Genomic DNA, 57,671 nt, shown 5'->3' with positions numbered 1-57,671 from the left:
TTGGCGCGAGCGGTACGAATATAATCCTCACCCAGCACTTCCAGCATCGCGGAGCGCGTCATACGCACAATCACCGCCAGTGGAATGGTGCCCAGCACGATGGCAGGCAGGATCATGTGTTCAACCGCGTCGATAAAGTCGCCTTCCTCGCCCCAGAACAGGGTATCGATCAGCATAAAGCCGGTTAGCGGCATGCTGTCATCAAGGAAAATCGTGTCGCTGATGCGTCCCGAAACGGGGGTAAGGTCAAGCTGAACGGAGACCAGCATAATCAGCATCATGCCCCACCAGAAGATAGGCATGGAGTAGCCCGTCAGCGCCAGGCCAACAGAGGTATGATCGAAAATGGAACCGCGTTTGACCGCAGCCAGCACACCAACCGGAATCCCCACTGCGATAGCAAACATCATCGCGCAGATACCCAGTTCCAGCGTCGCTTTGAAGCGAGGCACAAATTCTTCCCACACGGGGATACGACTCTTGAGGGAGATCCCCAGATCGCCCTGCATCACGCCGCCAATATAGTGGAGGTATTGCTGCCAAAGCGGCTTATCCAGCCCCATTTCAGCCAGCAACTGCGCATGACGCTCGGCGGAAATACCCCGTTCCCCCGCCATGATCATCACCGGGTCGCCCGGAATCATGTGCACGAACGCGAAGGTTAATAGGGTGATACCAATAAACGTTGGGATAACTAACCCCAAACGTCGGAGTATGAACTGCAACATATCCCGAACTCTCTATTCATGCCCGTTGGCTCATTGGCCATCAGGCTTATCATTGCTCACAGCTAAAAAATCGCCAGGTGCGATTTTAAACGTCGTGTGCGACGGCCCGCAGGATAGCGGGCAGGGAAGACAACCATAAATTTAACGGGCAAGAAACCCCGCCTCCACGGTTCCTCTAACGAGAAACCGCAAGGTCGGGGTTTGTAGTGTCCGTGAAATCTAGTGGCTGACTTAATCCAACGTCACGTTGTTGAAGCTATGCACGCCACGCGACTGAATCACATAACCTTTCACGTTGTTACGCACTGGCTCGTACACGGTGGAGTGCGCGACAATCAGCGCCGGAGCCTGATCGTGCATCACAACCTGAGCCTGCTTGTACAGCTCAATACGTTTTTCGTGATCGGAAATGGCACGCGCCGGTTGGATCAAATCTTCAAACGGCTTGTAACACCACTTAGAGTAGTTGGAGCCATTTTTGGCAGCCTCGCAGCTGAACAGGGTCGCGAAGAAGTTATCTGGATCCCCATTGTCGCCAGTCCAGCCCATCAGTACGGTCTGGTGCTCGCCGTCTTTCGCACGCTTCAGATACTCGCCCCACTCGTAGGTGACAATCTTGGCTTTCACGCCCACTTTCGCCCAGTCGGACTGAATCATCTCCGCCATACGACGGGCGTTCGGGTTGTACGGACGCTGTACTGGCATTGCCCACAGGTCGATAGAGAAACCGTCAGCCATACCCGCTTCTTTCAGCAGGGCTTTCGCTTTTTCAGGATCGTAGCTGTAGTCTTTAACGTCGTTGTTGTAGCCCCACATGGTCGGCGGGATCAGGTTAGTTGCGGCCTGACCGGCTCCCTGATAGACCGCTTCGATAATGGCAGACTTGTTCACCGCATAGTTCAAAGCCTGGCGAATCTTGACGTTATCCAGCGGTTTTTTCTCAACGTTGTAGGACAGATAGCCAACGTTCATGCCTGGCTTTTCCAGCAACGTGATGTTCTTATCTTCTTTCATCTTCGCGAGATCGGCCGGGTTTGGATACGGCATAATCTGGCATTCGTCTTTTTGCAGCTTGGCGTAACGTACAGACGCATCTGGCGTGATGGAGAAGACCAGACGGTCAATGCCCGGCTTGGTGCCCCAGAAGCCTTCAAAGGCTTTGTACAGAATACGGGAATCTTTCTGGTACTGCTGTAGCTGGAACGGGCCTGTACCGATTGGGTTCAGGTCAATCTTCTCTGGCGTACCGGCTTTCAGCATCTTATCCGCATATTCCGCTGACATGATGGAAGCAAAGTCCATCGCCAGGTTTGCCAGGAATGGCGCTTCAGGGCGGTTCAGCACAAAGCGGACGGTATAGTCGTCTACTTTTTCGATTTTGCTGACCAGTTCCGGCATACCCATACCCTGATAGTATTCATAGCTGCCGCCAGATACTTTGTGGTACGGATGGTTGGCATCCTGCTGACGCATGAAGGAGAAAATCACGTCATCGGCATTGAATTCACGAGAAGGTTTGAAATCCTTGCTGTCTTGCCATTTCACGCCTTTGCGCAGATGGAAAGTATAGGTTTTGCCGTCTTCGCTGATATCCCATTTTTCAGCCAGACCCGGACCGGTGTCCGTGGTACCGTCTTTAAATTCCACCAGGCGGTTATAAATAGGAATAGAGCTGGCATCAAACGTTGTACCGGAGGTAAACAGCTGTGGGTTAAAACCTTCCGGGGAGCCTTCTGAGCAGTACACCAGCGTCTTTGCCTGAACGCCTGCAGCGACGGACAGGGCGAGCAAGCCAAGGCCGAACTTCAACACCCTTGATTTAACTAGGGATTTTTCCATTACTTGTGCTCCATTGTGGATGATGTTGTGTGCTATACCCGCCATACTCCAAGCTGCATACGCGTTAATTCTGTCGTTAAACGCACAGTGGTTAACAGCGCTGATATTCCGTCCTGCATCTCGAAATCAATTGGGTATGGTTGGCCAGACCTGTATTTTTACGAACTGTGGTCTGTACCCTGTCGCCCGAAGGCAAAATTAAAATAATGAGGAAGAGGAAAGGGGTTACCAAAACCGATGGCCGCCACGCTGTTGGATATAGTCATAATAACTACAACGTATACCTTGACGCGCCACAACCCGCTCACGGATGCTGGATGAAGACGTAGAATCATTCAGACAAGCCGCTGCTTTCCTCCTTATATCCCTATGACGCCCTCAATTTCTCAACAGATGGCGGTGACGTCAATATAAGCAGTAAGGATTTACAAAATTTCCTTACATTTTCTTAAAAGATAAAATACAAGCTCATCACCTTACCAAAGGTGGATGTTTTGCCTTTTTCTGAAAAAACAGCGATAAAAACCGATAGCTTGCGGACATAAAGAAATTATCACCATTAAAAAAACTATAGTCATCTGGTCTTACATGTCCAAGATTTGAGCACTATTTTTTGTTAAAAACGTTAACAGCAGGTGAAAATCCTGACGGATAATAAGAAATTCTGATATTTACCACGGCACCATAAGTAGGCAAATGACTATCTACGCTACATAAAAAAACTTATCTCTGCCCTTTTAACTGACCACAACCCCCCCCCCCCTTATTCCGCCAGATTTTCCATCCCATTTTTCGCCAATATCGCTTTCACTTTTTGATGCTGCGTATCCAATTAGATCGGGATAGAATTAATCCATGCCGCAACAATTATTGTTGTATCGGTTGTATTGCTGACAAGGAAAATAGCTCGATGAAAGGAATGGTGAGCGTTGTGTTGTTATGTACTTCATTTCCCTGTTTTGCAGGCTGGGGTTATGAGATGACGATGTGCCGTAATGGCGGGTTTCCTGATTATCCAGACCAATACTCTGCCGCCAAAATCACGGCAGCGCATGGCGATAAAGTCCACTTTTACGATGATGATGTAAGGGATGGATGCCCGGATAATAAGGCGGTTTGCCAGAGTAAAATCAGCCTGAAAGCAGGTGACAGCGTGCTGGTGGCGCAGGAAAAAAACGGGTGGTCCTGCGTGTGGCATTTTGGCAAAAAATCCGAATTCGTCGGCTGGATGCAATCGATTTATCTTGAAAAACAGCCCATCAAAACGGCAGGCATCAACGCCTGGCTCGGTTCATGGCATCAGTATAGTGATAGCATAAAAATTACCCGCGGCAAAAACGGCACGCTTCATCTAAAAGGTAAGGCGACCTGGAATGGTGGAGTATCAAGTTATGGTGAACGAATTGTCCATTACGGAAACATTTCTGCCTCGGCGATACCAAACGGCAATAGGCTCCAATGGGGTGATTCGCTTGAGGAGTTTGAATGCAAGGGCGTGATGCAGCTGATTAACGGCAATTTGATCGTGGAAGATAATGGTAATTGTGGCGGAATGAATGTCCGTTTTAACGGCATTTATCGTTTGAAAAGGTAATATGTCAGCCAGAGACCCTGCCCTCTCGGGTTATCCCCGTGGCAGGGTATCTACTGGCAGAAAATGATATTGCTCAATAATTAATTGGCTATTTTAGTTAAATAAATATTTTCACTAAAATGAAAACACGCTATTTACTTATTCTCATAAGGTGGTATTTTTCACTCAGTTAGTTACCTCTCCTTCTGTTTTAACCCTTCACATTCCCTCGATAAATTACTTTAATTACAAAAAAACAATATAAGTTATTTAAAATAGAGTTGCTGATAAGTTCACAAATACGTAATTAACGTATTATTTTTAACATTCCCTCATGCTAGATTACCCTCCAACAGGGTTCATTGTTAAATAACATCAACCATTCCTTATCTTTTTGTTACTAACTGATAAAAAACAAAAAAACGTATTTTTCTGCTTTTTGATAATAAACATCCCGCCGCCATTGGCATTAGCAAGGCTCGATGTCCACACCGATATCGGCAAGCAAAAATCCAATAAGATGCGTCGACAACGATGCGTTACCAATATCCTCAACGATATTAAACGGCAGGTATGTCATTTCTTTCTGTACCAACTGTCCTAGCAGGGTGAATATAATGAAAAAAATTGAAACTGATATTTTATGTGAGAACGATCTCGCTCTGGAAACACAAGAATCGTTTATCGGGGGATTTTTAAAAAAGAAAATCGGCTCCGTTCCCGTTGCGCTTTTTATGGCGATTGCCGCCATTGTCGCTATCGCGGCCTACGAAGGATATTTGCCTAAAAATATGATTGGCGGTTTCGCCGTCATCATGACGATGGGTTTTTTACTGGCACACATTGGCAGCAACATTCCCGTGTTCAAAGATATCGGTGGCCCGGCCATTCTGTGCCTGATGGTGCCATCCGTTATGGTGTATTTTGAGTTGTTCAACGACAACACCATGAAAACCGTCCACCTGCTGATGAAAGAGGCGAACTTCCTGTATTTCGTCATCGCCTGTCTGGTGGTCGGCAGTATTCTGGGTATGAACCGCAAGATCCTGATTCAGGGGATGGTGCGCATGTTCGTTCCTCTGGTCATCGGCACCGCAACCGCACTGGCAACCGGTTTACTGGTTGGTAAACTGTGCGGCTATAGCTTCTATCACACCTTCTTCTTCATTATCGTGCCAATCATCGGTGGCGGTATTGGTGAAGGCATCCTGCCATTATCTCTCGCCTACTCTGCCATTCTGGGACAAACCCCAGATGTGTATGTGGCTCAGTTAGCGCCTGCTGCCGTCGTCGGCAACATCTTCGCAATTCTGTGTGCCGGCGTGCTGTCTCGTCTGGGGATGCGCCGCAAGGATCTGAACGGCGAGGGCCGTCTGGTTCGCAGCGATGAAGACAACGCGATGTTTGCCGTCAATGAAGCACCAAAACCGGTTGATTTTCATCTGATGGGCGGCGGACTGTTGATGATTTGCGCCTTCTTCATCGTCGGTGGCCTGTTTGAGAAACTGGTACACATCCCAGGCCCCGTGCTGATGATTCTGATCGCCGTGTTCTGTAAATACGGACGCGTGATTCCAGCGATTATGGAAACTGGTGCGCACAGCGTTTACAAGTTCGTATCCAGTTCTCTGGTGTGGCCGCTGATGATCGGGCTGGGCATGCTGTATATCCCGCTGGAAAGCGTCGTCGCAGTATTCTCTGTGGGTTATGTCATCGTCTGTGGTTCTGTGGTGCTGTCCATGGCGCTGGTGAGCTTCCTGATTGCACCTTACCTGAACATGTACCCGATTGAGGCTTCTATCGTAACCACGTGCCACAGCGGGCTGGGCGGTACGGGTGACGTAGCGATTCTGTCTGCTTCTAACCGTATGTCTCTGATGCCGTTCGCACAGATCGCTACCCGTATCGGCGGCGCATCTACCGTCATCGCCGCAACGCTGTTGCTGGGCTGGGTTGCTTAATCTTAGTATCACGGTTTCCCTCAATCAGGGGGAAACCTTATTCTGAATGAGAAAAACCATTTAAGCCCGTATACACAGCGCTCCAGCTATGCCGTTATCTGTGTCACAGGTTCAGAACCGCGCTCCGCTACCCCATCAACCGCGTTCTTATCTAACCTTCTTGAAAATGATTAGAATCAGAGTCATGCAGATGGGGAAACCAATTAATACGGCCGAATACATGGAATCCATAGATTCCCGCATATCAGCTAATATCGCAAAATGGTATTCAACTGGCACTGTTTTATCAGATAAAAAAACCATTCTTTCCTTATCTTGAACATGTCCAAAAGAAAAAAGAGCAATGCTTATCAAATAGAAAAAAGAGACAAAGCAAATACTGAACCATCGAATAAAAGTCTTGCACTTACTTGTTAACATCATGCATCCCTTCTAATAATCCACCGACAGAACCACCAGAATAAGGTGAAATTTTACCTATACCAGAAACAACCTCGGACACGACTCTTAAAGTGGTATCTTCACTTATCGGTGTGTAGTTATCAGTATTCGGGTACTGCTTTCTAAACTCCCTCGTCATATCAACAACAAGCATCGATGACTCACCGCTTTTTCTTTCTAAATACCGCTGTAGCGATACCGGTACGGCAAAATCTTCTTCGTAATTAATCCGTATCTGGGCGTGAGTGGTATATCCTCCCTCAAATATCTGTGAGCCCGCTATCTTCACGCCTTTTGTTGCATGGGTTGTACAGTTCACGCCTGTCACATCATATTGATCGACTGTACGACCGTTTCTTTTAGTGCTTTCTCCCATCTTGATTGTTTCTTTCACTTTGCCCCCTGAACGCCATAGCTTTTCAAAGTACAATCGAGCAATCGCAGGATTCGCATCTGTAATGAGAAAAACCTTAGCTTCTGTTTGGTACAGCTCTTCTCGGTAATATGTTCTGGCATCTTCAAACTGCAAAAAATTTAAGATGCCATCACCGACAGCCCCGGCAACACCAGACCGCCTACCAAAGCGACCATAAGTGAAAACAGAAGCACTATTACCCTCATGCACAGAGACAAAGGCGTGACCTGTACCCTTAGTTTCGGTCCAGATAAACACACCGTTTTCTAATGGGTTATTTTCTTTTTTGCATTCTTGGATCTGATTAATCCATTCCCCTTTTGAGGGCATGAGATAAATTGGGTCATCCCTGAAGTAATTTATTGGGTCAGGCTTAATATTTTCCCGTGGGTTACGCCACAGCCCTAATCCGCGGCCATACTGCATAAATTTATCGTGTTCCACTAAACCAACTCCATTTGGTTTCATCGTCACTGAATTGTGATAGCACAAGGCGGGATAGCTCCCGCCTTGTTATCTCATTCCACACATGGCATTCAGTTCCGTTTGCTGACCACAACTATCTAACCTTCTTGAAAATGATGAGAATCAGAGCCACGCACACAGGAAAACCAATTAAAGCAACTTCAAGGACATTATCTGTGGCCTTATAAATATTTTCTATAACGGCCTCATGATATTCGATAGTAACCACCTTACCCAGTAGCATGTCCCCTTTATCATCTAACGGAAAAATAGCAAGAAAGAGCCACAGATAATATACGAAGGTTACTAATGCTATTCCTCCCCAGCGCATAACCGTCTTACATTCACTTGTTAACATCATGCATACCTTCTAATAATCCCCCGACAGTACCACCAGAATAAGGCGACACCTTGCCAACACCAGAAGCTATCTCAGCAGCAGCTCGAAAAGCTTTCATTCTTATTGTTGATTCATCTAGAGGGTTAAACCCATTAATATTCGGGTACTGCTTTCTAAACTCACTCGTCATATCAACAACAAGCATCGATGACTCAGCGCTTTTTCGTTCTAAATACCGCTGTAGCGATACCGGCACGGCAAAATCTTCTTCGTAATCAATTCGCATCTGAGATTGAGTGGTATATCCCCCCTCAAATATCTGTGATCCCGCAATCTTCACGCCTTTTGTTGTATGGGTTGTACAGTTAACCCCTGTCACATCATATTGATCAACTGTGTGGCCATCTCGTTTGGTATCATCCCCCATGTCTGGCGTCTCTTTAGCTTTGCTTCCTGAATGCCACAGCCTTTCAAAGTACATTCTTGCAATCGTAGGATCTGCATCTGTAATGATAAATGCCTTCGCCTCCATCTTGTACAGCTCTTCTCGGTAATATCTTCTGGCATCTTCAAACCGCAAAAAGTTTAAGATGCCATCACCGACAGTCCCGCCAGCACCAGACCGTCTACCGAATCGACCATAAGTGAAAACAGAAGCACTATTACCCTCGTGAATGGAAACAAAGGCGTGACCTGTCCCCTTAATTTCGGTCCAGATAAATACACCGTTCTCTAATGGGTTATTTTCTTTTTTGCATTCTTGGATCTGATTAATCCATTCCCCTTTTGGGGGCGTGAGATAAATCGGGTCATCCCTGAAGTAATTTATTGGGTCAGGCTTAATATTTTCCCGTGGGTTACGCCACAGCCCTAACCCGCGGCCATACTGCATAAATTTATCGTGTTCCACTAAACCAACTCCATTTGGTTTCATCGTCACTGAATTGTGATAGCACGAGGCGGGATCGCTCCCGCCTCGTCTCTGTTTACCTTATTCAGCGCGATTTATTTACCGCTTTTTATTCACAGCCTTTTATTCACAACTTTTTATTCACAGTATTGGCGCAGCGAGTCCTGTTTTTCTGGCAGCAGGCGATACAGATACACCGGTCGGCCAGTTGAGCCGTACAGGATATTGGTGGTCAGGATGCCAGTGTCAGACAGATAGATCAGATATTTACGGCAGGAGACGCGGGAGATACCAATCGCATTCGCCAGCATCTCGGTAGAGAACTCGATGCCCTGATTACCTTCAATCCACTCGCAGACGGTACGCAGCGTCAGGCTGGTCAGCCCTTTCGGCAATTTCTTACGTTCGCTAACTGTGCTACTGCTGGTACGACGAATCAGGTTATCAATATCCGACTGCCCAACAAAATCGCGGTGCTTGAACAAATTCGCCTCTTCGCGATAGGCGGTCAGAGCCTGTTCGAAACGCGAGAACTGGAAAGGCTTAATCAGATAGTCCACCACACCGTAATGCAGCGCTTTCTTGATGGTGTACACATCGCTGGCAGACGAGATGATGATGACGTCCGTCTTTTCGCTGAATTCACGGATAGTCGGCAGCAGATCCAGTCCATTATCCTGCTGCATATAAATATCCAGCAATACCAAATCGATTTCCGAGTCAGGTTGCATCAGCAGGTTGCGCGCCTGCTGCAATGTGGGGACGGTCGCATAGCAGCTAAATCCAGAAACCTGGTTCAGATAAGATTTGTTAAGCTCTGCAACCATGGCATCGTCATCAACAATCAGTACATTAATCATGGTCAAACAGCCTTGCTTGATAAGGAATAGTAACGAAAAACTGGGTGTACACCTCAGGTTCTGATTCAAACTCGATAGTGCCGCCAATCTTCTCCAGACTCTGCTTGGTCAGGTACAGGCCGATACCGCGCCCGCTGCCTTTGGTAGAGAATCCCTGTTCATAAATGCGCGCCTGACTCTCCGGTGAAATACCGGGGCCATCATCCCCCACGGTGCAGTGAAGGCGGTCGTTCTGATGATGGAAGCTCACGCTGATTTCGCAATTTTCCTGCCGATCAATCGCGTCCATCGCATTCTCAATCAGATTACCCAATACGGTAATCAATTCATTGGTGGCATCGACATCATCAGTATCCGGCAGCAGGCTCTCCTCACTGATGGAGAGCGTAATGCCAAGATCGCGCGCGCGGTTGATTTTACCCAACAGGAAGCCGGCAATCACTGGCGATTTCACTTTACGAATAATCGAACCAATTTCCGCCTGATAATTATTGGCGGTCTTCAGGATATAATCTTCCAGCTGCGAGTAATATTTTAAGTGCAGCATCCCCAGGATCACGTGCAGCTTGTTCATAAACTCGTGCGACTGCGCACGCAACGCATCCGCATAGTAGGACATCCCGCTCAACCGTTGCAGCAGTTGGCTGATCTCCGTTTTATCACGGAATGTCGCAATTGCGCCGATAATGTCGCCCTTCACAAAAACCGGAACGGTGTTAGTCAGCAGCAGGTGGCCGTTAAAGTTAATCTCTTCATCACGCCGCGGCGTACCGCTCTCCAGCACCTGTTTCAGGTGCAGATGTTCAAGCCACTGGTCGCTGACGCGTTCAGCAGGCTTCGGAGCCGGCGTTTCACTGCCCTGCGGCTTATTCTGCCGGAAAAGCCGTCGCGCCTCATCATTGATGACCGTAATCCGGCCATGCTGATCGACCGCGATAACGCCTTCTTTGATGTGCTTGAGCATCGCGTTACGCTGTTCAAACAGGTTTGAGATCTCAAACGGCTCGAATCCCAGCATAATGCGCTTGAGCACCTTCACCAAAATCAGCGTGCCCAGCCAGCCGACCAGCGCCCCCGCCAATAGCGTCCAGGGAATCATCCAGCGGTTATCGCTGATCACCTTCTGCACGCTGGTTAAGGCAATCCCCAACGCGACAACGCCAACCTGCTTATGGTTGCTGTCGAAAACCGGCGTAAAGACCCGCAGCGCGGGATCGAGCGTTCCCCGGTTGATGGCGGTATTTTCCATACCCAACAGCGCCGGGTAGATGTCCCGACCGGCAAAATGCTCACCGATTCTTTCCGGTTCAGGGTGGCTATGGCGCACCGTGTCCATATCTGTGACCGTGACAAAGAGCAGTTGATTACGCAGTCGGATCGTCTCCGCCGCCGCCTGCACTTCCTCAGGCCGACCAATCCCTTTAAGTTCATCAATCACCACGGGAGAGGCGGCAAATGTGCGAGCAATGGCAAAGGCTTTTTCTCGCAGATGATCTTCTGAAAGCTGATTAATGCGAAAAAACAGCAAGGAATAGACCACCAGCAACACCGCCCCAAGCACAACCGACACCATCAGAAACACCGATGTTCCCAGCTTTAGCGGTGCCTTTTTCTTGCCCATGTCACTCTCCGAAACCACCATCATCACACCGTTATCTTATACTGTTTCGTCGCGTTTCGCGTGCCGTGATGCATACGCCCCGTCACAAGAACAGGGCGTAGGCTTGAAGAAAGGAAATCAGGCTTAACGTTGCGGTACATTTTTTGTGTCAGGAATGTTTCGCATCTGGAAAGCCAGCAGTACCTGCGTTTACCAGAAACCGAGCAGTTTCCACCACATTCCGCCAACACCCAGCCAGATAGGGATGATGACCAGACTGACCAGGAAACCTATCTTCCACCAGGTTCCCAGCGGCACGTAGCCGGTGCCGAACAAAATCGGTGCTGGGCCACTGGAGTAGTGGGTTGTGGACATAAACAGGTTACTGAAGATACCGAATACCAGTACGGTCAGCATCGGCGGCGCACCGGCTGCCAGCGCGATAGAGACAAAAATCGCATACATGGCGCTGATATGGGCAATCGCGCTCGCCATCAGGTAGTGGCTGTAGTAGTACACCAGCAGCAGCAGACCCAGCATTGGCAGCCAGTGCATCCCACTCACCGCATTACCGGCCAATCCACCCAGCCAGGCAATCAGCCCCATCTTGTTGAGCTGGCCAGCCAACGTCATCAGTACGGCAAACCACACCACGGTGTGCCAGGCTTCTTTCTCGCTGACGACATCATCCCAGGTCAGCGCACGGCTGAGCAACAGCACGCTCAGGCCCGCCAGCGCGGTCAGGGTTGCATCGATATTCAGCGTAGAACCCAGCACCCAGAAGGTCACCAGACCCAGGAACACGCCCAGCACCACCCATTCGTCGCGGGTCATTTTGCCCATTTCACGCAGTCTTTCGACGGCAATCGCACGCATTTCTGAGGTTTTCTTCAGTTCAGGCGGATAGAAACGGTAGATCAGGTAAGGAATCAGCGCCAAAGACAGGAAGCCCGGCAGCAGTGTCGCCAACGCCCAATCCGTCCAACTGATGTGAATACCAAACTGAGAAGCCAGCTTCGCCACCATCGGGTTACCCGCCATGGAGGTCATGAACATCGCGGAAGTCACGGCGTTACACTGGAAAATGGACTGCACCAGAAACGCACCAATGCGACGCTGCGTGCCTTTTTCCGGCGTGGAGTCATAGGCTTCGGCAATTGACCGGAACAGCGGAGTGATGATCCCGCCGCAGCGTGCAGACGTGGAAGGCATGGCCGGAGCGAACATCAGGTCGGTAAACACCAGACCATACGCCAGACCGAGTGAGCTATTCCCCAGCTTGCTGATGAACAGCAGACCAATGCGTCGGCCAAAGCCGGTTTTGATAAAGCCGCGAGAGATAAAGAAGGCGCAGGCGATCATCCAAATGGTGGGATCGCTAAAGCCCGTCAGCACATCTTTAATGGGTAATAACCCTAATATGGCGACCGAGGTCAGGCTGAACATCGCCATCGCACCAAGCGGGTAAGGAGAAAGAATCAGACCGACAACGGTGGCAATGAAAATCGCCATCAGATGCCAGGCATCGGGTTTAACCCCGTCAGGAACCGGCAATAACCATAAGCCACCGGCAATACAAAGGATAACTAGAAGCTTTATCAACCTGCTGTTATTCGCAGACATAAGAACACCACTCTTCATTAAAACGGATTCTGTATTCCCCGTCATACTTCGAGTCACACTCAAATTATTCAGGAGATATTCACGACGGATGTCCCGTGCGGAGGAGTGGGTATTTCGTTATTCTTCCTTCGTCACCCTGCTGAAAACAACGCAACAGGAATCATCTGCGGAAAAAAAAGACGAGAAAACAAGGGTTCAGGGTGCTTCTCTCGTCTTATCAAATCAAGTGATTAATGAAGAGATAGTATTATAATGCACCTATAAAATAGCGTAACTTTAGTTACTAAAGTGGTTCATTAATTTATTTAAGAAACCATCGTGGTTTTAATTTCCTGATAAAAAACCCTTAAAATTCAATAATAATTGACATTTAAAGAACATAAAATTAACGAAGTTAACGACAACGCAATGATAAAAAAACCTTATATCTAACAGTGGTAATATAATTCTTTTCCAGACAGTCAGTTATCCATTCCTTATTTATTCACTCAGGTATTCCTCTATTAAAAAATAAAGAAATAAATCGCCATTATTCGGCGAGAAAATATTATTTTTTATCCAGCTGATAACATTTAGAGGGTAAGAAAAAGTACGGCTAACAGCTGCGGTGACATAATGCGCAGAAACATCGCCAGCGGATAAACCGTCGCATAAGACAGCGCCGCCGCACCGCTGGTCGGGTGTAGCCCATTGGCAAACGCTAGCGCAGGCGGATCGGTCATGGAGCCCGCCAACATGCCGCACAGCGTCAGGTAGTTCATCTTACCCAACGTCCGCGCCAGTACGCCGACAAGCAGCAGCGGCACAATCGTAATCAACGCGCCATAGCCAATCCACCACACCCCATCGCCGTTCAATAACGTATCGACGAAGTCGCCGCCAGATTTCAGCCCTACGACCGATAAGAACAGCACAATGCCGAGTTCGCGCAGCGCCAGATTCGCACTGGGCGGCATAAACCAGTGAAGTTTACCGATCCCGCCGATGCGCCCCAGCACCAACGCCACCACCAGTGGCCCACCCGCCAGACCAAGCCGCAGCGCGACGGGAAAGCCGGGAATCATCAGCGGTACCGAACCCAGCAGTACGCCCAGCCCGATGCCGATAAAGACGGGCAGCATCTGTACCTGCTGGAGTTTTTGCTGCGCGTTTCCCACGATATCCGCGACGGCATCGATCGCCGCTTTTCGCCCGACCAGATTCAGAATGTCGCCAAATTGCAGGCTAGCCTGATTGCTGGCAACCAGCTCGACGCCCGCACGGTTCAGGCGCGAAATCACGACATCGTAGTTTTGCTTCAGATTGAGCTCGCGAATCTTGCGTCCCAATACCTTCTCATTCGTCACCACCACGCGCTCAACGTGCAGATCCGTGCCACGCGTTGAGAGCGATGCCTCCACTTCATTACCGATGACCAGACGCGCCTGCTCCAGATCGTTTTTCGCCCCAACCAGATGCAGATAATCGCCCAGTTGGATAAGCGTCTGCGGCGACGGCACCATCAGTTCATCACCGCGTTTCAGGCGGGAGCAGACGATGGTGTCGCGGTTCAGAATCGGCACAGCCTGAATCGCCAACCCTTGCAGATTGCTATTCGTCACCGACACATTCATGGTGTGCAGTTGCTCATGATGCAGACCGTTGCTGACTTCAAACTGCTTAGCCTCGTTCTCCACCGCGACACGGAACAGAACGCGCATCAGCCACATCACCAGCAAAATGCCGCAGATCCCCAGCGGATAGGCCATGGCGTAGCCCGTCCCCATCTGGTTCACCAATGCGGAACTCGACCCGAGATCGGTCAGAATCTGCTGACCCGCACCCAGCGACGGTGTGTTGGTTACCGCACCGGAAAAAATACCGAGAATAATAGGCAGAGGAATATTGAGCAGTTTATGTAGCAGGACGGTCACCACGCAGCCGAGGAATACCGTCAGCAGCGCAAACGCATTGAGGCGCAGGCCAGATACCCGCAGAGAGGAAAAGAAACCCGGCCCGACCTGAATGCCAATGGTATAGACAAACAGGATCAGCCCGAACTCCTGGATGACGTGCAACATGTCATCATTCAATTGAATCTGGTACTGATGGGCAACATGCCCGACGATGATCCCACCGAACAGGACCCCGCCAATCCCTAAACCGACGCCATAAATCCGCCAGTTGCCGATCCATAACCCCAGAACCGCAACCAGCGCCAGCATACTCACGGTAAGTGCGATATCACTCATACCCGTATCCTTTGCGGACGTTTTTATTGGGAAATGCCACTGACGCTATACTCTATACCCCAAATAATTCGAGTTGCAGGAAGGCGGCAAGAGAAGGAATCCCGATGAGCTTACTCAGGTAAGTGATTCGGGTGAGTGAACGCAGCCAACGCACCTGCAGCTTGAAGTATTACGAGTATATGATGAGTATATTTTGATTCTGGCAGAGTGCTGGAAAAGGAAACGTGGCGGGCAACACAAAACCGCGCCCGTAATGATACGGGCGCGGGAAATCATCAAACAAATAATGCGGATATCGCGTTATGAGGCATCTTCAGCAGGCTGCTGGTTCAATGCCGGACGGTCACTATTGATGGCGATACGCTGAGGCTGCAAGGCTTCTGGCACGTCACGTACCAGATCGATATGCAGCAGGCCATTTTCAAAATGGGCATCGGACACATGCAGATGTTCGGCCAGCGTAAAGCTCAGCGTGAAAGGCTTAAACACCAGCCCCTGATGCAGATATTCCACGGCTTTCTGGGACGGTGCCGGGCTGCCTTTTACTGTCAGGCGCGGGCCTTCTACTTCGATATCCAGATCGCTCTGCCGGAACCCTGCCAGCGCGAGCGTGATGCGATAGTGGTTGTCGTCTTTCTTCTCGATATTATACGGAGGAAAATCAATCGGTTCCTGACCGCCCTGCATTGAGCTGGCTAATTTGTCAAAACCGATCCACTGACGCAGTAAAGGTGATAAATCGTAGTTACGCATAATATGACTCCTTCTAAGAAGCGAGATTAATGGTGCCCATACGGGCATACCCTATACCAGCCACAGTTCTATAGCTGGCGTCGTCCCCATTCGGCAGACGAAGCGTTCATTCACCGCACTGCCGTTTCAGGCAATGCGCGATTCGTGCAAATAACGTGATGTTGGTTTACTTGATTTCAATCCGACGCGGCTTCATCGCTTCCGGCACGATACGTTCGAGATCGACGTACAGCAGCCCGTTTTCCAGATTGGCGCCTTTTACCTGAATATGTTCGGCCAGCTGGAATTTACGCTCGAAGTTGCGCTCGGCAATCCCCTGGTACAGGTAGTTACGAGCAACCTGTTCACCAGCGTGGGCACCTTTTACAATCAATACGTTGTCGTGCGCGGTGATGTCCAGTTCCTGCTCCGCGAAGCCAGCTACGGCAATCGCAATGCGGTATTGGTTCTCGTCAACCAGTTCGACGTTGTAGGGAGGATAGCCGCCGTTACTCTGGGTCTGCCCAGTTTCTAAGAGATTAAACAGGCGATCAAAACCAATAGCGGAACGGTACAGTGGGGAAAAATCGGGGTTACGCATAAAACAGCCTCCTAAACATGCAGCGAGGATTTATTTTTTACCTTCCCTAGGGACAGGCTCACAGCCGGGACAGATACCCTAACGGCGTATCGTTTTCTTTCGGCTTATTATCAATATGGTGACCCCCCTCAGACTTTCAAGAGGCAAAAAGGAAAAATCACTGGGTTTCATGCAATATTCACTCACACTGCGGGCGTTATCACATACACTCAAGATAGGCAGGCTCTGGAACCCACTCTGGCAGCAGGTTCTTAATGGACAGATAATATGACCTTACTGAAAAGTGCGTTGTTCTCTTTCATCATCACCGGCAGCGGCGCGGTGGCAACCAGCGGTTGCTCCAGCGTGATGACGCATACCGGAGGCGATCAGGGATACTATTCCGGCACGCGCGCCGGTGTGGATATGCTGCGCGACGACGACACCAGTTGGGCGATGATGCCGCTGGTCGCTATCGACCTGCCGTTCTCGGCAGTAGCCGACACCCTACTGCTGCCCTACGACTACTATCGTGCAGGCAGCGATAAGAACAAACTGTCGACGCGCGAACGTATTTCACACAGCGAAGAGCAAAACCAGACCGCCAGCTCACAGCTTGCCACTATGCCTCATAATCAGCTTTGATAGCCCTGCACTCACCTTGAATCAGCGCGTGCAGGTTATGCCGTCGCCACAACAAAAAGCTGATTAAAGCCGTCAATCTCTCGCATATACGCAATGTGTTTCCCATCAGGGGAAAAGACCACGGCATCCGCACTCGGTGCGCTGTCCGTCCGCGCCGTTAGCCGAACAAGCTCACCGCTTTTCGCCTCACACAGCATGATGCTGTTGTCAGACACAAACGCCAGAGAACGTCCATCCGGGTGCCAGTTAAAGGCCGACTGTACGCCATGTTCCGTGCGCGTTACCTGCCTTGGTTCACCGCCGTTCGGGGAAAGCGTCCACAGCTGCACCACGCCTGCCTCATCCCGCATCAGGAAAGCAATCTCACTGCCGTCGGGCGAGGCTCGCAGCCAGTGGCGCGGCTGGTTCACCAGACCAGGATAACGACGCGAGTGCGTAAACGTTAAACGCCGCTGCTGCACGCCCGCTGGCGGCGCAGGCATTGAGGTTGACGTCCCCGCCAGTGGCGCATCACCCGCTTTGGCGTACTCTTCCAGCGCATCCGGTAAGTCGACAATAAAAATCTCAGGCACCGTTGCCCCATCCGCCGCACGCGTATCGCCGATAAACGCCAGCGCCCAGCGCTGCCGCGAACCATCCTGTCTGATATAACCCGCCGCTCCTACCCAACCTTCTTCATAGGCGCGATTGATCTCATCGCTGCCGGGCTGCGGCTGCGGCGTCGTTCTGCTAACCAACACACAATAGTGGCTACCGTCATATTCACGCGGATGATGTTTTTCAACGGTGACGGCCTGTAGCGGCACGGCTACGCCCACGTTGCGCAAGTTCAATGCCGGATCGCGCTCATGCAGCACATGGTCGTTATAGGTAAAACTCAGGCGGCTGGCATCCGGGCTGAAGACATGGACATGCGTACCGCCGCGCAGCGCACCGGCCTGATAAGGCGGCGTAATGGAGAAAGCATCGAGCGTGATGGCCTCATCGCGCTGGCGATCCGCCACTATCGTTCCACGGCGATGGTGAAAATCATACTGCCACTCGCCATCTGGGTTTTCTGGCCCGTGGATAAAGACATAGCGCAGCGGTTCCTGCGGGCTACAGGTCACCACGCCCACGTGCGCCCCCGCCGTCGCCCGATAAATCACCTCGGTTTCCCGGCTTTTCAGGTGTATGCGCTCAATAGTCAGCCCTGTGAATGAAGATCCATAGGGTCTTATGTCATAAACCAGCCAATTCCCATCACATGACCAGCAATTAATATTGGTAAGTTGATGACCAGCAGCATTAAACGTTAGTTGAACCTCAACAGACAAGACATCACCCCACTTATTCAATATCAGTCAATTTTTTGTAAATAAATTTCAGTTTTATGTATAACTTATTGTTTTTAATTTAAAAAAAACAAACAACATCGATATATGTTGTTCAAAAAAATAGAAAAACTACCTCAATAACATCCGTTTTTTAATTTATTAGCATCGGCGTAACATTCTTCATATCGAAAGGGCAGCCCCCTTTCACCTATCAAATCAGAAAAGGATAAGACACCATGAAAAACGTAAAAACCATCGCCGCTGCTGTTGTTCTCGCTACCATGACTTTCGGTGCTTCTGCTGCTGAATACGTATCTCCTGCACAGGCTCAAAATCTGGAAAAAGCGGGCGTCGTTACCGCTACCGCTCAAGACCTCAGCTCACTACAGGCTCAGCTCGCGGCGAAAGCAGAAAAAGCAGGCGCTAAAGCTTATACCATCACGTCTGCGACCGGTAACGATCAGCTGCGTGGCTCTGCGGTAATCTTCAACTAATTGTTGTTTACCCTGAGTTTTTATCCCAGTTAGCCATCCTGTAAGCATCACGTATTACCCTCTTTCCGGCTTGCCTCCTCATCAGGGCAAGCCGGTTTTTTTATTTATGCGAAAGGGGTTCGTGGGAAAGCAGGAAAGGCAATGAATTCGGTGTGGCAGAGTGCCACACCGACGTGGATAGACTTACGACGTTGAACCTTGAAAGCCATTCTCGGCCGCTGTCGCCGCGAACCATTCCCCGCTTTTCTTCACCGTGCGTTTTTGCGTCTCCAAGTCCAGCTGCACAAAACCATAGCGATTTTTGTAGGCATTCGACCACGACCAGTTATCGATAAACGTCCACATATGGTAGCCGAGGCAGTTGCTACCTTCCGCGATCCCTTTGTGTACATACTTCAGGTGTTCACGGACAAAATCGATGCGGTAATCATCCTGAATCTGGCCGTTAGCGTCGAAACGCTGTTCGTTCTCGACACCCATGCCGTTTTCCGAAATAAAGCAGCGCGGATTGCCATAATTCACCCGCAGGTTGGTCAGAATGTCATAGATGCCCGGTTCGTAAATTTCCCAGCCGCGATAGGGATTCATTTTTCTCCCTGGCATCTCATAGCTGGAGAAGAACCACTCGGGCATAAACGGGCTATCAGGGTTAACCAGACTGTCGCGACACTGAATACGGCGCGGCTGGTAGTAGTTAATCCCCAGCAGATCGACAATCCCATCAGCCAGCAGCGCACGATCGTCAGGCTGGCAATGCGGCAGTTGACCGTATCGATGCAGCAGATCGACCAGTTCCTGCGGATATTCGCCCCTCAATGCGGGATCGAGGAAGCTGCGGTTAAACATCAAATCGGCGATGTTGGCGGCTTTAACATCGGCCGGATGCTGAGAGCGCGGGTAGGAAGGCGTCAGATTGAGGATAATGCCAATTTCCCCGTCCTGAAACTGCGCGCGATACGCCCTTACCGCCAGCGAATGCGCCAGCATCGTATGGTACGCCACCGTCGCAGCACGCTTGAAATCCACCACGTTCGGGTAGTGGAAATCATACAGATACCCACCTTCCACCGGCACCACCGGCTCATTGAACGTAAACCAGTGTTTTACCCTGTCGCCAAACAGGCGGAAGCAGGTCGCCGCATAGCCCGCATAGGCCACCACCACCGCCCGATTTTCCCAGCCGCCCAGCCGCTGCATCACCATCGGCATATCAAAATGGAACAGGTTGATAAACGGCGTGATGCCCTGCGCCAGCATTTCATCAATAATCTGATTATAAAACGCGACTGCCTGCGGATTCGGTTCACCGACGCCATCGGGAATCAGCCGCGCCCACGAGATCGACGTGCGGAACGTGTTGTGATTCAGCGTCTTCAGCAGCGCGATATCTTCACGCCAGTGCTGATAAAACGTGGAGGTATCCGCTGGCCCAACCTGCTGGTGAAAACGGCCGGGCTGCGTGGCAAACCATTCGTCCCACACGGTGGCGCTTTTACCATAGTTGAGGCTTTCGCCTTCCGTTTGCGGTGCCGAACTGGCGCTACCCCACCAAAAATTCGCGGGAAAGCGAAAATCGTTCTGAAGATGATCGTGCATACGTTCCTCTCTGCTTCACTCGTGTTTATGCGCTGGCGCTGGCTTCGCCCGCGGCCTGCTGTTGTTTCTCCTGCTCCTGTTTAAGCAGCGTGCGCTCATAGACTTTCAGGAACGGGTAATACATCGCGGCCGACATCACCATGCAGAGCAGACACATGATCACCGGGCTGAACGCCCAGTTCGCCGCCCATGATGCCCCAATCGGCGCAGGCGTCGTCCATGGCGTCAGGGAAACCACCTGCGCGATCCAACCGAGCTTCGTCGCCGTATAGGCAATGACGGCATTAACCATCGGTACGAATATAAACGGCAGGAACAGCAGCGGATTCATGATGATAGGCGCGCCAAACAGAATCGGTTCATTGATGTTGAAGAAGCTCGGCACGACGCCCATGCGGCCAATGGTGCGCAGGTGAATCGCGCGGCTACGCAGTAACAAAAAGGCCAGCGGCAACGTGGAACCGACCCCACCGATCAGCAGATAGTGATCCCAGAATCCCTGCAAATAAATATGCGGCAGCGGCGCACCGGCCGACAGTGCAGCCTGGTTCAGCGCCAGATTGGTCATCCAGAACGGGTTCATAATCCCGGTGACGATCAGCGCGCCGTGAATCCCGGCAAACCACAGAATCTGGCAAATAAATACCGAAATCAGAATCGCAGGCAGCGAATCCGACGCCGAAATCAGCGGCGCCAACAGGTGCATGATGGCTTCCGGGATAATCATGCCGGTCGCAGATTGGATGAACAGGTTAAACGGATGCAACGTCGCGACGATGACCAGCACGGGGATGAGAATTTCAAACGAACGCGCCACACCGGTCGGTACCTCTTTCGGCAGGCGAATCGTGATGTTGCGTTTCTTCAGCCAGGCATACACTTCACCCGCATAAATCGCGGTCAGAATCGCGGTGAAAATTCCCTCCCCAGAGAAGTACTGGGTGGAAATTTGCTTATCCTGATAAGGCGCAGCCACCAGCAAGAATGCCATCAGCGCCAGCAGACCGGTCATGATCGGATCCAGTTTGTAGTGCTTGCCAAGGCTGGCCCCAATCCCCACCGAGATAAAGAAGGTCATGACCCCCATACTGAGGTAGTACGGCAGCATCAACTGTTCACGGTAGGCAACGGAGAAATCGAGCCACGCGCGGGCAAATCCCAGCGTAGTATCCGGTGCAAACGGCGGGAAGATGAACACCAGCATAAATGAACCGATGATCATAAAAGGCAGCGCGGCGATAAACCCATCACGAATCGCGATGATGTGGCGCTGTTGTCCCACCACACCAGCCAGCGGGGTAATTTTTTGCTCGATGATATTAACCATCGACTGATAGAGGCCACTCATAGCGGTTGTCCTGATTTTTCGATCAGTGAAAAGGCAAAATCCAGCACGTTGTCACCGCGCTGCATACCGTAATCCATCATGTCTATCGCTGCCACGGGCACGCCTTTTCCCTCGGCTTTCTCCTGAAAGGACGCCAGCATATATTTCACCTGTGGCCCCAGCAGCACAACGTCATATTTCCCGACCTGCTCATCAAATTCATGAGCGGCGTAGGCGGCAATCTCGACGTCCAGACTACGTGCGCTGGCCGCCTCCTTCATCTTTCTCATCAAAAGGCTGGTAGACATCCCAGCGGAACAACAAAGCATGATCCTTTTCATTTTCAATACCCCGTCGTACGTACGTTACGAATAAAAAAACGTCATCAATAAAAGCATCGTGAATAAACACGTCCATTGGAAACACCATCATGGAAACACAACGGAAACCGTTTTCCATGAAAAAAAGCAATATATGAGAATAGGTTCACGAAATGATAGACATTGCGGGAAACAATGTGAGGCAGGTCATGGAAAACGTGTTTCAGACGTGAAGGACGGGTAAAAATCACTATTGCCGCGCTTATTACGCTAAGTGTGCTGATTTCAGGCATTTTCTACTTTTGACTATAAAAACGACAAATTGAGATTTAAAAAGCCCGTCCTCCCCCTGCTATGTTTATCACCTGATGTTGCATTTTCTCGCTGTATTTTAATTTTTAGTTATAAGGGAGGGGGCATAAGCATGTCATTGATGATGAAAAAATCGGTCACGGAAGGACGTGGAGAAAACGCGCCATTGTGGAGCAACCTGACAGCGCGGCTACGCCGGCTCCCCGCTATTCTGGCCGCCAGCGCCCTGCTGCTCGTATCCGCCGCCGATGCACAGGACAGCGTGCCAACGCAGCTGCGCGTCGGCTATCAGAAAGGTTCGGTCAGTCTGGTGCTGGCAAAATCGCACCAGCTGCTGGAAAAACAGTTCCCCAACACCAAAATCAGCTGGGTTGAATTCCCCGCCGGCCCGCAGATGCTGGAAGCGCTCAATGTGGGCAGCATCGATCTGGGCGGCACCGGTGATATCCCCCCTATTTTTGCGCAGGCCGCTGGTGCTGACCTGCTGTATGTCGGCGTCGAACCGCCGAAGCCTCAGGCCGAAGTGATTTTGGTGCGGGAAGACAGCCCGGTGAAAACCGTTGCTGACTTAAAAGGCCGCAAAGTCGCCTTCCAGAAAGGCTCCAGCGCACACAACACGTTACTGAGGGCGCTGCAACGCGACGGGCTGAAATTCACCGATATCAAACCGACCTACCTGACCCCGGCTGACGCCCGCGCGGCCTTCCAGCAAGGCAACGTCGATGCATGGGCAATCTGGGATCCCTACTATTCCGCCGCGCTGCTGGAAGGCGGCGTTCGCGTGCTGATCGACAGCAGCGGGCTGGAGAAAACCGGCTCCTTCTATCTGGCTGGCCGCCCTTACGCCGAGGCGCACGGCACCTTTATTCGTCAGGTTCTGGACGTGCTAACCAAAGCGGATGCCTTAACGATCAGCGACCGGGCGCAAAGCGTCACGCTGCTGGCAAACGCGGTAGGGCTGCCGGAAAAAGTGATTGAAACGGCGCTCGACCATCGTCCACCGACTACCGTCGAACCGCTGGATGCCGCCACGATCAAGGCCCAGCAATCTACGGCCGACCTGTTTTATGAAAATCGTCTGGTGCCAGTGAAGGTCAATATCGCAGAGCGCGTCTGGCGTCCTCAGGCGAACTAATTTGCCTGCCACATACCCTTTTGTTTACCCCAAACAAGACTGTTCAAGGAGTTCACACCATGAGTCTTAACGTATTCTGGTTTCTGCCCACCCACGGAGACGGTCGCTATCTTGGTAGCACCGAGGGCGCACGTCATGTTGACCACAGCTATCTGCAACAGGTGGCGCAAGCCGCCGAGCGGCAAGGATTTGGCGGCGTGCTGCTGCCGACAGGCCGCTCCTGCGAGGATTCCTGGCTGGTTGCAGCATCGCTCATTCCGGTGACGCAGCGGCTGAAGTTTCTCGTCGCCCTACGCCCCGGCGTGATTTCCCCTACCATCGCCGCACGTCAGGCTGCCACGCTGGACAGGCTGTCCAACGGACGCGCGCTGTTCAATCTGGTGACCGGCGGTGACCCGGAAGAACTGGCCGCCGAAGGGCTGTTCCTCAGCCACGAAGAGCGCTACGAAGCCTCGGCGGAATTCACCCACATCTGGCGCAGGCTGCTGGAAGGCGAAACCGTCGATTTCGCAGGGAAACACATTCAGGTCAAAGACGCCAAACTGCTTTACCCGCCCGTGCAGCAGCCGCGTCCACCGCTCTATTTTGGCGGCTCTTCCGAAGCGGCACAGAATCTGGCGGCAGAACAGGTCGATCTCTACCTGACGTGGGGCGAACCGCCTGAGCAGGTTAAAGAAAAGCTGGCGGAAGTCCGCACCAAAGCGGCGGCACAGGGGCGTGAGGTTCGCTTCGGTATTCGCCTGCACGTCATCGTGCGGGAAACCACCGAAGAAGCCTGGCAGGCCGCCGATCGGCTGATTTCTCATCTGGATGAAAAAACCATCGCCGATGCGCAGGCGGCGCTGGCGCGTTTCGATTCCGTCGGTCAGCAGCGCATGGCCGCCCTGCACGGTGGTAAAAAGGACAAGCTGGAGATTAGCCCAAATCTGTGGGCTGGTATCGGTCTGGTACGCGGCGGCGCAGGCACAGCGCTGGTTGGCGATGGCCCGACGGTGGCCGAGCGCATTCAGGAATACGCGGATCTCGGCATTGATACCTTTATTCTGTCCGGCTATCCGCATCTGGAAGAGGCGTATCGCGTGGGTGAACTGCTGTTCCCGCACCTCGATCTGGCGCAGCAACCTACGCCGCTGCATACGGTGAACACTGCGGGAGAGTTGATTGCTAACCGCTATGTGCCGCGTAAAGTCTCGCAAAGCTGAGGAATCGATCATGGCAAGAACGCTCTCTTCACTGGCACAGCGCTTTGCACCTTTCCTGCTCCCCGTAACGCTGCTGGTTGCGTGGCAGGTATCCGTCGAGTTCGGTTGGCTATCCAACCGGATTCTGCCTGCGCCCAGTTCGGTGATTACCGCAGGCTGGTCGCTCATCTCTAGCGGCGAACTGTGGCAGCATCTGGCGATCAGCGGTTGGCGCGCTCTGATCGGGTTTGCTATCGGCGGCAGCATCGGATTGGTGCTTGGCTTTATCACCGGGCTGTCACGCTGGGGCGAGCGTCTGCTGGACAGTTCCGTGCAGATGATCCGCAACGTTCCGCATCTGGCGCTGATCCCGCTGGTCATTCTATGGTTCGGCATTGATGAAGCAGCGAAGATCTTTCTGGTGGCGCTGGGCACGCTGTTCCCGGTTTATCTCAACACTTACCACGGCATTAAAAACATCGATCGCGGCCTGCTGGAAATGGCACGCAGCTACGGGCTGTCCGGCCTGAGCCTGTTTTCTCAGGTGGTGCTGCCCGGCGCGCTGCCGTCCATCATGGTCGGCATCCGCTTTGCGCTGGGCTTTATGTGGCTGACGCTGATCGTCGCGGAAACTATCTCTGCCAACTCCGGCATCGGCTACCTCGCCATGAACGCCCGTGAGTTCCTGCAAACGGACGTAGTCGTGGTCGCCATCATTCTTTACGCGTTGCTCGGCAAACTGGCCGATGTCAGCGCTCAGGGGCTGGAGCGCATTTGGCTGCGCTGGAATCCGGCTTATCAAACCTCATCGGGGGACGCATCATGACCGCTTTTACCGATTCTGCAACGCACGCACATTCACCGTCGCCGCTCACCAAGGGGACGCCGCTGGCGCTGGATGCTATCACCAAGCACTACGGCCACCGCACCGTACTGAATGATGTGCAACTGCGCATTCCGTCCGGGCAATTTGTTGCCATCGTCGGTCGCAGCGGCTGCGGTAAAAGCACCCTGCTGCGCCTGCTCGCGGGTTTGGAAGCGGCCAGCAGCGGCGAACTGCTAACCGGCACCGCGCCGCTCAGCAGCGCGAAAGACGACACACGACTGATGTTTCAGGAAGCACGGCTGCTACCGTGGAAAAAGGTGATCGATAATGTCGGGCTGGGACTGCGCGGCAACTGGCGTGAAAAAGCGCAGGAGGCGCTGTCCTCCGTCGGGCTGGCAGATCGCGCGAATGACTGGCCAGCCGCGCTGTCCGGTGGTCAGAAACAGCGCGTCGCGCTGGCACGCGCGCTCATTCACCATCCGCGTCTGCTACTGCTGGATGAACCGCTGGGGGCGCTGGATGCCTTGACCCGCATCGAGATGCAAAGCCTGATCGAAAATCTGTGGCTCCAACACGGGTTCACCGTACTGCTGGTGACGCACGATGTCTCCGAAGCTATTGCGCTGGCCGACCGGGTTATTCTGATCGAAGAAGGCCGCGTAGGACTGGACATCACGGTTGATTTGCCACGCCCACGACGTCGTGGATCGGCAAAACTGGCAGAACTGGAAGCCCGCGTGCTGGAACGTGTGCTGGCACCGACTTCACCGCCGTTGCCTCAGCAGGCAGCAATATAGCCTTCATTCTGGCGATCGAGACTGTGCATCTTATCGCCAGATTTAACATCAAAAATATTGACAGATATTCTCAAAACACTCCGTTTTCCCTTCTGCCTGCATCGGCGTAATATCCTCTTCATCGAAAGGAAATGACCTTTCACTCCAAACAACATTGAATAGGATACATCACATGAAAAACGTAAAACTCTTCGCCGCTGCCGCCGTACTGTCTGCCCTGTCTTTCGGTACTTTCGCTGCCGATCAGGTCTCTTCACAACAGGCACAGAGCCTGGAAAAAGTGGGTGTCGTTAGTGCTACCGCACACAGCCTGGACTCACTGCAAGCACAGCTGGCTCAGAAAGCAGAAAAAGCCGGTGCTAACGCCTTCACTATCACGTCTGCAACAGGTGACAACCAACTGCGCGGCGTCGCCGTTATCTACAAATAATGGCTGCTGATAAACAGTCAAAAAATTAAACGGACTTTCCTCAACCAAGAGGAAAGTCCGTTTTTTTATGGTTTTTCCAGAACCGACCGCACGCGAGTAACGAGCGTTAGCCTACACGCTTCACTTCACCCACCAGTAAGATGTAAGACAGTGCGCCGACCAGCGCTACGCCAGCAATATAGGTCAGCGCCGGAGCAAAACCGTAATCCTGCGCCAGATAGCCAATAATCAATGGCACCGTGATACCGCCCAGACCGCCGACAAAGTTGAATACCCCGCCCGTCAGACCAATCAGACGAATCGGTGCCAGCGACGACACCAGCGACCAGGTGATGGAGGCAAAACCATTGCCAAAGAATGCCAGCGCCATCAACGTCATAATCCATACCGGATCGTTGGTGTAGTTCGCCCCCATGATGCAGGTTGAAATCAACAGGCCACAGATAATCGGCGTTTTACGCGCCAGACCAATCGATTTTCCGCTACGTACCAGACGATCCGCCACAAAGCCGGACAGCAGCACACCAACGAACGCCGCCAGGAAAGGTACCGTCGTCATAAAGCCTGCCGTCAGTGCGCTAATCTGTTTTTCCTGCGTCAGGTAGTTCGGGAACCACGTCAGGAAGAACCACAGCGTAGAGGTCACAGCAAACTGTCCGATATACACGCCGACCAGCTTGCGGTTAAACACCAGTTTCCAGTCGGCCGCCGTTAATGGCGTACGCGCTTTTTTCTCAGTCGGGGCATCACCATCAACGATACCGCCGCCTTCGGCAATGTAATCCAGCTCAGCCTGATTAATCCCTTTGCTTTTCTTCGGTGGCTGATAAACAAAGTGCCAGATAATTGCCCAGACAATACCGACGCCGCCGGTAACAATGAATACCCAGTGCCAGCTCAGGATTTCCTGCAACCAGATGAGCAATGGCGTAAGAAATGCCAGACCAACAAACTGCCCTGACGTATAGAATCCAACGGCAGAAGCGCGTTCTTGCTCAGGGAACCAGCTGGTTACCATACGGTTATTCGTCGGAAACGCAGGCGCTTCAAACAGCCCGGTCACCGCACGCAAACCAATCAATGACGCCAGACCCGTGGCGAAACCTTGCAGCAACGTGGCAATCGACCACCCCATGATGGCGATAAAATAGGTGACCTTTGAACCGACGCGGTCAAGGAACCAGCCGCCGGGTATTTGGCATAACGTATAGGTCCAGGCAAACGCGGAAAAGATATAGCCCATTTGTGTTTTTGTAATGCCGAACTCTTCCTGAATATGTGCCGACGCCACAGCCAGGTTGGCGCGATCCACATAGCAGATGACGACCGTAATAAAAATCATCAGCAAGGTGAAATAACGCCGTTTTGTAGGACGGGTAGTTAATGTCATATCCATCTTATGTTCCTGTTATTTATTAAACGGGCTGCGATATTTATCGCCCGCTATTTTTGAACGTTCAACAACACCAGCAGTTGGTATACTTTATTTTTTCTAATGAAATAAATAACCGCGCACGCTCACTATATTTCCCTATTTATAATGTCGTTTTATTTTTGAAATCCCGGTGGTGGCTTACTCATGATAAATGGAAGATTACTTTCCCCGACGCTAATAAAATAAAACAGTAATCCTTCACGAAATAATGTATTTCGTGATAATCCATGAGTGTTCTATTCCGTCGTGCCGGGGAAATGCGTTATGTATTACTGGTTATTAAAAACCTAACCTATTGTTTTCGTTATACTCTAAAATAATTCGAGTTGCAGGCAAGCCAACGCGAATGACGGGTATTACCACTCGGCGACGGCACCATCAGGATAACGCCACACCGGGTTACGCCAGTCTGGCGCATTTTTACTACGTTCAATAACCAGCTCTTCATTAATTTCCACACCGAGGCCAGGCTTATTCAGCGGATAGAAATGGCCGTCGGTCATAGCAAAGTCTTCTTTATTGATAACATAATCCAACAGCTCGGCACCTTTATTATAATGGATGCCCATACTTTGCTCCTGCAATACGGCATTACGTGCCACAAAGTCGAGGTGCAAACAGGAAGCCAATGCAATTGGGCCTAATGGACAGTGCGGTGCCAGCGCGACATCATAGGCTTCCGCCATTGCGGCAATTTTAAAGCACTCGGTAATACCGCCTGCGTGAGACAGGTCAGGCTGAATAATGGCCAGTCCGCCGTCTGCCAGCACGCGTTTGAAATCAAAGCGTGAGAACATCCGCTCGCCCGCCGCAATCGGCAGGTGGGTTTGCGCCGCCAGACGAGGATAGTATTCCGCCTGTTCAGCCAGCACGGGTTCTTCAATAAACAGCGGACGGTACGGCTCCAGCTCTTTGATCAGGATTTTCGCCATCGGTGCATCCACACGACCGTGGAAATCCAGACCGAACTCGATGCTGTTGCCAAAGGCTTCGCGGATTTCCGCGACCACGGCCACCGCCGCATCCACTTTGCGCGAATTATCAATGATGCCCATCTCTTCACAGCCGTTCAGCTTGAAGGTATCGAAGCCAATGTCGGTCAGCTTCTTGATGCCTGCGATCACTTCGGAAGGACGATCGCCGCCCACCCAGCTGTACGCTTTGATCTTATCGCGCACCAGCCCGCCCAGTAACTGGTAGACCGGTACCCCCAGCGCCTTGCCTTTAATGTCCCACAATGCCTGATCGATACCCGCGATAGCGCTCATCAGAATCGGGCCGCCGCGGTAGAAGCCCGCGCGGTAAAGTACCTGCCAGATGTCGTTGATGCGCGCCGGGTCTTGCCCGATCAGATAGTCAGACAGCTCGTGAACGGCAGCTTCAACCGTGCGTGCACGACCTTCGATAACCGGCTCGCCCCAGCCGACAATGCCTTCATCGGTTTCAATCTTCAGGAACATCCAGCGTGGCGGCAGCCGGTACGTGGTGATTTTGGTAATTTTCATTGAACAGCGTCCTTATAGGCGTTAACAAATGCATGTGCTTTTTGCGCGGTGACGTCAACCGACTGACCGGCTCGATACAGATCGCTGCCTAACCCGGCACCGATGCAGCCCGCACTAAGGTAATCCTTCAGGTTTTCAGGCGTGACGCCACCGACGGCAAAGACGGGAACGTCTTTTGGCAATACCGCTTTCAGTGCTTTGATGTAGTCAGGCCCAAACGCGGATGACGGGAAAATTTTCAGCGATTGCGCACCCGCATCCAGCGCCGTGAAGGCCTCCGTCGCAGTAGCACAGCCGGGGCACACCATCATGCCGTAGCCCACCGCCCGACGAATCACTTCGGGGGAAATGTTAGGCGTAACGACTAACTTGCTGCCAATTTCCTGTAATTTATCGACATAGTCGGCTTTCAGTACCGTGCCTGCGCCAATCAGGGCGCGATCGCCAAAATGCTCTACCGCCAGTTGAATACTTTCATACGGATTCGGCGAATTCAGCGGGATCTCTACCGCATCGAATCCGGCATCCAGCAGCGCCGCGACATGTTCCAGCACCTCGTCCGGCGTGATACCGCGCAGAATCGCAATCAAGGGAAGATTAGTATTCCAGCTCATTAACAATGCTCCTTATTCCTGCCTGAAAAGCCCGATCGCCATCCAGCTGCTGCCAGCGCAATCCAGCTTGTTGTAATGCTTTTTCGTAGCGCGCGGTCAGCGCAGGGGAACCGATGAGTGTGATACTGTCTCCGGCTGCCATCTGATAGTGGCGCTGCATTTGCGAGACTTCGTTGCCAATCAACAGCCCGGATAACCAGTCGCTCACGGCACTTTTCTCCAGACGCCCCAGCACATGCGCCGCGCGGGTTTCAAACAGGCAGCGGATGATATTGTCGTCGGCAAAGCCCAGTTCCAGCCCTTGCTGGAAAGCGGTAGAGGACGGCTGCTGCTCGGTCAGCCCCACGCCAATGAGCGACTGCGTCATCAGCAGGTGATGCAGTTCACCGGTCATCACCGTACGGAAGTCCAGCACGTTGCTGTCATCGGTTCGCACCCATTTCGAGTGGGTTCCCGGCATTAAATAAAGAGAGGAAGGACATTCGCTATATGCGCCAATCAGCTGGGTTTCTTCACCGCGAATCACATTGCAGTTATCGTCCTGCGCAATGCTCAACCCCGGCACGATCCAGGCAGCTAGCGGCTGGGCTTCTTCCACCCGCGTTAGCTGGTGGGCGACATCCGTCAGGCGAGTCGGGCATGACAGATACGGCACGGAAAGCCAGCCCGCATTGCTGCCAATCATGCCCGCCATCACGACAGGCACGTTGTGCTGCTGCCACGGCGCAACGATCTGCTGAAAAACCTGCTGCGGTGTCTGACCGTTCAAACGCGTGACGCCCGCTTCAGACTTCACGCTGTCGATACAGACGCCATCCAGATACAGCCACGCCCGCAGATTGGTAGAACCCCAGTCAATGGCGATATAGCTTTCACTCATGTAATGTCCTTTAACCGTTTGGTCGAGCTGGCAATCATGGTCAACGCCGCCCGCTCTGCTGCTTCAATATCCTGATGCCGAATGGCATCGTAGAGATCCTGATGCTCACGCAATGTCCGTGGCATGTTATCTTCGTCCGGCATATAGGTGCGCTCAAACACCGCACGCTGCAAGGAACTGATCGCGACGCTCAACTGCTGTAGTACCGGGTTATGCACCGCTGCCAATACCGCCTCATGGAAGCGAATATCCGCTTCATTAAATGCGTCACGATTCTGGTGATTGGAAATCATGTCATTCAGCGCCGCTTCAATTACCGCCAGCTCGCTTGAGGTCGCCCGTTCGGCAGCCCAGCGGGCAATCGTCGGCTCCACCAGATTACGTACTTCGCTCATCGCGCTGATCAGCCATGGGTCGTAATCGCTTGCCAGAACCCATTGCAGAACGTCGGTATCCAGGTAATTCCACTGGTTACGCGCGGCCACAAACGCGCCGCGATACCGTTTCACTTCCACCAGCCTTTTCGCCATCAGCGCTCTGAACACTTCGCGAATGATGTTGCGCGAGGTCTGAAATTCTTCACACAGCTCAGCTTCTGCGGGTAACGGCGTGCCCGGCGCGTATTTCCCGCCAACGATCTGTTGGCCAATATCCAGAATGATGCGGTCGGTTTTGCTTAATTCTTGCTTATTCATCATCACCTCAACGAGACAAAACGGATTGATATCACTGCACTTACTTTACCCGCCATGCCGCCTGACGTCGTCGAACTGTTGCACAATAACCGCATCCTTCCCTCTTTTCTTGGCCTGATTGTAGTACCATTTATGTTTGTTGTACTACAATCTGGATCACAAAACGGACAATAAATACAATTTAGCAACATCACGCGTTACCGGATTTCAACATCCAGAGGGAATGGATCGAGCGAAAGTGGAAGTCGACGAAAGCGCACCAGCAGCAGGGAAGAGAAAGAAAGAAAGAAAGAAAGAAGAAAAAGAATGGCGGTTCAGGCCATACGCAATGCGCACGCAGAAGAACCGCCATTAATGGCAAAGTCAGATAAGGGTAACGCTACGCCTGTTCCAGAACGAAATGCCCCTCTCCGACTTGCTTATAGCGACGTGCGGGAGGATGGAAATCAGGGGCGCGTACCGGGCTGCGCAGCTCATCATTAGTGATATTACGCACCGGACGGGTGTCCGGATCCGGCACGGGCACCGCGGAAATCAGACGCCGGGTATATTCATGCTGCGGATTGTCGAAGATCGCCGAACGTGGCCCGATCTCCACGATTTCACCGAGATACATCACCGCTACGCGGTGGCTGATTCGTTCGACAACAGCCATATCATGCGAGATAAACAGGAATGACAGCCCCAGCTTCTGCTGGAGATCCAGCATCAGGTTGATGACCTGCGCCTTGACGGACACATCCAGCGCCGACACCGATTCATCGGCAATAATCACTTTCGGCTCCAGCGCCAATGCGCGGGCAATACAGACGCGCTGCCGCTGCCCGCCGGAGAACTGATGCGGGAAACGCGAAGCCATATCGCCGGATAATCCCACCTGTTCCAGCAGTTCGCTCACTCGCGCATTTACATTCTGTCGGGTCGCCAGACCGTGCAACAGCATCGGCTCGGCGATAGCTTCCCCTATCCGCATGCGCGGGTTCAAGCTTTCATACGGATCCTGAAATACCATCTGAATCTGCCGCCGCGAATCCGTCAGCTCACGCTTATCCGCCGTCAGGATATTTTTTCCCAGCAGTTGAATGTCACCGCTGACGGCATCGTTGAGACGAATAATCGACCTACCCGTGGTCGACTTACCGCAGCCCGATTCCCCGACCAACGCGAGCGTTTCGCCCGGCCAGAGATCGAACGAGACATTCTCCACCGCATGAACTCGCCCGGACAGCCGACGGAAAAAACCTGATCGGATATCAAATCGAGTAACCAGGTTTTTTACCGTCAGCACCGGCTCCTCGCCCGACACGGTGTTCACCGCCTCCGGCACCGGCTGGCGCTCGCCCGTTTTGAGATCGACCAGCGGAAAGCGCTGCGGCCATGCGCTACCGGACATCGAACCTAATTTGGGCACCGCGGACAGCAGCATGCGAGTATAGGGCTGTTGCGGATGATGGAAGATCTCCCGCGTGACGGCGTTTTCAACCATTTCGCCCTGATACATCACCAGCGTACGGTCGGACACTTCCGCCACCACGCCCATGTCATGGGTAATAAACAGCACCGACATCCCTTCTTCTTCCTGAAGGGTTTTTATCAGCGTCAGAATTTGTGCCTGAATCGTAACGTCCAGCGCCGTCGTCGGTTCGTCGGCAATCAGCAGCTTCGGATGGCAGGCCAGCGCAATCGCAATCACCACGCGCTGGCGCATCCCGCCGGAGAAGCTCTGCGGATATTCGTTCAGCCGTGATTTAGCCGCCGGAATACGGACTTTTTCCAGCAGGCGCACTGCTTCGGCACGCGCTTCGGCTTTGCCCATACCGCGATGGCGTCGCAGCACTTCCGTAATCTGGTAGCCAATCGGCAAGACCGGATTCAGGCTGGTCATCGGCTCCTGGAAAATCATGCCGATGCGGTTCCCGCGCACGTCCTGCATCGCTTTATTAGGGAGCGACAGCAGCTCGGTATCGCCGAAATGAATCTGACCCTCAACCCGGCTTTGGCCGGGTGGCAGCAAGCGCATGATGGATTTCGCCATCACACTTTTCCCTGAACCGGATTCCCCCACCACGGCGACCGTTTCTTTCTCGCCAATCGTGAAGGACAAATCCCGCACCACGTTCATCCACTCGCCGTTCACCTGAAAGGCAGTGGTCAAATGCGAAACGGACATAATCGGCGCTGTCATGTGTGCGTTACCCCTTATTCCTATGGGCGTTCCCACAGATTAATTCCGCGGATTGAGGATGTCGCGCAGCGCATCCCCGACCAGATTGATCGCCACAATCAGCAGCAGCAGCGTCAGCCCCGGAAAGAAGCTGATCCAGTAATCGCCCGACATCAGGTATTCAAAACCATTTGAGATCAGCAGCCCCAGCGACGGTTCCGTCACAGGCAGCCCGATCCCCAAAAACGAGAGCGTGGCTTCCAGCATGATGGCGTAGGCGATGCGCATCGTCGCTACCACGATCAGCGGTGCCAGACAGTTCGGTAAAATATGGCGAAACAGGATGCGGCGGTTGGACAGCGCCATGCTGCGCGCCGCGTCCACGTAGCTGCGGCGACGCTCCACCAGCGCCGACCCGCGAATCGTACGTGCGTAGTAAGCCCACTGCGTTACCACCAGCGCCATGATGATCTTGTCGACGCCTTGCCCCAGCACCGCCAGCAGGATCAGCGCAATCAGGATCGGCGGGAAGCTGAGCTGGATATCCACGATGCGCATGATCGTGGCATCCGTTTTTCCACCGACGTAGGCGCTAATCAGCCCCAGCGAGGCGCCAATCAGCAGCGCAAGCACCGCACTGGAGAAACCCACTATCAGGCTGATGCGGGTGCCGTACAGAATGGCGCTGAACAGGTCGCGCCCTTGATCGTCCGTCCCCAGCCAATACGTCATGCCCGCCATGCTCTGCGCACCCGGCGCGAGTCGGCCATCCATGATGTCGAGCTGCATCAGATCGTAGGGATTCTGCGGCGACAGCAGCGGAGCAAACAGCGCCAGCAGCACGAAAATTGCCAGCATGATCAGCCCGCACAGCGCCAGCCTATCGCCGATCAGCGCCATCATCACGCGCATCACCGGATGAGCGGTTTTTTGCACGGCTGCGGGCTGGTGTATCGTATTTCCCGTCATCCCTTATCTCCTCCGAGCCGCACACGCGGATCGACCAGCACATACAGCAAATCGACCAGCAGGTTAATCACGCTGAACATCACGACGGTAATCATCAGATAAGCCAGGATGACAGGGCGGTCGAGCACAGCGATCGAGTCGATAATCAGCTTGCCCATGCCCGGCCAGGCATAAATGGTTTCCGTGACGACGGCGAATGCAATCAGCGATCCCAGCTCCAGCCCCAGCACGGTAATCAGTGGAATCAGCGTGTTGCGCAGCACATGCACCAGTACGATGCGGGTTTCTGACAGCCCTTTCGCACGAGCAAACTGTACATAGTCCTGTTGCAGACACTCCATCACGCCCGCGCGCATCAGGCGGATAACCAGCGAGATTTTAAACAACGCAAGGTTAAACGCAGGCAAGAGAAGATGTTCGAGACCATCGCGGGTCAGAAAGCTGAATGGAATACCGAATAACTCATGCGTATCGCCCCGACCAGAGGACGGCAGCCAGCCCAGCTTCACGCTGAACAGCATGATCATCACCAGCCCAATCCAGAACGTGGGCAGGCTAAAGCCAAGGATGGAAAAAGTCATGATGGATTTGGACACCGCGCTGTCCGGCTTCAGGCCAGCGTAGATCCCCAGCGGAATACCGACAACCAGCGCCATCACGAACGCCACCATCGCCAGTTCGAGCGTGGCGGGCATGCGCTGAAAAATCAGCGTCAGCGCGGGTTGGTTAAAGATAAACGAGTTGCCCATGTCGCCCTGCAAGGCGTTCCAGACAAACAGCCCGTACTGTTCCCAGACGGGCTTATCCAGACCAAAGGACTGAATCACCGCCAGCCGTTCCGCTGGCGTGGCCGTCGCACTCAATAACATATCGACCGGATTACCGACCAGATAAACACCCACAAACACCAGCACCGACATCACAGCCAGCGTCAGCAGCGTTTGTCCGATTCGGCTCAGCAGGTAGGCGACCATCAGCGCTCCTCAGATCCATTGATTGTGTCAGCTTCAGAGCCATAGCGACGCAGGCGATCGGCAATCAGCCCGAGGAATCCTTGTTCGTCGATTTCCCGCATGACCAGCGCATTCGCTGGCTCACCCAGCTTGTTATAAAAATCGGCAAACACGTAACCCATGGTCTTACCGGAAACTTCTACCCCGACGCGAACGTGTTTTGACTTGAACAGCTCGGGCTTCAACAGCCACGCAATGACGGTTGCATCATGAATCGGTCCACCTTCACGACCAAAGCGCTCCACTTCGCTACGGTCAAACATGCGCAGCAACGCGGCCATCGCCTTACCCGGCGCACCACCGCTATGTGCGATAGCATCAACCTGTTCCGTCTGAATCAGCGCCTGAAAGGTCACATCCAGCGGCATGATGACAATGGGAACACCGGAAGAAAAAACGATCTCCGCCGCATGGGGATCGGCATAAACGTTGAAATCTGCCCACGGTACGCGATTCCCCATCGCGGTAAAGGCACAGCTCATGGACACAATCTGTTTGATGCCGCGAGCGACATCAGGATGGAAGCACAGCGCCAACGCCAGATTCGTCAGCGGGCCCAGTGAACAAATGGTGATCGGGTTATTATCGGCCGCCGCCTGACGCGTCATCCGCACCAGAAAATCAACGGCGTGTTCCTCTTCCGGCGACAGCGTGCTTTCTGGCACCCACTCAGAGGAAAACTTGCCGATATGGGCGTATTTACCGAAAACCTGATCGCGGATGAGCGGGCGCGAGGCACCCGCAAAAATCGGCACATCGGTTCTGCCCGTCACACCCACCACGTTGCAGGCGTTCGGCAATGTCGCAGCAAGCGGTACATTACCTGCCACCACGGTAATCCCAAGCACGTCCAGCTCGGGCGACGCCAATGCCAGCCAGATGGCTATCGCATCGTCGACGCCGGGATCGGTATCAATAATAATGCGTTCTCGAACCATGTCAGACACCCTCTCTGTAGCGGCTCAATAGGTCAGCAAACAGCTCGACAACCTGTTTAGCATCCACCCCCGTCACCACATCGACATTCGGCTGACGATCGGTTTTTCCGTACCAGTCGGCAACGGTCTGCCCCATGCACAGCTCGCTTTCCTGCTCAATGTAAACGCTGGCTTTTTCCGTCGTGAAACAGTGCGGTGCCAGCACCCAGGCGATGACCAGCGGATCGTGTAGCGGGCCGCCGCGTGAGCCGTAGCGACGGATATCATTGCGGTCCCAAAACGCCATCATTTCACCCAACGGCGCGGAGATGCGTCCGGATAGCGCAATGAAACGCGCCACTAATTCCGGCGTTAAAATCACCTGATGCGTGACATCCAGCGGTAGCGCGACGATGGCAATCGACGAATCAAACACCACCTTGGCGGCCTGCGGATCGGCAATCATATTGAATTCAGACGTCAGGCTGCGGTTGCCCGCTTCGCGGTACGCGCCGCCCATCATCACAATGCGTGCAATTCCGTCGGCAATCTCGGGTGCCATACGCAGCGCCATCGCCACGTTGGTTAACGGCCCTAACGTACAGAGCGTAATCGGCGTGTCGTCAGCGATCGCCTGACGACACTGCTCAATGATAAAATTCACCGCATGTTTCGCTTCGGCCTGTTTTTGTGGCGCAGGCAGCACCGTCTGACCCAGTCCGCTTTCGCCGTGAAACTGGCCATGAATAGGGTCGCGCAGCAGCGGCCGATGGCAGCCGGCAAAAACGGGGATATCCGTGCGCTGGCCCAGTTCAACAATTTGCAGCGCATTATGCACCGTCTTGTCCAGCGACTGGTTACCGCACACCGTGCAGATACCGCGAATATCCAACTCTGGTGCCACAAATGCACTTAATAACGCAATCGCGTCATCTATCCCCGGATCACAATCAATAATAATAGGTAAAGCGCTCATCCTTCGATGATTCCTTTTCTCTTTTTAATAGGTACTGCCGAACATCAAGGTGCAGAAAACCCCACACCTCTACAGCGTGAAAAATAACAAAATGTATTTTGCGTTAGAGGGAATCGACGGATGCTAAAACATCCGCGATCTCCTTACGCGCCTTTTCATCCAGCGGTTGCTGAGGCGGCAACGGATCGCCTACAGCAAATCCCTGCAATTGCAGCGCCGCTTTAATACAGCCGGCAATGGAATAACGGGCAAAGATTTCATTGATACGCCACAGCGGACGCTGAAGCTCCATTGCTTTGTTCCAGTTACCCGCGCGGGCGGCTTCATACAAAGCAATACTCTGTTTGGGAACGATACACGCCGGGCCAGCCATCCACCCCACGCCGCCAATCAGCATGACGCAGGCGGGAATATGGGCGGACGCGGAGAACACGTCCATTCGGCCACGGGTGCGTTCAATGATGGAAAGCAAGCGCCCGGTATTGGTCGAGGCGTCTTTGATATAGCGGATGTTATTCACATGGCTCAGGCGTTCAATGACAGGCAAACTCAAATCGGAACGCTGGAACTGAGGATTGGTATAAAGCACCACCGGTTTGCCCTGTGCGGCTTCGGCAATGGCGCGGAAATATTGTTCGACGCCTTCGTCTTTCAGTGGGAAATAGGCTTCCAGCACCGCCAGAATGCCATCCGCACCCAGTTCGACGTAGCGTTTCGTTTGCTCAACGGCATCCTGAATGGTTGTTGACGCAACACCGGCGATAACCGGCACTCGGCCCGCCGTCGTTTCGATCACCGTTTTGACGACATCCAGACGCTGAGCCGCAGAGAGATAGGCAAATTCACCGGTGCTGCCTAACGGCACGACGCCATGTACACCGCATTGAATCAGATGTTCAGTGAGCTGCGCCAGAACAGGCTTATCTACCTGACCATCGGGCCTGACGGGTGACACCAGATAGGGAAAAACACCGCTAAATGTATTCACTCCGCTCTCCTTGTTACGGATAGATAAGGGGTGAATACTCACCCCTTATTTGAATCATAAATGACAGGTGACTATTTCGCAGAACGGACGAAGTATGGCAGCGTGTAGGCATCGGAACGGCCCACGTAGGTATACTGCTTTTTCATCGCCCAGGTGTTGGACAGGAACATCACTGGAATCACGCCCAGATCGTTCATGCCAATGTTCATCGCCTCAGCCAGCAGCGCATCACGTTTGGTTTCATCCAGCGTGACACGTGCTTCGTTCAGCGTTTTATCAAAGACAGGATTGGAATAGCGACCACGATTACCCTGTCCTGCATTGGGGCCAAAGGTTTCTAACAATGGCCCCAATACTCCAGAAGCTTCCCCGGTTTCAATCGCGGCCCCGCCCATAATCAAACTGAATTCGAGACGAGACGCACGTGAGAAGTACACACTGCCGGGCATCGTAACAACCTCGGTTTTGATACCGGCACGGGTGAACATTTGGCCAATGGCCTGAGCAATTTTAGAATCATTAGGATAACGATCGTTCGACGCGTGGAAGGTCAGCGTGAAGCCGTCGGGGTAACCCGCCGCCGCCAGTTCCTGTTTGGCTTTCTCCGGATTATAAACCGGCGCAGGAATGGAAGCGGAATAGCCTGGGTACCCCTTCGGTACAAGCTGAGAGGCAACAACAGCCTGCCCCTCCATCACACGGTCGACGATTGCCTGGCGATTAATAGCTAAAGACATCGCCTGGCGTACTTCTTTTTTTAGTAATGGGTTTTTACCATCAGGACCTTTGGCGAACGGTGATTCATCTCGCTGCTGGTCCATATGAAGGTAAATAACACGATTCCCTGGTGTTGAAATCGTTTTTAACTGCGGATTTTTTTCAATATTACTGCTGTCGGCTGTTGGAACGTTTTCAATCATGTCCACATCACCGGATAATACTGCTGCTACACGTGCACTACTGTTTTTAAATACACGGACAGTAACGTTGTCCCACTCTGCTTTTCCTCCCCAGTAATCGTCATTACGACTAAGGACTACCCGGTCATCCGGCACCCAGGAAACAAATTTGAATGGCCCTGTACCAATCACATCTTTTCCTGAATTCAACGTTTCCGTTGGGACGTTCTCAAGTCGGGCGGGCAAAATGGAAACCCGACTTAAATTATTCAGCAGCAGCGGCGAAGCCTCTTTTGTCTTAATCCGCACCGTTAATGGATTCACTTCTATTACTTCAGCAATGTCGCTGACGTAGGGTGCGTAAGAGCTGGGGCTGTTTTTCGATGCCAGCGCAATACGCTTAATGCTGGCAATCACATCTTTAGCCGTAAAATCACTGCCGTCGTGAAACTTAACGCCAGGACGCAATACAAACTCCCACGTCTTGTCGTCAATCACTTTCCAACTGGTTGCCAGGGCAGGTGCAATCTGCTGTTTTTCATCCTGTACAACCAAACCGTCAAAAATATTGCGCGCCATTGCGCTATTCGCCCCACTCACATAAAACTGCGGATCCATTGATGTGGTGGAGGAAGCCAAACCGATATTCAGGTCCGCGCTATAAACCAAAGGTGAAGATGAAAATAAAACAGTAAACAATAACGCCAGAGTCGATTTCTTCATTCACTAATCCTCTATTCCATGATTGAGTACTGATGAAGTGTATTAAATCTTATGATTGTGAGTCTATGCGCTAGATTGGATAATGAAAAATTGCATTTTGTGTTAAATTGATAACCAAATGTTATGTTTTAAGGTGACGAGCATGCGTATCAATCCCCGCCAGGTTGAAGCCTTTCATAAAGTCATCCTCACCGGAGGCATCACCGCTGCCGCCAACATGATGTACATCACCCAGCCTGCGGTCAGCCGGCTGATTAAGGACTTTGAAGACGCACTGAATCTTAAGCTGTTCGATAGGGACGGGCGCGGCCTGATTCCACGCGCGGAGGCGATGAAGCTGTATCGCGAAGTCGAGCGTCTTTATCTGGGGTTGGATCACATCGGGATGATTGCGGATGAAATTCGCCACGCCAAGGGCAGCGTGCTGCGCATCGCCGCCGTTCAAGCGCTCTCGTTTCTTTGTTCAGATCAGGTTCTCCCTACTTTACTCAAGAAATACCCCGATCTTTCCCTGTTTTTAGACATCGAAAGCAGCAGCCATATTACGAGCGCCATTTCTGAAAATCAGTATGACGTCGGCTTTATTTTTGGCCAGCCAGGCATCAAAGGGCTGGAAGCTGAACCACTGGCAGACGCCAGTGCTGTCGCGGTGTTAGCGGTGGATCACCCTCTTGCCACGGCGGATGAAATTACGCTTGCCGACCTGGCCGGTACGCGCGCTATTCTGCCGGGAAGAACCACACCGCTGCGGGCGCAGCTCGATATCTCCTCCAGAAAAGAGCAGACCTATTTGCATAACCCCATCGAAACCTCAATGGCTAACTGCTGCGTGCTGGCATCAAGAAACGTCGGCATCGGCGTGGTGGATTTTATTACCGCCCTGAACAGCCCTTCGCCGGTTATCGTTAAGCCTTTCAATCCTGATATAAAAATGGCGTATTGCGCGGTTTATCCCCCGCAAATTCCCCGCAGCCAGGTGGTGAATCACATCACTCAGGTTATGAAAGAAAAAATAGCGAGCAGTCTGGAATTAAAATAATTTCCAGCCAAAGCCGTTATTTTTATTAATGTATTTATTGAATAATGACTGCTGGGGAATGGATTTATAAAAAATAAATATCAGAGTTATTATTTAAAATAAAAATAGCCATCATTGATGGCTATTCCAATTTATATCGCTCTAATCAGGCATTCAGCACAAATTTCTCGATCGCATAAGCGACGCCGTCTTCCATGTTGGTTTTGGTGACGAACTGGCTGGCTTCTTTCACTTCGTCGATGGCATTGCCCATCGCGACGCCGATGCCCGCATAGCGAATCATCGCCAGATCGTTCTGCTGGTCGCCCAGCGTCATGACGCTTTCACGTGGAATGCCGAGGTGCTCCGCCAGCATCTTCACGCCTTCACCTTTGTTGACGCGTTTATCCAGAATTTCCAGATAGTATTCGGCGCTCTTCATGATGGTGTAGCGTTCAAAGGCTTCCGGTGGCAGCTGGCTGATGGCGCGATCCAAGATCTCTGGCTCATCAATCATCATCACTTTCGGGAACGTCAGGCTGCGATCCATTTCCTCTACCGCACGATACTTCAACGGCATCCCGGTCAGGTGAGATTCGTGGATGGTGTAAGGGCTGATGTCTTTATTGGCGGTATAGACGAAATTGAAGTCCAACGCGTGGAAATGGACGCCCAGTTTGCAGGCCAGCGCTTCGAAATAGAGATAATCATCGAAGCTCAGCGCCGTTTGCGCCACACAGTCACCATTGACCGTACGCTGCACCAGCGCACCGTTATTGGTGATGCAGTAACAGCCTTCCTGCTGCAAATCCAGCTCCATCAGGTAGCGCTCGACACCAATGTAAGGGCGACCGGTAGCCAGCACCACCTGCACGCCTTTCTCTCTGGCAGCGGCAATCGCGGCTTTTACCGCAGGTGAAATTTGATTTTGGGGCGTCAGCAACGTCCCGTCCATATCAATAGCGATCAGTTTTACAGACATAGTTTTTCCAGCATCAAGTTATCTGTTTTCATGCTAACGCGATTCAGCGATGAAGTCGTTAGTGAAATACAGCAGGGTGACAGGCGTATGACGCGCAACGTAAAAAGCCGTGCGGTTAAGCACGGCTTAGCTCATTAACAAATCTACTTGTTGAGCGAAAACGGTGGTCATGGGATAGAAGAGTAAAGCGTCCGCGCCAGGGATGGCGCGGCTCGAGCGTACAGGGACGTATTCACCGCGTCTTTACGATCTACCCATTACCACCGCCCAACGTACTTTGTCTGCAATCACAGTTATAATTCGGCGCCGTTGCTGGCGATCACCTTCTTGTACCAGTCAAAGCTCTTTTTCTTCGAGCGCTTGAAGGTACCGGTGCCATCATCGTGTTTATCCACGTAGATGAAACCGTAGCGCTTGCTGTACTGGCCGGTGGTGAACGACACACAGTCGATGCAGCCCCACGGGGTATAACCCATCAGCTCCACGCCATCTTCCACGACGGCTTTCTTCATCTGATCGATATGCGCTTTGAGGTATTCGATGCGGTAATCATCGTTAATGCTGCCGTCGGCTTCCACCTTGTCTACCGCGCCAAAGCCGTTTTCGACGATGAACATCGGTTTCTGATAACGCTCGTAGAAGCTGTTCAGCGTATAGCGCAGACCAACCGGGTCAATCTGCCAGCCCCACTCCGATGCCTTCACATGCGGGTTCTTCACGCCGCCGTCGAAGCCCGTAATCGCATCTTCTTTTCTCTGGCCTTTTGCTGCCAACTGCACCGCGCTGCTCATGTAGTAGCTGAAGCCCAGATAGTCCGTGCAGCCTTCGCGCAGCGTCTGTTCGTCTTCCGGCTGCATATCAATCTGATAGCCTTTGCGCGCCCACTCTTTCAGGATGTAAGACGGGTAGTAACCGCGCAGCTGCACGTCGCCGAACAGGTGACGCTCACGCATCGCTTCCTGTGCAAACATCACGTCATCCGGGTGGCATGACCACGGATAGATTGGTACCAGCGCCAGCATGCAGCCAATTTTGAAGTTCGGGTTAATCTCATGACCCAGCTTCACCACTTTCGCACTGGCGACAAACTGGTGGTGCAGCGTTTGGTACATCGCCTGCTCTGGCTTGTCGTGATCGGTAAAAATCACGCCGGAACAGCAGTAGCCAAACAGCGGATACTGCCAGTTACGCTGGTTGTTAATCTCATTGAAGGTCATCCAGTATTTCACTTTGGACTGGTAACGCTTCATGACTACTTCGCTGTAGCGAACAAAGAAATCCACCACTTTACGGTTCAGCCAGCCACCGTATTGCTTAACCAGATGATGCGGCATTTCAAAGTGAGACAGCGTAATCACTGGCTCGATGTTGTATTTCAACAGCTCATCAAACAGGTCGTCATAGAATTGCAGGCCTGCTTCATTCGGCTCCAGCTCATCGCCATTGGGGAAAATACGCGTCCAGGCAATCGAGGTGCGGAAGCATTTGAAGCCCATTTCGGCGAACAGGGCAATATCCTGCTTATAGTGGGAGTAGAACTCCACCGCCTGATGGTTTGGATAACTGACACCAGGCTGTACGCCATCGGTAATCACACGGTCAACGCCGTGAGCACCGCCGGACAGGACATCACAAATGCTGACGCCTTTGCCGCCTTGATCCCAACCACCTTCAACTTGATGCGCCGCTACCGCGCCGCCCCACAGAAAGTCTTTCGGTAATTGTTGAACAGACATCTTGTTTCCTTCTTATTTCAGGTTTGCATATTATTAATTTATAAGCTGTTTCAGGGTGGAGATTTCCCGATGCAGTTGAATCAGTTCCTCCACCAGCTCACGGCATAGCATCGCGTTCATCAGGTGATCTTGCGCGTGAACCAGAATCAGGTTGACCGGGATTTTTCCGCTGCCCTCATCGGCACCAATCAGGGCCGTCTGGATTTGATGGGCTTTGCGCGCCGCTACAGAAGCCGTGTTCAGCAGTTCCTCAGCCCTGTCCCAGTCGTATTTTCTGGCGGCGCTCAGCGCTTCCATCGAGCTGGAACGCGCCTCTCCCGCATAGATAATCAGTTCCATTACTGTCGTTTCATCAAGAATGGTTTCATCGCGCATCACTCACGGCCTCCTCTGCTGTCCCCACTTCTTGTGCGACCAGCTGACGTTCATACATTTTGAAGAAGGGGTAATAGATTAAGGACGAGACGACAATCAGTACCCCCACCAGCACCACCGCACGCCAGTCCCACCCCGTAGACCAGGCTGCGCCAATCGGGCCCGGCGTTGTCCAAGGCGCAAGAGAAATGACGCGGTGCACCAAATCGGTTTTTAATGCGATATAAGCAAGGGTGGCATTCACCAGCGGTGCGATAATAAATGGAATAAACAGCAGCGGGTTCATCACGACGGGTGAACCAAAAATCACCGGTTCGTTGATGTTGAACATGCTTGGCACCACGGCCAGTTTGCCGATGGAGCGCAGGTGAGCAGAACGGCTGCGCAGATAGAGGAAGACCAGCCCCATGGTCGCTCCCGAGCCACCCACCGTAATGAAGAACTGCCAGAAGGGTTCAATGAAGATTTTGGTGATCGGTGCGCCCGTGTTAAACGCTTCCTGATTGATCCCTAAGTTAGTCAGCCAGAACGCCTGCAAAATGCCGCCGACGATAACCGCCCCGTGAATCCCGGCAAACCACAGCAGGTGGCAGAGCAGCACCGCAATCAGGATGGCGGGGAGCGAGTCAGATGCCGAGATAATCGGCGCGAAGACGGCCATAATCGCCTGCGGTAACAGCATGCCGAACTGGCTCTGCATAAACAGGCTAAGCGGGAAGAGCGTAAGGAAGATGGCAAGAATCGGGATCAGCAGATCGAAAGACTGGCGGATTTTCGGCGGCACCTGTTCCGGCAGGCGGATGCCAATATTGCGCTTCTGCAGAAAGTGCATCAGTTCCGTCGAATAGATCGCCACGATAATCGCGGTGAAAATCCCCTCGCCTCCCAGCGACCCGACCGGCAGGCTTTTGTCGATTTGCGGAGCGGCCACCACCATAAACGACATCAGCGCTAGGCTGGCCGCCATAAAACCGTTCATTTTATAGCTCTGTGCCAGGTTATAAGCGATGGCGCTGGTGATATACACCGCCATAATGCCCATCGTCATGTTATAGGGCATCATGATTTGTTCGCCGTGGCGTTCCACCATCCCCAGCCACCACTGCGCAAAAGCCCATTCACTATTCGGGCTAAAAGGTGGATGAGCAAATAACATCATAAAAGAGCCGACAATTAAAAACGGCATAGAGGCAATGAAGCCATCTTTAATTGCTACAACATGACGCTGACTAGAGAGTTTTGCCGCAATGGGGCTAATACGGTTTTCGATAACGCTGAATAATGACTCGCTTAATTTACTCATTATTCCTCCCGTTATACTAATTGATCATCGCCAGAGCATCATTGAGGACTTTTTCCCCATTCATCATGCCGTAATCGACCATATTAATGACCGCAATCGGCTTCGCTTTCTCGTCAGCTATCACCTTGAATTCAGGCAGTTTATACTTAATCTGCGGCCCCAGAAGGCAGCAATCATATTCATCAATTAGCTTATTAAACTCTTCAAAACCCACGGCTTTTATCTCAACAGCGATCGCATTTTTCTCGGCGACCTTTTCCATCCGCTGTACCAGCATGCTGGTAGACATTCCTGCTGCGCAACAGAGTAAAATCTTATTCATACTGCACCTCACCGTCCGTTTTTTTATTATTCAAGCAAGACACAAAATAATATGCAACCGGTTTCATATTGTTTTTACTATTTTTTGAAGGCGATCATAAATAGCGCAATCGGGGAATATTTTTATCCCTACACTTGTTATTGGTGATAAAAAAGGAGGATTTTTCCCTATAATGACGACATCAGGCAGTACAGGAGAACGGGAAAGTACGATGGTAACCATGCTCGATGTAGCGAAAAAAGCCGGTGTATCCAAAGCCACCGTATCACGCGTGCTGACAGGGAATAATTACGTCAGTAAAACCACGCGGGATCGGGTATTCCAGGCGATTGAAGAGATTGGCTACCGGCCCAACCTGCTGGCGCGCCAGCTCGCCACGAGCAAATCGCAAATTATTGGTTTGGTTGTGACCAACACGCTGTACAGCGGCCCCTATTTCAGCGAATTGCTGTTCCAAACGGCAACCATGACGGAGAAATACGGGCGGCAGCTTATCATGGCGGATGGCAAGCACAGCGCGGAAGAAGAGCGCGAAGCGATCCAGTTCCTGCTCGATTTACGCTGCGATGCCGTCATTATCTATCCGCGTTTTCTCTCTACGAATGAACTGGAAGAGATTATCGAACAGCACGATCAGCCGATCATGGTCGTGAACCGCACACTGCATCAGCACGGCGATAATGGCATCTGCGCCAATCACCAGCAGCACTGCCATGATGCCGTCAATTACCTGATAGCACAGGGCCACCGTGATATCGCCTTTGTCTGTGGATCGGCGAATTCCCCCACGGGTACAAGCCGACTGGCGGGCTACCGGCAGGCGCTGGAGGAAAACGGGGTTCCCTATAATGACGGGCTGGTTGCGCCAGGTGACTGGACCCATGACAGCGGCTATACGGCGGCACAAATCCTGCTTCAGCGATCTGCCACCTTCAGCGCACTCGTCGCCAGCAATGACGATATGGCGATTGGCGCGGCCAAAGCGCTACGCGAACACGGCCTCGCGATTCCGCAGGATGTCTCGCTACTGGGGTTCGATGATTTACCGATGGCATCATGGTTCTACCCGCCCCTCACTACCGTGCATGTGCCCGTCGCCGAGATGATCAGCTATACCCTTGAGAAACTGCTGTGCCGACTGGAGGGTGAAACCGTCGTGCCTGCACCTGACTTCAAGGGCGAATTGATTATCCGCGATTCCGTCAGCAAAGGTCCTGCCGCCTAATCCTCGCTCACGCAGTGAGGCACCATGCCTCACTGTTCTGTCCGTTCACAGCGATACCAATTTATACCCTCGCTGATTTGTGACATTTTCGTGAATAACCTAAAGACATATTGTTTCTCGCCGATAATTTATTTGTGACTTACATCACAAATAATGACGAGTCGCGCAAGGGAATGACCCCAAAACAGAAAGGAAGACAATCGATTGATTCTTTTATGAAAAAAAGGTGCCTACGGGCGCTTATATCCCAGGGGATATTACGCATATGTCTACAACACTGTTACCGGTTAACCACAGCAACCCATCCATTCACACCTCGCCAACCGCGTCAAAAAGAAAGCTCAGCACACGGATGCTGATGCTCCTGGCGGGCGTCACCACTATCGCACTCGGTTTTATTCTCACTATCGGCCTGCTGATTTGGCAATCCGGCCAGCAGCAAAAGACCATCGCACAGCAGTATCTTGAGCAAACGGCCTATACCAACAGTTACCTGATTCAGCAAAAACTGGATGTCGCGCTACATGCGGCACGTAATTTGGTGCAGAGCGTTGTCAGCCTGCAAGAAGCAGGTAACGCCGATCGAAAAACCGCGGAGACACTGCTGAAAAATGCACTGAAGAGCCACCCTGATTTCCTTTCGATGTCGCTGGCGTGGGAACCTGATGCGTTCGACGGCAAAGATCGGGAGTACGCGGGTCAACCCGATCAGGATCCGCAAGGTCGCTTCGTCCGCTACGTTGATCGCGACACCGCAGGCAACGTTGCTCTGCATACTCTGTTGGATTATGAAACGCCCGGCAGCGGCGATTACTATCTGCTGCCGAAGAAACTCCAGAAAGAGGTAATTCTGGAACCGTACAGCTACCCTTACAACGGCGTCGATGTTCTGCTGACCTCCATTGCCGTGCCTATCATCATCAACAACAAATTTTACGGCTCCGTCACCGCGGACTTTTCGCTGGATACGCTGCAACAGCTCACCAACAACATCAAACCCTATGAAGGCACGGGCTACGCCCAATTACTGTCCCACACCGGTGCCTACATTTCTCATCCTGACAAAGCCCGAATAACCAAGAAAATTGAAAACGACCCAACGCTGCTTGAGCATGTCACCACAGGTCAGTCTTATCAGATCGAACGTGACAATGCCGTGCTGAACACGCCAGCGTTTAACGTGTATGTGCCAGTCACCATCGGCAATACCGGTACGCCCTGGATGCTCGGCCTGTCCGCACCCGTCAATGTGGTGATGGCGGAAACGGTGCAGCAACGCAACGTGGGCCTGCTGCTTATGATACTGAGCATCGTGGTGGTTTCCGGCGTGCTGGGCATCATCTTTAACCGCAAGGTCGCACGCCCTATCGGTGGCGAACCGGCTCAGGCGGCGCAAATCGCCCTGTCCGTCGCACAAGGGGATTTAACACAGACCATTCCTGTGCAACCGAAGGATGACAGCAGTATTTTTTACGCCATGAATGCCATGCAGACGCAGTTGAGAGATATCGCCGAGCAGCTGATTAGCACCAGCGAATCTGTCAGCCACGGTGCGACGGAAATTGCGGCTGGTAATACCGATCTGGCTTCCCGTACCGAGCAACAGGCGGCAGCGCTGGAAGAAACCGCCGCCAGCATGGAACAGATTACGGCGACGGTAAAACAGAATGCGGATAACGCTCATAACGCCACAACACTGGCGCAGAATGCCGCGCAGATCGCTCAGAAAGGCGACAAGATAGTCGGTCAGGTTGTTCACATTATGAGTGAGATCGACGACAGTTCGAAGAAGATTGCCGACATTACGAGCATCATCAACGGTATCGCGTTCCAGACCAATATTCTGGCACTCAACGCGGCGGTAGAAGCCGCCAGAGCGGGCGAACAAGGGCGCGGTTTTGCCGTTGTTGCCAACGAGGTGCGCAACCTCGCCCAGCGCAGCGCCAGTGCCGTAAAAGACATCACCGCGCTGATTACAGAGTCCGCCAGCCGCGTTGATAGCGGCGTCACGCTGGTTCAGAACGCCGGTGAGACCATGCAGGAAATGCTGAGTGCCGTCACGTCGGTAAAAGACATCATGGACGAGATTGTCTCAGCATCGGATGAACAATCGCGCGGAATCAGCCAGGTGACGCAGGCAGTTCACGAGATGGACGGCGTCACCCAGCAGAACGCCGCGCTGGTTCAGGAAGCCACGGCAGCAGCCGCGTCACTGGAAGAGCAAGCCAGACAGCTCGCGCAAACGGTGCTGGTCTTTAAGCTCTCGTAATTACCCTTCTTCACCAACTCCCCCGCACAGGCCGGAAACGGCCTGTGCGTTATTCCCAGCGTGGACAGCAATCCTCGAACGAATGCGATGTTGGCTTCAGCTCTGGGCTGTTTTTCTCATCAAAATTCCCAACTGTCAGCACAATGGTCGGCTCATCATCAATCGCCCCCAGCGTGCTGCCGCAGTGCGGGCAAAAAGCCCGGCTGGAATAGTCGGACGAACGATAGCGCGCAGGCTCTCCACCCTCACCAATCCATTCAACTGCAGACCGGGGAAACTCAACCCACAGTAGCGTTGGCGCACCGGAATGCTGCTGACAGTAGGTGCAGGAACAGGCATGCGGATTGCCCGGTTCACCCGTCGCTCTGAACCGAATCTGACCACATAAACACCCACCCAAATACGATTTACTCGTCATGCCGTTCTCTCCCTATTCTGCCGAAAAGGCGGGTATCAATATTCGCCATAGATGATATAAGTAATATGCTAACCTTATGATCCATTTGCCAGGGAGTGACGCCCTGTTCCTGCGCCAGCTCTCACGATAATAAAATCTACAGACCTGTAAGCTGCAAAAACAACATGAAATTCATAAAACTACCGCTATTAGCGCAAATCTCATCAGCGCATCTGGTGAGTCATTTCCATATGATGGTACTGCCCGCGCTCATTCCGCTGCTGTCAGCCCAGCGTGATATTAGCTTTGTCGAGCTCGGGTTTGCGCTCAGCGTATTCAATATTGTCTCCGCCTGTGTGCAGACACCGATTGGTTTTATGGTGGACCGTATCGGCGCGCGCCGCACGTTAACCGCCGGGATCACACTCGGGAGCCTCTGTTTTCTCTCGCTCGGTTTTTCAGGCAGCTACGTTTGGCTGGTCGCCGCGATGGGGCTCGCTGGGGTAGCGAACGCGGTTTACCATCCGGCGGATTACGCCTTGTTGTCGCGCGGGATTGATGAGAAACGCATGGGACGTGCGTTCTCGGTGCATACGTTTTCCGGCTTTCTGGGCACGGCCATTGCGCCCGGTATTTTGCTATCCGTTGCCGCCTTTTCCGGCATCAATAGCGCATTCATCGTTTCCGGCGTCCTCGGCTTGCTAACGATACCGCTGCTTCTGACCGATCGCGATGAGCCCATCCGGGTGAAACCTGCGGCAGCAACAGGCACCCAGCCGAGCAAATCGCGCGCACCCGTTTTCACGCTGCCGATTCTGGCGCTGCTCATTCTGTTCCTGCTGCTGAATTTAAGTACGGGTTCAATCCAGAACTTCTCGGTGACGGCGTTAGTCACGGGTTACGATTTGTCGCTGTCACAGGCTAACGTGGCGCTGACCGCGTTCCTGTTCGCCAGCGCCTTTGGCGTATTGGCTGGCGGCTCACTGGCAGATAAAACTAAACGCCACGGGCTGGTCGCGACGGCGGCGTTGGCCGTCACCGCCGTGCTGGTCAGTATCGTTGCCATGTATTCTTTACCCACCGTTGTGCTCGTGCCGTTGTTGGCCGCCGCGGGCTTCCTCTCCGGCATGATCGCTCCTTCTCGGGATATGCTGGTGCGCGCCGCTTCACCACCGGGCGCGGAAGGACGAGTATTTGGGATTGTCTCCACCGGCTTCAACATTGGCGGTGCCGCAGGACCGGTGCTGTTCGGCTGGCTGCTGGATCACGGCCATCCTCACGCCATTTTCTGGTCTGCCGTTATCTTTATGCTGATCACGTCTTTCATCACCCTGCTACAGGAAATGCGCAGCGCCAAACGACGTGCATTAGCCTGATAAAAAGATATAAAAAAACGTAGGGAACGTTTTTCAACGTCGCTCGCGACGGCCCAAAGGGTGGCGGGCAGGAAGCTCGCCATAAAAAAGCCAGCTCCGCAGGGAGCTGGCTTAGATAACGATAACAACGTAGATCGAATCAGATATCGATATTCATTGCTTTCAGGGCGTTCTCTTCGATAAATGCACGGCGTGGTTCAACCGCATCGCCCATCAGCGTGGTGAACAGCTCATCGGCAGCAATGGCGTCTTTCACCGTCACGCGCAGCATGCGGCGGCTGGTCGGATCCATCGTGGTTTCCCACAGCTGATCCGGGTTCATTTCACCCAGACCTTTATAGCGCTGTACGGTCAAGCCACGGCGGGACTCTTTCACCAGCCACTCCAATGCCTGCTCAAAGCTGGCAACCGGTTGACGACGCTCACCACGTTCGATGTACGCATCTTCTTCAATCAGGCCGCGCAGTTTTTCACCCAGCTGATTCAACTTGCGGTATTCGCTACCCGCGACGAAGCCTGCACCCAGCGGATAATCGGTATCTACACCGTGCGTACGCACGCGCAGCGCCGGTTCAAATACGCTGCGCTCTTCATCATGATGAATGACAAAGCTGTATGTGCTGCCGTGAATCTCGTTTTCGTTCAGGCTGCTAACCAGCGATTCCGCCCACGCCTGTACTTTTTCACGCTCGCCTAAATCGGCTTCAGCCAACGTTGGTTGATAGATCAGGCGGTTCAAAAACGCACGCGGGAAGCGACGTTCCATGCGGCCAATCATTTTCTGTACGGCGTAATGTTCAGAAACCAGTTTCTCCAGCGGTTCACCCGCCAGCGCAGGAGCCTGTGCATTGGTGTGCAGCGTCGCGCCGTCTAGCGCCAGTGCGATCTGGTACTGGTCCATCGCTTCATCATCTTTGATGTACTGTTCCTGCTTGCCTTTTTTCACCTTGTACAGCGGCGGCTGCGCAATATACACGTGACCACGCTCAACGATTTCAGGCAGTTGACGATAGAAGAAGGTCAACAACAGGGTACGGATGTGCGAACCATCCACGTCAGCATCGGTCATGATGATGATGTTGTGGTAGCGCAGTTTGTCCGGGTTATATTCATCACGGCCAATGCCGCAGCCCAGCGCGGTGATCAGCGTCGCGACTTCCTGTGAGGAAAGCATCTTGTCAAAACGGGCTTTCTCAACGTTCAGGATTTTACCTTTCAGCGGCAGAATCGCCTGGTTCTTACGGTTACGCCCCTGCTTGGCAGAGCCGCCCGCTGAGTCCCCTTCCACCAGGTACAGTTCAGACAGCGCGGGGTCACGTTCCTGACAGTCCGCCAGTTTGCCCGGCAGGCCAGCCAGATCGAGCGCACCTTTACGACGCGTCATATCACGCGCTTTACGCGCCGCTTCACGGGCACGGGCGGCATCAATAATTTTACCGACCACGATTTTGGCATCCGATGGGTTTTCCATCAGATAATCCACCAGCTTCTCGTTCATCAGCGATTCAACCGCCGTTTTCACTTCGGAAGAAACCAGCTTGTCTTTGGTCTGCGAGGAGAATTTCGGATCCGGCACTTTCACGGAAACGACGGCAATCAGCCCTTCACGCGCATCGTCACCGGTGGCGCTGACTTTGGCTTTCTTGCTGTAGCCTTCTTTATCCATGTAGGTATTCAGCGTACGGGTCATCGCGGCACGGAAACCGGCCAGGTGCGTACCACCGTCACGCTGTGGAATGTTGTTGGTAAAGCAGTAAATGTTTTCCTGGAAACCGTCGTTCCACTGCAATGCCACTTCCACGCCGATGTCATCTTTCACCGTCGAGAAATAAAACACGTTCGGGTGAATTGGCGTCTTGTTACGGTTCAGGTAATCAACAAACGCCTTGATGCCGCCGTCATAATGGTAATGATCGGCTTTATCTTTCTCGCGCTCGTCGATCAAGCGGATGGAGACACCAGAGTTCAGGAACGACAGCTCGCGCAGACGCTTGGCCAGAATCTCATACTCGAATTCCACCACGTTGGTGAACGTCTCATGGCTCGGCCAGAAGCGCACCGTCGTACCGGTTCTGTTGGTTTCACCCGTAACAGCCAGCGGAGCCTGCGCCACGCCGTGTTTATAGGTTTGCTCGTGAAGTTTCCCGTCGCGGTGGATAACCAGTTTCAGTTTTTCCGACAGGGCGTTAACCACGGAAACCCCTACGCCGTGCAGGCCGCCAGAGACTTTATACGAGTTATCATCGAACTTACCGCCCGCGTGCAGCACGGTCATGATGACTTCAGCCGCGGAGATACCTTCTTCTTCGTGAATGCCGGTCGGAATACCACGGCCATCATCCTGCACCGATACCGAGTTATCAGCATGGATGGTGATGATAATGTCTTTACAATAGCCAGCGAGTGCTTCGTCGATAGCGTTGTCCACAACCTCGAATACCATGTGATGCAGGCCGGTACCGTCGTCCGTATCGCCGATATACATACCTGGGCGTTTACGTACCGCATCCAGCCCTTTCAATACCTTGATACTTGAGGAGTCATAAGAATTCGACATCAACGTTTCTCGCTCATTTTAGTCCTGTGATTGAACCGTTATTTTACCCTGTTCTACGCGGAACATCTTGCCCTTTTCACCAACCATGTCCTCTATCTGTTCAGCGCTGACGGCGCTAACAAAAACCTGTGCATGGGTGGCTTTTAACCGTTCGGCTAGCAAACGGCGGCGGGTACTATCCAGTTCGGAAGCAAAATCATCGATCAGATACAGACAGCGCAGTCCGTTCTGACGGGTGAGAAATTCACCCTGAGCCAGCCTCAGCGCACACATCAGCAGCTTGAGCTGACCACGGGACAGCATGTCCTCAACTGCCACACCGCTGGCGCGGATGCGGAAGTCGGCTTTATGCGGCCCCAGCGCCGTATAACCTAACATACGGTCGCGTTCGAACTGCCGTTCCAGCAGTTCTGCATACTCACTTTCTTTATCCCAGCCGCGCTGGAAAGAGAAACTGAGAGAAAATTCAGGCAAAAATTGCGTACAGGTCGTGGCGATATCATTAGCAATCGCCTCAGCGTATTGCGCACGCCATTCGCTGATACGTTCCGCCAGCGGCACCAGTTCCTGATCCCAGGCTCTAAGCTGCCCATAGTGACTCACTTGACGCAGCGCCGCATTACGCTGGCGCAACAAACGCTTCATGTTGCTCCAGGCCGCAAAAAAGCCGGGTTCATTATGGAAGCAGCCCCAGTCGAGAAAGGCGCGACGAAATTTCGGGCCGCCGTTGAGCAGGGTAAATCCTTCCGGGGTAATCAGCTGTATCGGTAGCAGTTGCGCCAGTTCCGCGACTTTATGGCCGTCGCTGCCGTCAATCCGTACCTTGCTGTCGCCCTGACGGTTTTTGCTTAACCCAACGGATCGCTCCGTTTCCGTACCATCAATACGACCATGCAGTACAAATTCTGGCTGATCGTGACGAATCACGCGCCCTGCCTGAATGCTACGAAACGCCCGCCCGTGCCCTAGCGTATAAATCGCTTCCAGCACGCTGGTTTTACCGCTGCCGTTGGCACCCACTAAAAAATTAAAGCCGGGAACCAGCGCCAGATCGGCCGCCTCGATGTTACGGAAATCTTTGATGAGAAGACGAGTAAGAGCCATGTTGCAGTTATCTTAATGATGAAAGGGCAAGTGAACTTGCCCGATAATTCTACAACCGCATTGGCATGACGACATAGGCCGCCGCCCGGCTGGCGCTATCTTCGATCTGCACGCTGGAAACGGAATCGGTCAGCAGTAAACGCACCCCTTCGCACTTCAGCGCGTTCAGCACATCCAGCACATAGCTCACGTTAAAGCCAATTTCCATCTCGGTGCCGTCGTACTGCACATCCAGAATCTCTTCCGCTTCTTCCTGCTCCGGGTTGTTAGCAGTAATTTTGAGCTGATTCTGAATCAGATGCAGACGCACACCGCGGAATTTTTCATTCGATAAAATCGCCGCACGGGAGAAGGCCTGCTTGAGCAGATCGCAACTGGCTTCCAGCGTTTTATCCGGGTTCTTCGGCAATACGCGGCGATAATCTGGGAAACGACCATCGACCAGCTTTGACGTGAAAATAAAGTCGCCGACATGTGCGCGAATATTGTTGCTGCCGATTTGCAGTTGCAGCGGCGTATCACCGCCATCCAGCAGACGCACCAACTCCATCACGCCTTTACGCGGCACGATCACCGAATGTGACGGTAAAGATTGCCCAACCGGCATGGAGCAAACCGCCAAACGGTGACCATCGGTCGCGACCGTGCGCAGCTCTTCGCCTTCGGTTTCAAATAGCATACCGTTGAGGTAGTAACGGACATCCTGATGCGCCATCGAAAACTGCGTCGCTTCGATCAAACGCTTCATCGTCGCCTGCGGCAGCGAGAATTCAACCTCGCTCTGCCAGTCGTCCAGATTAGGGAAATCCGCTGCGGGCAGCGTGGACAGCGAGAAACGGCTGCGGCCAGAGCGCACCAGCATACGATCGCCATCCAGCATAATCGTGATTTCCGCGCCTTCCGGCAACCCCCGGCAAATATCAAACAGTTTGCGAGCAGGGACGGTCGTGGCACCCGGCTCATGCGGCTGCGTCAGCGCAACCTTCGCCACCATTTCCATTTCCAGATCGGTACCGGTCAGCGACAGCGCGCCTTCCGTCACCTGAATCAGCAGGTTGCCCAGAATCGGTAAAGTCGGTCGGCCCCCCAGCGGGCTGCTGACCTGTTGTAATGGCTTTAACAGACGTTCGCGTTCAACAATAAATTTCATAGTGTTATGACGATAGAGTTCTGATTAAATTGGAAAAATCTTCTTTGATGTCGTGGCTTTCTTCACGCAGCTGCTCAATCTTGCGGCAGGCATGCAACACCGTCGTATGGTCACGCCCGCCAAAGGCATCGCCGATTTCCGGCAGGCTGTGATTCGTCAGTTCTTTCGCCAACGCCATCGCCATCTGGCGCGGACGCGCCACCGAGCGGGAACGACGTTTAGACAGCAGGTCGGCTACCTTGATTTTATAGTATTCCGCCACGGTCTTTTGAATATTGTCGATAGTAACCAGTTTTTCCTGCAACGCCAGCAGATCGCGCAGCGCTTCACGCACAAAATCAATGGTGATCGAGCGGCCGGTAAAATTGGCATTCGCGATAACGCGGTTCAATGCCCCTTCCAGCTCACGCACGTTAGAACGCAGGCGTTTGGCAATAAAGAACGCCACTTCACCAGGCAGACGGATGTCGTTTTCATCCGCTTTCTTCATCAGAATCGCCACGCGGGTTTCCAGCTCTGGCGGTTCAATCGCGACCGTTAACCCCCAACCAAAGCGGGATTTCAGGCGATCTTCCACACCGTTAATCTCTTTCGGGTAGCGGTCAGACGTCAGGATGATTTGCTGGTTGCCTTCCAGCAACGCATTAAAGGTATGAAAGAACTCTTCTTGCGAGCGCTCTTTATTAGCAAAGAATTGGATATCATCGATCAGCAGCGCATCAACAGAACGGTAGTAGCGTTTGAATTCCTCAATCGCATTGTTCTGCAACGCTTTAACCATATCCTGCACGAAACGCTCGGAGTGCATGTAAACCACTTTCGCATTGGGTTTGCGGGCAATGATGCCATTCCCCACCGCGTGCAATAAGTGCGTTTTACCTAAGCCAGTGCCGCCATACAGAAACAGCGGGTTATACGCGCCGCCGGGGTTATCAGCCACCTGACGTGCCGCTGCGCGGGCTAGCTGGTTCGATTTACCCTCAACGAAGTTATCAAACGTATGCTTGGGGTTCACATTCGAACGGTAGGTATGCTCTGCCTGTACCGGCGAGTTATCCCAACTTGGTCGTACCGGAGCCGAACGTACCGGCTGTTGCCGCGCAACGCTGACAGGATTGTGGTGCGACTGCGCAGGCTGACTGACTGCCTGAACCAATGGTTTGCTCCCCACTTCGAAACGCAGTAAAGGGGCATCCATCCCGCAGAAATCATTCAGCAGGACATTGATATTATTTAAGTATTTATCACGAACCCAATCCAGCACAAAGCGATTGGGGGCGTAGAGCGCCAGAGTGTTATCACTCAGCTCCGCCTGCAACGGGCGTATCCACATACTGAATTCTGTGGCAGGTAACTCATCCTGCAAACGGGCAAGACACTGCTGCCAAAGCGAAAGTGACAC

Annotated in this window: 50 protein-coding genes (1 of these 50 running past the window's edge); 13 read left to right on the top strand and 37 right to left on the bottom strand. The window is 52.7% G+C overall.

Going from position 1 to position 57,671, the window contains the following annotated elements:
* Positions 1-728, bottom strand: the 5' portion of a protein-coding gene (gene dppB, locus MYB54_RS00255) for a dipeptide ABC transporter permease DppB (RefSeq protein WP_010281089.1). It extends 292 nt beyond the left edge of the window; the window shows 728 of its 1,020 coding nt (coding positions 1-728); it begins with the start codon at positions 726-728; its stop codon lies off the left edge, out of view.
* Positions 729-959: 231 nt separating this feature from the next.
* Positions 960-2,567 (bottom strand): dipeptide ABC transporter periplasmic-binding protein DppA, encoded by a 1,608-nt coding sequence (gene dppA / locus MYB54_RS00250; RefSeq protein WP_039280150.1) that lies wholly within the window; start codon positions 2,565-2,567, stop codon positions 960-962.
* Positions 2,568-3,477: 910 nt separating this feature from the next.
* On the opposite strand from dppA, the gene MYB54_RS00245 reads away from it, so the two are divergent.
* A complete protein-coding gene (locus tag MYB54_RS00245) occupies positions 3,478-4,161 on the top strand; it encodes a hypothetical protein (RefSeq protein ID WP_180789424.1) in 684 nt (227 codons plus the stop codon).
* A 596-nt stretch (positions 4,162-4,757) separates the two neighbouring features.
* Positions 4,758-6,101 (top strand): 2-hydroxycarboxylate transporter family protein, encoded by a 1,344-nt coding sequence (locus MYB54_RS00240; protein WP_180789425.1) that lies wholly within the window; start codon positions 4,758-4,760, stop codon positions 6,099-6,101.
* A 406-nt stretch (positions 6,102-6,507) separates the two neighbouring features.
* On the opposite strand, the gene MYB54_RS00235 is transcribed toward MYB54_RS00240, so the two are convergent.
* From MYB54_RS00235 to ibpA, 9 genes are all read right to left on the bottom strand, one after another.
* Positions 6,508-7,401: a hypothetical protein gene (locus MYB54_RS00235; protein ID WP_180789426.1), complete on the bottom strand. Its 894-nt coding sequence runs from the start codon at positions 7,399-7,401 to the stop codon at positions 6,508-6,510.
* A gap of 115 nt (positions 7,402-7,516) precedes the next feature.
* Positions 7,517-7,783, bottom strand: coding sequence for a hypothetical protein (locus MYB54_RS00230; protein ID WP_039511540.1), 267 nt, complete (start codon positions 7,781-7,783; stop codon positions 7,517-7,519).
* Positions 7,767-8,672, bottom strand: a complete 906-nt coding sequence (locus tag MYB54_RS00225; protein WP_180789427.1) for a hypothetical protein — start codon at positions 8,670-8,672, stop codon at positions 7,767-7,769. The genes MYB54_RS00230 and MYB54_RS00225 overlap by 17 nt, the downstream gene beginning before the upstream one ends.
* A 137-nt stretch (positions 8,673-8,809) precedes the next feature.
* The gene (gene dcuR, locus MYB54_RS00220) at positions 8,810-9,532 is read right to left on the bottom strand and encodes a two-component system response regulator DcuR (RefSeq protein ID WP_010281107.1); all 723 of its coding nucleotides are present in this window, start codon (positions 9,530-9,532) and stop codon (positions 8,810-8,812) included.
* Positions 9,525-11,153: a sensor histidine kinase gene (locus MYB54_RS00215; protein ID WP_014917092.1), complete on the bottom strand. Its 1,629-nt coding sequence runs from the start codon at positions 11,151-11,153 to the stop codon at positions 9,525-9,527. Before MYB54_RS00215 ends, dcuR begins: the two co-directional genes overlap by 8 nt.
* Before the next feature lie 189 nt (positions 11,154-11,342).
* Positions 11,343-12,755, bottom strand: coding sequence for an anion permease (locus MYB54_RS00210; RefSeq protein ID WP_039276019.1), 1,413 nt, complete (start codon positions 12,753-12,755; stop codon positions 11,343-11,345).
* Between the two features lie 572 nt (positions 12,756-13,327).
* Positions 13,328-14,986, bottom strand: coding sequence for a putative transporter (locus MYB54_RS00205; protein WP_014917095.1), 1,659 nt, complete (start codon positions 14,984-14,986; stop codon positions 13,328-13,330).
* Between the two features lie 300 nt (positions 14,987-15,286).
* Positions 15,287-15,739: a small heat shock chaperone IbpB gene (gene ibpB / locus MYB54_RS00200; RefSeq protein ID WP_010281114.1), complete on the bottom strand. Its 453-nt coding sequence runs from the start codon at positions 15,737-15,739 to the stop codon at positions 15,287-15,289.
* Positions 15,740-15,905: 166 nt separating this feature from the next.
* On the bottom strand, positions 15,906-16,319 hold the full coding sequence (gene ibpA / locus MYB54_RS00195) for a small heat shock chaperone IbpA (RefSeq protein WP_014917097.1): 414 nt from the start codon (positions 16,317-16,319) through the stop codon (positions 15,906-15,908).
* Between the two features lie 267 nt (positions 16,320-16,586).
* Here ibpA and MYB54_RS00190 point away from each other — a divergent pair, with 267 nt between their 5' ends.
* Entirely contained in the window at positions 16,587-16,943 is a 357-nt protein-coding gene (locus MYB54_RS00190; protein WP_014917098.1) for a YceK/YidQ family lipoprotein, read from the top strand.
* A gap of 35 nt (positions 16,944-16,978) precedes the next feature.
* On the opposite strand, the gene MYB54_RS00185 is transcribed toward MYB54_RS00190, so the two are convergent.
* Positions 16,979-18,259, bottom strand: coding sequence for a YidR family protein (locus MYB54_RS00185; RefSeq protein ID WP_180789428.1), 1,281 nt, complete (start codon positions 18,257-18,259; stop codon positions 16,979-16,981).
* A gap of 236 nt (positions 18,260-18,495) precedes the next feature.
* On the opposite strand from MYB54_RS00185, the gene bhsA (MYB54_RS00180) reads away from it, so the two are divergent.
* Complete coding sequence (gene bhsA / locus MYB54_RS00180; RefSeq protein WP_010281124.1) at positions 18,496-18,753, top strand: multiple stress resistance protein BhsA; 258 nt, start codon at positions 18,496-18,498, stop codon at positions 18,751-18,753.
* Positions 18,754-18,936: 183 nt separating this feature from the next.
* On the opposite strand, the gene gmuD is transcribed toward bhsA (MYB54_RS00180), so the two are convergent.
* The 3 genes from gmuD to MYB54_RS00165 are packed head-to-tail and all read right to left on the bottom strand — an operon-like array spanning position 18,937 to position 22,017.
* Positions 18,937-20,349 (bottom strand): 6-phospho-beta-glucosidase GmuD, encoded by a 1,413-nt coding sequence (gene gmuD / locus MYB54_RS00175; protein ID WP_014917100.1) that lies wholly within the window; start codon positions 20,347-20,349, stop codon positions 18,937-18,939.
* Between the two features lie 25 nt (positions 20,350-20,374).
* On the bottom strand, positions 20,375-21,697 hold the full coding sequence (locus MYB54_RS00170; RefSeq protein ID WP_014917101.1) for a PTS cellobiose transporter subunit IIC: 1,323 nt from the start codon (positions 21,695-21,697) through the stop codon (positions 20,375-20,377).
* Entirely contained in the window at positions 21,694-22,017 is a 324-nt protein-coding gene (locus MYB54_RS00165; RefSeq protein ID WP_039320155.1) for a PTS sugar transporter subunit IIB, read from the bottom strand. The genes MYB54_RS00170 and MYB54_RS00165 overlap by 4 nt, the downstream gene beginning before the upstream one ends.
* A 403-nt stretch (positions 22,018-22,420) precedes the next feature.
* On the opposite strand from MYB54_RS00165, the gene MYB54_RS00155 reads away from it, so the two are divergent.
* From MYB54_RS00155 to bhsA (MYB54_RS00135), 5 genes are all read left to right on the top strand, one after another.
* Complete coding sequence (locus MYB54_RS00155; protein ID WP_014917103.1) at positions 22,421-23,443, top strand: sulfonate ABC transporter substrate-binding protein; 1,023 nt, start codon at positions 22,421-22,423, stop codon at positions 23,441-23,443.
* Between the two features lie 59 nt (positions 23,444-23,502).
* A complete protein-coding gene (ssuD, locus tag MYB54_RS00150; RefSeq protein ID WP_014917104.1) occupies positions 23,503-24,645 on the top strand; it encodes an FMNH2-dependent alkanesulfonate monooxygenase in 1,143 nt (380 codons plus the stop codon).
* A 10-nt stretch (positions 24,646-24,655) separates the two neighbouring features.
* Positions 24,656-25,450 carry an aliphatic sulfonate ABC transporter permease SsuC gene (gene ssuC / locus MYB54_RS00145; protein ID WP_010281140.1) on the top strand — a complete coding sequence of 265 codons (795 nt, stop codon included), beginning with the start codon at positions 24,656-24,658 and terminating at the stop codon, positions 25,448-25,450.
* A complete protein-coding gene (ssuB, locus tag MYB54_RS00140) occupies positions 25,447-26,247 on the top strand; it encodes an aliphatic sulfonates ABC transporter ATP-binding protein (RefSeq protein WP_014917105.1) in 801 nt (266 codons plus the stop codon). Before ssuC ends, ssuB begins: the two co-directional genes overlap by 4 nt.
* Positions 26,248-26,419: 172 nt before the next feature.
* Entirely contained in the window at positions 26,420-26,677 is a 258-nt protein-coding gene (gene bhsA / locus MYB54_RS00135) for a multiple stress resistance protein BhsA (RefSeq protein WP_039516804.1), read from the top strand.
* Positions 26,678-26,783: 106 nt separating this feature from the next.
* Here the strand turns inward: bhsA (MYB54_RS00135) and MYB54_RS00130 are convergent, their stop codons facing one another.
* The 12 genes from MYB54_RS00130 to MYB54_RS00075 all read right to left on the bottom strand — a co-directional run bounded on the left by MYB54_RS00130 (position 26,784) and on the right by MYB54_RS00075 (position 40,455).
* Complete coding sequence (locus MYB54_RS00130; protein WP_010281148.1) at positions 26,784-28,073, bottom strand: MFS transporter; 1,290 nt, start codon at positions 28,071-28,073, stop codon at positions 26,784-26,786.
* 395 nt (positions 28,074-28,468) lie between these two features.
* Complete coding sequence (gene dgoD / locus MYB54_RS00125; RefSeq protein ID WP_010281150.1) at positions 28,469-29,617, bottom strand: galactonate dehydratase; 1,149 nt, start codon at positions 29,615-29,617, stop codon at positions 28,469-28,471.
* Positions 29,614-30,231 carry a 2-dehydro-3-deoxy-6-phosphogalactonate aldolase gene (locus tag MYB54_RS00120; RefSeq protein WP_010281152.1) on the bottom strand — a complete coding sequence of 206 codons (618 nt, stop codon included), beginning with the start codon at positions 30,229-30,231 and terminating at the stop codon, positions 29,614-29,616. The genes dgoD and MYB54_RS00120 overlap by 4 nt, the downstream gene beginning before the upstream one ends.
* Positions 30,215-31,111, bottom strand: coding sequence for a 2-dehydro-3-deoxygalactonokinase (locus tag MYB54_RS00115; RefSeq protein WP_205593747.1), 897 nt, complete (start codon positions 31,109-31,111; stop codon positions 30,215-30,217). The genes MYB54_RS00120 and MYB54_RS00115 overlap by 17 nt, the downstream gene beginning before the upstream one ends.
* A complete protein-coding gene (gene dgoR, locus MYB54_RS00110) occupies positions 31,108-31,806 on the bottom strand; it encodes a D-galactonate utilization transcriptional regulator DgoR (RefSeq protein WP_248721364.1) in 699 nt (232 codons plus the stop codon). Before dgoR ends, MYB54_RS00115 begins: the two co-directional genes overlap by 4 nt.
* Positions 31,807-32,185: 379 nt before the next feature.
* Positions 32,186-33,991, bottom strand: a complete 1,806-nt coding sequence (locus MYB54_RS00105) for an ABC transporter ATP-binding protein (protein ID WP_248721363.1) — start codon at positions 33,989-33,991, stop codon at positions 32,186-32,188.
* A gap of 39 nt (positions 33,992-34,030) precedes the next feature.
* Positions 34,031-34,939, bottom strand: a complete 909-nt coding sequence (locus MYB54_RS00100) for an ABC transporter permease (RefSeq protein ID WP_248721362.1) — start codon at positions 34,937-34,939, stop codon at positions 34,031-34,033.
* Entirely contained in the window at positions 34,936-35,913 is a 978-nt protein-coding gene (locus MYB54_RS00095; RefSeq protein ID WP_010296900.1) for an ABC transporter permease, read from the bottom strand. The genes MYB54_RS00100 and MYB54_RS00095 overlap by 4 nt, the downstream gene beginning before the upstream one ends.
* A complete protein-coding gene (locus tag MYB54_RS00090; protein ID WP_104213077.1) occupies positions 35,913-36,890 on the bottom strand; it encodes a nucleoside hydrolase in 978 nt (325 codons plus the stop codon). The genes MYB54_RS00095 and MYB54_RS00090 overlap by 1 nt, the downstream gene beginning before the upstream one ends.
* A 1-nt stretch (position 36,891) precedes the next feature.
* Complete coding sequence (locus MYB54_RS00085) at positions 36,892-37,845, bottom strand: nucleoside hydrolase (RefSeq protein ID WP_039557601.1); 954 nt, start codon at positions 37,843-37,845, stop codon at positions 36,892-36,894.
* Positions 37,846-37,948: 103 nt separating this feature from the next.
* Positions 37,949-38,833: a dihydrodipicolinate synthase family protein gene (locus tag MYB54_RS00080; protein ID WP_248721361.1), complete on the bottom strand. Its 885-nt coding sequence runs from the start codon at positions 38,831-38,833 to the stop codon at positions 37,949-37,951.
* A 71-nt stretch (positions 38,834-38,904) separates the two neighbouring features.
* A complete protein-coding gene (locus tag MYB54_RS00075; protein ID WP_248721360.1) occupies positions 38,905-40,455 on the bottom strand; it encodes an ABC transporter substrate-binding protein in 1,551 nt (516 codons plus the stop codon).
* Between the two features lie 142 nt (positions 40,456-40,597).
* On the opposite strand from MYB54_RS00075, the gene MYB54_RS00070 reads away from it, so the two are divergent.
* Positions 40,598-41,494 (top strand): LysR family transcriptional regulator, encoded by an 897-nt coding sequence (locus MYB54_RS00070; protein ID WP_039502489.1) that lies wholly within the window; start codon positions 40,598-40,600, stop codon positions 41,492-41,494.
* Positions 41,495-41,639: 145 nt separating this feature from the next.
* Here the strand turns inward: MYB54_RS00070 and yidA are convergent, their stop codons facing one another.
* From yidA to MYB54_RS00045, 5 genes are all read right to left on the bottom strand, one after another.
* Positions 41,640-42,455: a sugar-phosphatase gene (gene yidA, locus MYB54_RS00065; protein WP_010281188.1), complete on the bottom strand. Its 816-nt coding sequence runs from the start codon at positions 42,453-42,455 to the stop codon at positions 41,640-41,642.
* 293 nt (positions 42,456-42,748) lie between these two features.
* On the bottom strand, positions 42,749-44,191 hold the full coding sequence (locus tag MYB54_RS00060) for a 6-phospho-beta-glucosidase (protein WP_248721359.1): 1,443 nt from the start codon (positions 44,189-44,191) through the stop codon (positions 42,749-42,751).
* 33 nt (positions 44,192-44,224) lie between these two features.
* The gene (locus tag MYB54_RS00055; RefSeq protein ID WP_104213074.1) at positions 44,225-44,566 is read right to left on the bottom strand and encodes a PTS lactose/cellobiose transporter subunit IIA; all 342 of its coding nucleotides are present in this window, start codon (positions 44,564-44,566) and stop codon (positions 44,225-44,227) included.
* Positions 44,556-45,869 (bottom strand): PTS sugar transporter subunit IIC, encoded by a 1,314-nt coding sequence (locus MYB54_RS00050; RefSeq protein ID WP_248721358.1) that lies wholly within the window; start codon positions 45,867-45,869, stop codon positions 44,556-44,558. The genes MYB54_RS00055 and MYB54_RS00050 overlap by 11 nt, the downstream gene beginning before the upstream one ends.
* 16 nt (positions 45,870-45,885) lie before the next feature.
* On the bottom strand, positions 45,886-46,191 hold the full coding sequence (locus MYB54_RS00045; protein WP_014917120.1) for a PTS sugar transporter subunit IIB: 306 nt from the start codon (positions 46,189-46,191) through the stop codon (positions 45,886-45,888).
* Between the two features lie 211 nt (positions 46,192-46,402).
* Here MYB54_RS00045 and MYB54_RS00040 point away from each other — a divergent pair, with 211 nt between their 5' ends.
* Positions 46,403-47,416 (top strand): LacI family DNA-binding transcriptional regulator, encoded by a 1,014-nt coding sequence (locus MYB54_RS00040; RefSeq protein WP_248721993.1) that lies wholly within the window; start codon positions 46,403-46,405, stop codon positions 47,414-47,416.
* A gap of 265 nt (positions 47,417-47,681) precedes the next feature.
* Positions 47,682-49,685, top strand: a complete 2,004-nt coding sequence (locus tag MYB54_RS00035; RefSeq protein ID WP_039281399.1) for a methyl-accepting chemotaxis protein — start codon at positions 47,682-47,684, stop codon at positions 49,683-49,685.
* Positions 49,686-49,734: 49 nt separating this feature from the next.
* On the opposite strand, the gene MYB54_RS00030 is transcribed toward MYB54_RS00035, so the two are convergent.
* On the bottom strand, positions 49,735-50,103 hold the full coding sequence (locus MYB54_RS00030; protein ID WP_248721357.1) for a GFA family protein: 369 nt from the start codon (positions 50,101-50,103) through the stop codon (positions 49,735-49,737).
* 164 nt (positions 50,104-50,267) lie between these two features.
* Between MYB54_RS00030 and MYB54_RS00025 the strand changes: the two genes are divergently transcribed.
* The gene (locus MYB54_RS00025) at positions 50,268-51,458 is read left to right on the top strand and encodes an MFS transporter (RefSeq protein ID WP_014917124.1); all 1,191 of its coding nucleotides are present in this window, start codon (positions 50,268-50,270) and stop codon (positions 51,456-51,458) included.
* Positions 51,459-51,597: 139 nt separating this feature from the next.
* Here MYB54_RS00025 and gyrB read toward each other — a convergent pair whose 3' ends face one another.
* From gyrB to dnaA, 4 genes are read right to left on the bottom strand one after another with little or no spacing between them, the layout of a single operon-like run.
* Positions 51,598-54,015, bottom strand: coding sequence for a DNA topoisomerase (ATP-hydrolyzing) subunit B (gyrB, locus tag MYB54_RS00020; RefSeq protein ID WP_014917125.1), 2,418 nt, complete (start codon positions 54,013-54,015; stop codon positions 51,598-51,600).
* 18 nt (positions 54,016-54,033) lie between these two features.
* Positions 54,034-55,119 (bottom strand): DNA replication/repair protein RecF, encoded by a 1,086-nt coding sequence (recF, locus tag MYB54_RS00015; protein WP_014917126.1) that lies wholly within the window; start codon positions 55,117-55,119, stop codon positions 54,034-54,036.
* 49 nt (positions 55,120-55,168) lie between these two features.
* Positions 55,169-56,269, bottom strand: coding sequence for a DNA polymerase III subunit beta (gene dnaN / locus MYB54_RS00010; protein ID WP_005976672.1), 1,101 nt, complete (start codon positions 56,267-56,269; stop codon positions 55,169-55,171).
* A gap of 4 nt (positions 56,270-56,273) precedes the next feature.
* Positions 56,274-57,671: a chromosomal replication initiator protein DnaA gene (gene dnaA, locus MYB54_RS00005; protein WP_010281224.1), complete on the bottom strand. Its 1,398-nt coding sequence runs from the start codon at positions 57,669-57,671 to the stop codon at positions 56,274-56,276.

The sequence above is a fragment of the Pectobacterium nicotianae genome (assembly GCF_023272715.1).
Classification (GTDB): domain Bacteria; phylum Pseudomonadota; class Gammaproteobacteria; order Enterobacterales; family Enterobacteriaceae; genus Pectobacterium; species Pectobacterium brasiliense.
The sequence above is the reverse complement of the archived record's forward strand: the minus strand, read 5'-3'. Positions and strand labels throughout refer to the sequence as shown.

Bases quoted from the DNA above. Each gene is read 5' to 3' on its own strand.
- dppA (WP_039280150.1), bottom strand. From the start codon at position 2,567: ATGGAAAAATCCCTAGTTAAATCAAGGGTGTTGAAGTTCGGCCTTGGC.
- MYB54_RS00245 (WP_180789424.1), top strand. From the start codon at position 3,478: ATGAAAGGAATGGTGAGCGTTGTGTTGTTATGTACTTCATTTCCCTGT.
- MYB54_RS00240 (WP_180789425.1), top strand. From the start codon at position 4,758: ATGAAAAAAATTGAAACTGATATTTTATGTGAGAACGATCTCGCTCTG.
- MYB54_RS00230 (WP_039511540.1), bottom strand. From the start codon at position 7,783: ATGATGTTAACAAGTGAATGTAAGACGGTTATGCGCTGGGGAGGAATA.
- dcuR (WP_010281107.1), bottom strand. From the start codon at position 9,532: ATGATTAATGTACTGATTGTTGATGACGATGCCATGGTTGCAGAGCTT.
- MYB54_RS00215 (WP_014917092.1), bottom strand. From the start codon at position 11,153: ATGGGCAAGAAAAAGGCACCGCTAAAGCTGGGAACATCGGTGTTTCTG.
- MYB54_RS00210 (WP_039276019.1), bottom strand. From the start codon at position 12,755: ATGTCTGCGAATAACAGCAGGTTGATAAAGCTTCTAGTTATCCTTTGT.
- MYB54_RS00205 (WP_014917095.1), bottom strand. From the start codon at position 14,986: ATGAGTGATATCGCACTTACCGTGAGTATGCTGGCGCTGGTTGCGGTT.
- ibpB (WP_010281114.1), bottom strand. From the start codon at position 15,739: ATGCGTAACTACGATTTATCACCTTTACTGCGTCAGTGGATCGGTTTT.
- ibpA (WP_014917097.1), bottom strand. From the start codon at position 16,319: ATGCGTAACCCCGATTTTTCCCCACTGTACCGTTCCGCTATTGGTTTT.
- MYB54_RS00190 (WP_014917098.1), top strand. From the start codon at position 16,587: ATGACCTTACTGAAAAGTGCGTTGTTCTCTTTCATCATCACCGGCAGC.
- bhsA (WP_010281124.1), top strand. From the start codon at position 18,496: ATGAAAAACGTAAAAACCATCGCCGCTGCTGTTGTTCTCGCTACCATG.
- gmuD (WP_014917100.1), bottom strand. From the start codon at position 20,349: ATGCACGATCATCTTCAGAACGATTTTCGCTTTCCCGCGAATTTTTGG.
- MYB54_RS00170 (WP_014917101.1), bottom strand. From the start codon at position 21,697: ATGAGTGGCCTCTATCAGTCGATGGTTAATATCATCGAGCAAAAAATT.
- MYB54_RS00165 (WP_039320155.1), bottom strand. From the start codon at position 22,017: ATGAAAAGGATCATGCTTTGTTGTTCCGCTGGGATGTCTACCAGCCTT.
- MYB54_RS00155 (WP_014917103.1), top strand. From the start codon at position 22,421: ATGTCATTGATGATGAAAAAATCGGTCACGGAAGGACGTGGAGAAAAC.
- ssuD (WP_014917104.1), top strand. From the start codon at position 23,503: ATGAGTCTTAACGTATTCTGGTTTCTGCCCACCCACGGAGACGGTCGC.
- ssuC (WP_010281140.1), top strand. From the start codon at position 24,656: ATGGCAAGAACGCTCTCTTCACTGGCACAGCGCTTTGCACCTTTCCTG.
- ssuB (WP_014917105.1), top strand. From the start codon at position 25,447: ATGACCGCTTTTACCGATTCTGCAACGCACGCACATTCACCGTCGCCG.
- bhsA (WP_039516804.1), top strand. From the start codon at position 26,420: ATGAAAAACGTAAAACTCTTCGCCGCTGCCGCCGTACTGTCTGCCCTG.
- MYB54_RS00130 (WP_010281148.1), bottom strand. From the start codon at position 28,073: ATGGATATGACATTAACTACCCGTCCTACAAAACGGCGTTATTTCACC.
- dgoD (WP_010281150.1), bottom strand. From the start codon at position 29,617: ATGAAAATTACCAAAATCACCACGTACCGGCTGCCGCCACGCTGGATG.
- MYB54_RS00120 (WP_010281152.1), bottom strand. From the start codon at position 30,231: ATGAGCTGGAATACTAATCTTCCCTTGATTGCGATTCTGCGCGGTATC.
- MYB54_RS00115 (WP_205593747.1), bottom strand. From the start codon at position 31,111: ATGAGTGAAAGCTATATCGCCATTGACTGGGGTTCTACCAATCTGCGG.
- dgoR (WP_248721364.1), bottom strand. From the start codon at position 31,806: ATGAATAAGCAAGAATTAAGCAAAACCGACCGCATCATTCTGGATATT.
- MYB54_RS00105 (WP_248721363.1), bottom strand. From the start codon at position 33,991: ATGACAGCGCCGATTATGTCCGTTTCGCATTTGACCACTGCCTTTCAG.
- MYB54_RS00100 (WP_248721362.1), bottom strand. From the start codon at position 34,939: ATGACGGGAAATACGATACACCAGCCCGCAGCCGTGCAAAAAACCGCT.
- MYB54_RS00095 (WP_010296900.1), bottom strand. From the start codon at position 35,913: ATGGTCGCCTACCTGCTGAGCCGAATCGGACAAACGCTGCTGACGCTG.
- MYB54_RS00090 (WP_104213077.1), bottom strand. From the start codon at position 36,890: ATGGTTCGAGAACGCATTATTATTGATACCGATCCCGGCGTCGACGAT.
- MYB54_RS00085 (WP_039557601.1), bottom strand. From the start codon at position 37,845: ATGAGCGCTTTACCTATTATTATTGATTGTGATCCGGGGATAGATGAC.
- MYB54_RS00075 (WP_248721360.1), bottom strand. From the start codon at position 40,455: ATGAAGAAATCGACTCTGGCGTTATTGTTTACTGTTTTATTTTCATCT.
- MYB54_RS00070 (WP_039502489.1), top strand. From the start codon at position 40,598: ATGCGTATCAATCCCCGCCAGGTTGAAGCCTTTCATAAAGTCATCCTC.
- yidA (WP_010281188.1), bottom strand. From the start codon at position 42,455: ATGTCTGTAAAACTGATCGCTATTGATATGGACGGGACGTTGCTGACG.
- MYB54_RS00060 (WP_248721359.1), bottom strand. From the start codon at position 44,191: ATGTCTGTTCAACAATTACCGAAAGACTTTCTGTGGGGCGGCGCGGTA.
- MYB54_RS00055 (WP_104213074.1), bottom strand. From the start codon at position 44,566: ATGCGCGATGAAACCATTCTTGATGAAACGACAGTAATGGAACTGATT.
- MYB54_RS00050 (WP_248721358.1), bottom strand. From the start codon at position 45,869: ATGAGTAAATTAAGCGAGTCATTATTCAGCGTTATCGAAAACCGTATT.
- MYB54_RS00045 (WP_014917120.1), bottom strand. From the start codon at position 46,191: ATGAATAAGATTTTACTCTGTTGCGCAGCAGGAATGTCTACCAGCATG.
- MYB54_RS00040 (WP_248721993.1), top strand. From the start codon at position 46,403: ATGGTAACCATGCTCGATGTAGCGAAAAAAGCCGGTGTATCCAAAGCC.
- MYB54_RS00035 (WP_039281399.1), top strand. From the start codon at position 47,682: ATGTCTACAACACTGTTACCGGTTAACCACAGCAACCCATCCATTCAC.
- MYB54_RS00030 (WP_248721357.1), bottom strand. From the start codon at position 50,103: ATGACGAGTAAATCGTATTTGGGTGGGTGTTTATGTGGTCAGATTCGG.
- MYB54_RS00025 (WP_014917124.1), top strand. From the start codon at position 50,268: ATGAAATTCATAAAACTACCGCTATTAGCGCAAATCTCATCAGCGCAT.
- gyrB (WP_014917125.1), bottom strand. From the start codon at position 54,015: ATGTCGAATTCTTATGACTCCTCAAGTATCAAGGTATTGAAAGGGCTG.
- recF (WP_014917126.1), bottom strand. From the start codon at position 55,119: ATGGCTCTTACTCGTCTTCTCATCAAAGATTTCCGTAACATCGAGGCG.
- dnaN (WP_005976672.1), bottom strand. From the start codon at position 56,269: ATGAAATTTATTGTTGAACGCGAACGTCTGTTAAAGCCATTACAACAG.